The following is a 57298-nucleotide window of genomic DNA, read 5'->3' on the forward strand; positions in this document are numbered from 1 at the left end:
ATAAATATCGATATAAAGAGAAATTAGGTATTTCTAACATAGTTAATACTAATAATGTTATTTGGTTTCATGTTGCCAGTTTAGGAGAAATAAAATCAATTTTGCCAGTTATCAAATATTACCAAAAAGATAATGATTTAAAAATTTTAATAACGAGCGTTACCTTAAGCTCATATTTTTTTTTTAAAGAAAATCTTCAAAGTAAGAATACAATTCATCAATTTGCACCTTTAGATAGTCCGATAATTATCTCTAATTTTTTAAAACGCTGGAAACCAAAAATTTCAATATTTGTAGAGTCCGAAATTTGGCCAAACATGATCATGCAAACATGTAAAGTTTCTAAATTAATCTTATTAAACTGTAGAATATCAATAAATTCTTTTAAAAGATGGCGCCTATTTAAAAAAACTTTTCAAAATTTAATTAAAAAATTTGACTATATTACTGTACAAAATCAAGAAACATTAAAATTTTTAGAATATTTTGAAATCAAAAATATAAAATACTTTGGAAATTTAAAATTTATTCAACACAAAAAGCATAATAAAAACAATCTTAATATTTCTAATATCAGTAATAGCTGGTGTGCAATGAGTATTCACTTTGAAGAGATTGACTATATTATACAAGCTCACAAGGTATTATTTTCAAATAGTAATATAAGCTCAACATTTTTAATACCGCGACATTTAAATAAAATTAGTGAAATTGAAGAAAAAATTTTATCTGAAAATATTAATTTACAAAAAACTTCGGAGAATAAAATTATTAATAATTTTAATGGCATAATTCTTGTAGACGAATTTGGACTAGCTGATGAAGTTTTTAATTTCACGAATTTTGTTTTTATGGGCGGATCATTTATTAAACATGGTGGTCAAAATCCAATAGAGCCACTTGGATATGGCTGTAATATTTTGTACGGGAAATATATTTTTAATTTCACAGAAATATATAATGAATTAAATCAAAAAAAACTTGCTACGCTTGTTGAAGAACCAGATCAATTATATAAAAAAATTTCAGAGCTTATGGATAATAAGATTAACGTAAACAGTAATTTGTATATTAAAGAATATAGTGACGAAATTTACAAAAATACAATCAATTTTTTAAATCAACAAATCTTAATATGAAGTTTTTATCAACACCAAAATTTTGGAATGACAAAAGTCATCCACTTAAATACTGCTTTTTTCTTTTTTCATTAATTTACTATATTTTGTTTCAGATAAATAAAATAAAGCAAATAATTTTAAAAAAAGAAATTAAAATTAAAACTATTTGTGTTGGTAATATTTATCTAGGTGGAACTGGAAAAACTCCGCTAACAGAAAAAATATACCACAATTTAAAAGATATTAAAAAGACCTGTATAATTAAAAAGTTTAGACAAAATCAAATTGACGAAATTAACATGTTAAATTCTAAAGCAACAATTTTTACACCAAAAAATAGGCTAGCTGGTCTAATTGAGGCAGAGCAAAAAGGTTTTGAAATTGCAATTTTAGATGATGGTATGCAAGACTTTTCGTTCAAAAAAAATAGATCAATTTTATGTATTAAGTCAGAAAAAGGTTTTGGTAATGAAAACATTTTACCAGCTGGTCCTTTAAGAGAAACATTGAGTGCAATTCAAAATTATGAAGTTGCTGTAATTAATGGCAAAAAAAATTTTGTATTAGAAAATCTTTTGAAGAGTTTTAAAAAAGATATAAAAATATTTTATTCAAATTATGTTTTAAAAAATAAAGAAAAATTCTATGACAAAAAATTTTTTGCATTTTCTGGGATTGCAGATAATAAAAGTTTCATAGATTTTTTGAAAAAAAATAATGTTAATATAGTTGAAAATAAATTTTTCCCTGATCATAATATATTTTCGGACAATCAAATCAAAAAATTTATACTTAAGTACAAAAAAAAAGGTGTGGAATTAATCACTACTGAAAAAAATTATAATAGCATTTCATCAAAATGCAAAAAGGATATTTTTTTTACTGAAATTGATTTACAAATAGATAATTTTAAAGATTTTTTAAATGAAATTAATTAAATATTTTTTAGAATTTTTAATAGTTATGTTTTTTTTTACTATTTCAAAAATTCTTGGTTTAAAAAAATCATCATATTTATTTTCTAAAATATTTAAAAAAATTGGCCCTCACATTAGATCATCAAAAAAAATAGAAAAAAATATATTGATAGCTTTCCCAAAACTAAATCAAGAGGAAATTCAATCAATTATGGATCAGATGTGGAGCAATTACGGCAGTGTCTTTGCAGAATATATGCATTTAAACTTTTTAAAAAAAAATAAATATAACAATGTAGAAATCGAAGGTTTGGCTCAACTAAATGAATTAAAAAATTTAAAAAGACCAATACTCTTTTTTTCTGCACATTTAGCCAATTTTGAATTACTTGCAATGTACCTCGAAAAAAAAGGCTTCAATATTTCTGCACTTTATAGGCCTCTGAATAACCCTTTTTTAAATCCCGTAATGGAATATTTAAGAAAAAAACATATTTGCCAAAATCAAATTCCAAAAACTATACCGGGAATTTCAAAATATAAATATGCAGCTAGAGAATTAATTTCTAAAATAAAAAAAGGAGAGAATATAGCTTTGATGGTAGATCAAAAAGTAACACAAGGAATAAAGGTAAACTTTTTTGGCAAGGAGGCTTTGACTATGAATCTGCCCGCACAAATGGCAATAAAATATAATTATATTCTACAGCCATTATCGATTAAGAGAAATATGGAAAATAATTTTTATATTAAAATTGAGAGTCCAATTAATGTAGATAATGAAGACGACGAGTATTCAATAACTTGTAAAATTAATAATAAAATTGAAGAAATAATTACTAAAAATCCAGGTGAATGGATTTGGACACATGATAGGTGGAGAATCTAGTTTAAAGAAATCACTAAGTCTGGGTCGACAGGGACATTATTACAATATAATCTGAAATCTAAATGTGGTCCAGTAGATCTTCCGGTTGATCCTACAGTTGCAATTATTTCCCCTTTTTTTACTAACTGATTTTTCTTAACAAAAGTTTTTTCTAAATGTGAATAAATAGAAATTAAGCCGTGTCCATGATCAATAATAACTGTACCACCTGTAAAAAATAGATTCCTTTCTGATAAAATCACTCTTCCGGAGTTAGAACTCAGAACACTCGTGCCTTTAGGCGCCGCAATATCAATGCCATAATGAGGTCTCCTTGGTTTTCCATTTAAAATTCTTTGGCTACCATAAACTCCAGTTGTGATGCCTTTAGCTGGTCGAATAAAACTATCAAAAAAATAATTTAAATTTGAATTAATATTTTTTGCTTTTGAGATTAATTTTCCCTCACTACGAATTTTTTTCATATCTTCAGCAGTTGGACTAACCTTTCTTTTTGGTAAACCATCAATTCTTTGAATTTTAAATTTTCTAATTTGAATTTTTTTAATTAATTTCTTAATTTCTTTTTTATTTTTTTTTGTTACTATTACAATTTCATTAGTTTGGTCTCGCGGAATACCAAATACAAAATAACCTTTATCACTAATTTTAATTTTTTTGTTATCAACATATAAGTCTATTTTTTTGTCAACTTTACCAGTAATTAGGCCACCTTGAGCAAACTTCCCATATAACTCCAATGAGTTGCATGGTGATGCCATTAAAGAAAAAATGAGAATTATTTTAACAAAGTTAATCATTATTAAACTTTTGATCTATCTCTAATGGTGAAAAATATGCTTCTTGAAGATCTACATTCCAATATCTTAAATCCTTTATCAAAATTTTTTTTTTGGATACTGCACAAATAACATAATCACCTTCTGAAATAATTTCAAAATAACCTTGTTTATACCTAAGTTTTGCTTCTCTCATTTTTTTATTTTAATTTGAGCTTCAATTTCTTCATTATAAAATTGAATTCTTATTTCATTATTTTTTTTTAAGCTTTTTGAATTTTTTATAAACTTTTGACTTTTATCTTTTATAAGAACATATCCTCTTTTTAATGTATTTTGAATATCTAAGCTTTTTAATATAATATTTAAACTTTTTAAATCTGTTGTTTTTAATTTAACGAATGAATTAACATTTAAATATAAATTTTTATATAAATAAAATATATTCTTTTTATTATCTTCGACTATTTTCTTTAAATTTTTTGTCACAAAAATTGATCTTATGTTTCTTAAAAAATTTAAATAATTTTGGGTTAAAATATTAATTGATTGCTTTAAAGAAGACTCTAAAAATTTATTTTTTTCTTTTAAATTTTTAATCTCCGGAACAGCCATTTCGGCTGCTGCTGTTGGAGTAGCGGCACGGAGATCTGCAACAAAATCTAATAATGTAAAATCCGTTTCATGACCTATTGCGGATATAACTGGACTATTAAAAGCAAATACCCTTCTGACAATATTTTCTTCATTAAATGGCATTAAATCTTCAATGCCACCTCCTCCTCTTGCTATAATTACTAGGTCAACAGGATTTTTTTCAAAAAAATCAATCGCATTAATAATCTCTGTCGTAGCATTTTTTCCCTGAACACTAACTGAATAAAGTTTTATATTAGTCGGGAAGCGTGATTGGATTCTGTCTATAATATCCATAATTACAGATCCCGACGATGAAGTGATTACTCCAATTTTGTTTGGCAAAAATGGTATTTGTTTTTTAAATTTTTTATCGAAAATACCTTCTATCTCTAATTTTTTTTTTCTCTGCTCAATAAGTTTGAGCAATGCTCCTTCACCTTTAACTTCAATCTGGTTTACTTGTAACTGATAACTAGAAATACTACTTTTGGCATATGTGCTTATTCTCCCTTCGGCAATAACTTCTATTCCATCTTCCGGCTGAACTTGAAGATAAGGAACTTTTGATGCCCAACATACAGAATTTAAAACATAATTTTCATCTTTTAATGAAAAATAAAGATGGCCTTTAAAATTTTTTACGCTTGAAATCTCACCTCTCACTCTTATTAAATTAAAATTATCTTCAAGAATTCCTCTTGTTAGATTCGTTAGTTCAGTTATAGAAAACTCTGGTATATTACTCATTATCTTATAATAACAACATATATGAACGTGTGTGTAATTGGAAGCGGTGGAAGAGAACATGCTCTATGTTACAAAATTAAACAATCTAAAAAATTAAAAAAATTATTTTGTTTGCCTGGAAATCCTGGCACAGCAAAAATTTGTGAAAACCTAGCTGTTGATATCTCTGATTTTAATCAAATTTATATATCTATTTTAGAAAAAAAAATTGATTTAGTCATTGTAGGACCAGAAGTGCCGTTAGTAAATGGAATTGTAGATTTTTTGAGTGAAAAAAAAATTAAAGTTTTTGGACCAAGTAAACAAGCTTCAAGACTTGAAGGTTCAAAAATTTTTATGAAAAATTTATGCAAAAAGTTCGAAATACCCTCAGCAAAATATTTTGAAATTAAATCTTTAGAAGAAGCGATTAAAGTTATAGATACAATGAATGTTCCTATAGTTGTTAAATCAGACGGTTTAGCTGCAGGAAAAGGAGTTACAATTTGTCAAACTAAAGAGGAGGCAATAAACGATATAAATAATATACTAAAGGGAAAATTTTCATCTTCAAACAAAGTGATAGTTGAAGAGTTTCTTGAAGGGGAAGAAGTTAGTTATTTTATTATTACTGATGGAAAAAACTTTAAACAAATTGGTACCGCTCAAGATCATAAAAAAATTGGAGAAAATGACATAGGCTTAAATACTGGTGGCATGGGTGCATACTCACCATCATTGATTATAGACAAAAATCTTGAAGAAAAAATTATTAGGAAAATTATAATTCCAACTATCAACGGGATGGAAAAATTAGGCTGTCCTTATAAGGGAATTTTATATGCTGGTTTAATGATTTTAAATAATGAACCAAAATTAATTGAATATAACATAAGATTTGGAGATCCAGAATGTCAGGTTTTAATGATGAGGCTAGAAGATGATTTGCTTGATTTAATTATTTCTTCAATTGAAGGAAGCTTAGATTCTAAAAAAACAAAGTGGTCAAAAGATCCATGTATTACCATAGTAGCGGCTAGTAAAGGCTATCCTGAAAGTTTTGAAAAATTTAAAGAAATTAAAAATCTTCCAAATAATCAGGAAAAAAATATTCAAATTTTCCATGCAGGAACAACTGAAAAAAATGGAAAAATTTTATCTAATGGTGGTAGAGTATTGAATGCTACAGTAATGCTGTCAGATCTTAAATCATCAAGAAAAAAAGCTTTGGAGTTACTTGATGATTTAGAATGGGAAGATAAATACTATAGAAGAGATATAGGTTGGCGAGCGATAAAATAACTATCGTTTTTTTTTAAAAAAATTTGAAATTAATTTTGAAAATTTTTCCTCACAAAATCCGTAATAAATATCAATTTTATGGTTAATATGTTTGCTTAATGCTAACTTATAATTATTAACCATTGCTCCAATTTTTTTATCTTCAATAGCAAAATAAACTCGTCTAATTTTACTAGCAAATATAACTGAAGAACACATCAAGCAAGGCTCTAAAGTCGAATATAAATCATAGCCATCAAGACGTTTTTTTTTAAGTTTTTTACATGATTTAATAATTGCTGAAATCTCAGCATGAGAACAGGGGTTATTATCTTTATTATTCGTATTATATGCTTTTGAAATTATTTTTTTTTTTTTGGGATCATAAATTAATGCTGAAACTGGCACCTCATTATTTTTGAATGCTTTTAATGAATCTTGATATAAAACGTCAAAATTATTTTTTATATTTTTTTTTATTTTATTAATTTTATTATGACTCATAAAAAAATTAGAATAGCTAAACTTCTTGCAAATTACAATCAAGGATCAAGAAGAGAGATTGAAAAAATGATAACAGATAAAAAAGTGTCATTAAATGGCAAAATAATTTCATCGCCTGTAACTTTTGCAAATATCAGTGATGATATAAAAATAAATAAAAAAAAAATAAATTTTATCAAAAAGGTAAGGATATTTAAATTTTTTAAACCTAGAGGAGTTTTGTGTTCAAAAAAAAAACAAGACTCTAGAAAAATTATTTATGAAATTTTAAGTTCTAAATTCAAAAACTATATTTTTGCTGGTAGATTAGATTATAACTCCGAAGGTTTGATAATTCTTACTAACTCATCTAAAATCACAAGATCATTAGAAAAACCGGAGTATAATTTTTCAAGAATTTATGAAGTTAGGGTATATGGCGAATTTAATTTAGGAAATTTTAAAAAAATATCTAATGGTGTAAATATTAAAGGAATTAAATATAAACCATTTCAATTTCATATAAAGTCTAAAATAAAAAAAAATACAAATTTAGAGATGACACTTTTTGAAGGAAAAAAAAATGAAATTAGAGAAATATTTAAAAGTTTAAATTTACAAGTCAACAAATTAAAAAGGACTCAACATGGACCATTTTTATTAAAAAACATGAAGCCTGGAGATATAAAAGAAGTCACTACAAATGAAATAAATCTATATGAGAATTATATCCGGAATAAAAAAGGGTAAAAAAATTCTTTTACCAGATGCATCGATAACAAGACCGTTGAAAGATAATGTTAAAGAAAATATATTTAATATTTTAACACACAATAAGCAGTTTAAAGTTATATTTGAAAATATAAATGTCATTGATTTTTTTTCTGGATCTGGATCTTTTGGAATTGAATGCCTGTCTAGAAATGCAAAAAAAGCTTATTTTATAGAGAATAATACAAAAATTCAAAATACTCTTTACAGAAATTTATCAAATAATTTTCCTAAAGAAAAATATGAAATATCCAAGAAAGATTTTTTTAAATTAGATAAAACTAGCTTAGTGCAAAACCAAAATCCTAAATTAATTTTTTTTGATCCACCTTATGCAATAAAAAATTTTGATGAAATATATAAATTTATTAATAGTCTTAATAATATAAAAGATTTAATTTTGGTGCTTCATATAGAAAAAAAGAGACATATTTATTTTGATAATTTTAAGTTTAATTTAGAAAAAATATACGGAATATCTAAAATTATTTTTTTAAAAAATTAACCTTTTAATATTTTATTTTTTATTAATTGAACAGATGGTTGATCATATGGATTTATTCCCATAACTTTTCCAAGCAAAATAGTTTCTAGAATAAAATAAGAAAACAATTCAATTAAATTAAGCGGATTTCTATGATCCGATATTTTAATAACACGGTGCGGAATCTTCTTTTCTTTATATACTTCAATAACCGAATTAAATTGTTTTTTTAATAACTCCAATGGGGTTAAATGCTCTATATTAGTAAAACCTTCGTCAATAAAATGATCAATATAACTTTCATCTTGTGGAGAAAAAATATTAAACATTTTATTACTGGGACCATCTAAATACAATTGCATCATACTATGATGATCTTTCGGACAAATTGATGTAATTGGAGTCATCCCTGTATTTTGCTTACCTAAACTTTCAGCATGTAGTTGATGAAACCAATACGAAAAATGCTTTAATCGATAATTATAAATCAAATTACAATAAATACTTAATTTCATTTCTTTCATCAGGGTTACTAGAATTGCAACATTTCTCGTGGGACTTTGGTCGTTATCTTCATTAAGTAAAGCAATGTATTTCTCTGAACCTTCTTCAACTTTAAGATCTAAATCTAAAAATGGCAAAATACCTGTTTCAGACAATATAGAGAATCTTCCACCTATATTAGGATTATGCTCAATACATTTAATTTTATTTTTAATTGCAAATTTATTTAAAATACTATCTTTGTTTTCTGTGATTATAACCATAGACTCAAAGAGGTAATTGCTTAAATTATTATCTTTATATTCTTTTATCAAAATATTTAAGATTGCAAGTGTTTCGAATGTATCCCCTGATTTTGATATAACAAAATAAATATAATCTTTAAAATTTTTCTTTTTAAAGAAATTTATAAAATATTCGTAGTCAAGATTGTCAAAAAAAATAATTTCACCGTCTATGTAAAAAGATAATGCTTTTGCCCCAGAAGAAGAGCCGCCAAGACCAATAACAACTTTTTTTTTATTTTTGATATCAATTTCATGCTTCAACTTTCTAATTTTTGACTGATATTTTTTAGTAAAAGACTCAATTACTTCATTTTCTCCAGCATCATACTCCTTTAAAAGTTGATCCGAAATTTCTTTTGTTTTGTCTAAATTTTTTAAAAATTGTGCATGATTATTAAAATCAAAACCTTTCTTGTCAAAAAAAAAACTATTATCTAAGTTAATCATTTCTCTCTAGCTGATCAATTATACTCTTTTCAACAGAAGACTTTTTTAAATTATTTTGATTAATTTCTTTTTTTTCACTGTTTGAATTTAATGAACTCTCAATAATACTTTTTGTCTCATTTGCTTCAGTGATTTTGTTTTTCTTTTTTTTAGTTTTGCTATCAGGAGGAAGCAAATCATAATTAGGTGGTTTTGTAATAGGATCTATTTTTTTAATTAAAAATTCATTAGGTATATCCTTTTCGAAACCAACACCCTTTTTGAAATCTGAACAGCTAGAAATTGAAAATAAAACAAATATTAAAACTAAAAACTTAATCATTTTTTTTTTATATCACTAATAATTTCGAAAGATAGAAGTGTAATAATACCTAAAGTAATCCAAATATCAGCTATGTTAAAAGTAAACCAGTGAAAACCTTTATAATTTAAATCTATAAAATCTGGTACAGCATTATAATAAAGCCTATCTATAAAATTGCCAATAGCCCCTCCGGAAATCATCGAAAAACATACTATTTCAAATTTTCTGTCAGATTTAAAAATTAAATAAATAATAAAAACTATAATCATGAATATTAATATGGAGAGAAAATTATAAAAAAAACTTTCACTTTCTAAAAGTCCAAAAGCAATACCTTTATTCCATAATAAAATTAAATTTAAATAAGGATTTATATATAAATCGCTCAGATTGTTTTGGATAAAATAATTTAATATATAAATTTTTGATATACGATCTGTTAAAAAACAAATGGTAATTATAAAAATACTTAACAAAATTTTATTTTTTAATTGCGCAATTTTTTCTTTCACAGGGATTTAACGATACTTTCCAGCAGTGATCACATTTTTTTCCCACTGCTTTTTCGATTGCAACTTTAATACCATTATCAAAATCTAAACTTTGCATTTTATGCTTTTTTTCATCACTTACTACTTCTGCACTGGAGCAAATAAAAAAATCACTTAAATTAATTTTTTCAAATATATTTTTATTTTTTTCATCAATAGAGAAAACAATTTTTGTTTCAAGGCTAGATTTTATAATTTTTTTATTTCTTAAATCTTCAATAATTTGATTAACTTCTGTCTTAATTTTTGTAAGTACCCCCCATTGATTTTTATCGAATTCAATTCCTTGATCGAATTTTATATCTTTAAAATCTATTAAAAATATACTTTCTTCAAATAATGATTTTTCATCTTTATTTGATAATTTTAGTATTTGAAAAACCTCCTCAATAGTAAAAACTAAAATAGGGTTTAACCATTTCATTAGGAAGTAAAGACAAATTTTTAATATTTTTATACAGTTTTTCCTTTTATTACTATTTAGATCGTCGCAATATAAACAGTCTTTTCTAATATCAAAATAGAATGAAGATAAATCAATGGTACAAAAATTTAAAACATCAACATATATTTTGTGAAATTCATTTTTTTCAACATGAAGGTTAAAATTCTTATCTAAATCTGAAATTTTTTTTAGAATAAAAGACTCTAAGACATCTAAATTTTCAAATTTTACATTTTCAACTTCATTGAATCTAAATTCATCATTTATATTTCCTAAGATAAATCTTAATGTATTTCTAATTTTTCTATAAGACTCAGAATGCTGTGTTATGATAGATTGATCAATCCTTAAGTCCTCTGAATAATCCGAAGCAACAACCCATAGTCTAAGGATATCAGCTCCATTCCTTTTTATAATTTCTTCCGGAGCTACAACATTACCTAAAGATTTTGACATTTTTTGCCCCTTTCCATCAACAACAAAACCATGGGTAAGTATACTCTTATAAGGTGCTTTTCCTCTAGTACCAACAGAGTGCAGCAATGATGAATGAAACCAGCCTCTATGCTGGTCAGAACCTTCTAAATACATGTCGGCTGGCCAATTTAATTCTTTTCTATTCTCTAAAACATAAGTGTGAGTTGAACCTGAGTCGAACCAAACTTCGACAATGTCTTCAACCTTTGTGTATTCATCCTTATTGTATTTTTCTCCTAAAAATTCAGACAGATCTCTTTTGTACCACGCATCACTACCCTCTTTTTTAAAAATGTTGTAAATGCGCTCATTAACTTGATCATCAATAATTGGCTCGTGAGTTTTTTTATTAATAAAAATTGGTAGCGGAACCCCCCAAAACCTTTGTCTGGAAATACACCAATCAGGTCTAGTTTCAATCATCCCATGAATTCTATTTTTTCCCATTGAAGGAAAAAATTCTGTTTCATTAATACCTTTGATAGCTTTTTTTCTTAGATCATTTATTTCCATTGAAATAAACCATTGTAGTGTTGCTCTATGCACTAATGGGGCTTTAGATCTCCATGAGTGAGGGTAGCTATGTTTATATTCAGCCGTAAAAACTAATTTTTTAAATTTCTTTAATTCTTCAATAACTAATTTATCTGCTTTAAAAATATGATTACCCTCAAAATATTTAATTATATTTGTATAATAACCATTATCGTCAATCGTATTTTCAGCTTTAATTCCATTTTTTAAACCTAGAGAAAAATCATCTGGGCCATGACTAGGAGCAACATGAACTATTCCAGTTCCTTGATCTGTAGTTACAAAGTCTGCCTCCAACAAAGGTACATCAAATTGATATCCAAGTTCAAAAAAAGGGTGAGTAGCTATCAACCCATTAAATTCGTTTCCATTAAAGGTATCTATGATTTTAAGATTACTTTTTGTTACGCTTTTGAAATGTTCAAGTAAGTCTTTTGCTATGATAATTTTTTCACCTTTATCATCTTGATATATTCCATACTCTAAATTTGAGTTATAGGCTAATGCTCTATTGCAAGGTATTGTCCAAGGTGTAGTGGTCCAAATAACTACATTTAAATCATCGAATTCCTTAAATTTATTTTTAATTTTAAATTTTACATATATCTGATTAGAAACATGATCTTGATATTCAACCTCAGCATCTGCTAACGCTGTAGATTCTACTACTGACCATAAAACAGGTTTGTAACCCTTGTATAATCCGCCATTTTTTAAAAATCTTAGAATTTCATTTGCGATTTGAGCTTCTGCATCATTTGACATAGTAGCGTAGTAATTTTTCCAATCACCTAACACACCTAATCTTTTGAATTGATCTTTTTGAATGTTAATCCACTCCTTAGCAAATTCTCTACATTGATTTCTAAAATCTAAAATAGATATACTTTTTTTATCAATGCCTTTTTTTTTATTCTGTTCCTCAATTTTCCATTCAATTGGTAATCCATGACAATCCCAACCAGGAACATAAGGGCAGTCTTTTCCATCAATAGATTTAAATTTTACAACTATATCTTTTAAAATTTTATTTAAAGCTGTTCCAATATGTATGTTTCCATTCGCATAAGGAGGGCCATCATGTAAAATAAATTTTTCTCTTCCAGCTCTTTTAGCCCTAATCTTTTTATATAAGTCAATTCCATCCCAAAACTGTGTTGTCTCTGGTTCTTTTTGGGGAAGATTTCCTCTCATCGGAAAATTTGTTTTGGGTAAATTGACTTTATTTTCAGACATTATTTAAAACTCTTTTGGCGATTGTAATATCTTTTTTTATCTGATCTGTAAGATGTTTTTTTGTTCTAAATTTTTTTTCTTTTCTAAGAAACTTAAAAAACTCTATTTTTACCTTTTTTTTGTATAAATTTTTAATAGGTTGAAATAGATGAGTTTCTAAGACCTCATTTTGTTTTGCTTTGATAGTCGGCGCAATACCAAAGTTACTTATGGCATTATATGATTTATTGTTGACATGCAACTTAGTTGCGTAAACACCCCTTAAAGGTTTAATACAATTTTTTATAAAAACATTTGCAGTCCTAAAACCCAATTTACGTCCAATTTTATTTCCACTACTTACACTTCCTGTGAAAGACCATTTTCTGCCTAACAGGATATTTGCCTCATCTACTTTTCCATTTTGGATAAATTTTCTTATTTGTGAGGATGAAATTTTTTTTCCATATAGTTTTTTTTGAATAGCAATTTTTATATTAAAATATTTTTTTAATAATTTCGTGTCCCCAGATCTATTCTTTCCAAATTTAAACTCTCTGCCGATAATAATTTTTGATGGCGAAACTTTATTTTTTAAAATCTTATGTATAAAATTGTTAGCACTTTGACTTCTAAAACGATAATTAAATTTTAAAATAATTAAAAAATCTAATTTCATTTTAAATAAAATGTTTTCTTTATCCTGATTACTTATTATTTTAAAATTTTTATCCTTTAAGAAAAATTCTTTTGGATTTGGATCAAAAGTTAGTAAACCAAATTTTAATTTATTTTTTTTGGCTTCTTTTTTTGCTTCATTTAAAATTGAAGCATGACCTTTGTGTAAGCCATCAAAGTTCCCGATAACTAGAATCGAATTTTTTGTATAATTTAAATTGAATTTATTTCTTAAAATTTTCATTTTACCATTTCAATTCTTGTTGAAACTTATTTATTTGTAGACTTTCTATTTCATTTGATTTCAATAATTTATCAAAATTTAAATTGTTGTTCCTAAAAAAATCTTTATAGATGCCATTTAAAATTAATAAGGAGTCTATATAATTGTTCTGCGCTCCACAAATATCTGTTTTTAAATTATCGCCTACAGCTAGTATTTTGCTCTTCTCGATTTCTATACCAAGAATTCTGGATATCTGATTTATTGCAAACTCATAAATTGTCTCATAAGGTTTTCCAAAATATTTTACTTTACCACCTAATTTTTTATAATATTTTGCAAGCGCACCTGCGCAAAACTCGATTTTATCCCCCCTTGAAACAACCTCGTCAGGATTTGCGCATAAAAAAGATTTGTTATTATTTATTAAATTCATGAAAAAATTTTCATAGTTCGAAATATCTTGACCGATTTTATCTATTAAACCTGTGCAAACTACTTCTTCTGCGTCATTTATATTTTTAGTAATATTTTTAATTTCAAAAAAAAGATCACTATCTTTATCTGGGCCTAAATGATAAAATTTTTTATCTTCATTATTTAATATATATTTTCTAGTAACGTCTCCAGATGTAATGAGAAGATCAATTAAATCTAAATCAAAATTTAATTTTAATAAAAACTTTTTCACTGTTTCATTTGTTCTGGGGGCGTTTGATATCAAAACTATTTTTTTTCTTTTACTCTTTAGTTTTTCTAAGACATGAATAGCATTATCGAATAATTTAACTCCATTATGTATAACGCCCCATAAATCTACAAAATAAATATCGTAATATCCTGAAATGTCTTTAAAATTAATGATCTCTTCTGGAGACTGTTTTCTCATTTTTTATTCAGTTTTCTGAAGAGTGATTTTTAAATTTTCTATTAATTGATCAATTTGATTTTTTTCAATTATTAATGGCGGTGATAAAGCTATAATATCACCGGTTACTCTTAGTAATGTTTTTTGATCTTCAAAAGCTTCACACAAAACATTGTACGCTCTTCTTGTGGGCTTTCCATCCATAGGCTCAAGTTCTACAGCTCCAATTAGTCCAAGATTTCTAATATCAATTATATTTCTTACTCCTTTTAAGGAGTGTACGGCTTCTTCCCAATATCTAGATAATTCATTTGCTCTTTCAAAGAGTTTTTCATCTTCATAAAGTTTTAAAGCTGCTAATGATGCTGCGCAGGCTAATGGATGAGCTGAATAAGTATATCCATGAAACAAATCTATTGTCTTTTCTTCTTTATTCATGAATGCTTCAAAAATTTTATCTTGCACTAAGACTGCACTCATTGGTACCGTCCCACTGTTTATGCCTTTTGCTAAACATATTAGGTCAGGTGTAATATTAAAATATTGGCTTGCAAAAGCTGTGCCCAGCCTTCCAAAGCCAGTAATCACTTCATCAAAAATTAAAAGAATATCATTTGTGTCACATATTTTTTTTAATTTATCTAAATAATTTTTAGGTGGAATTAATACACCAGTTGAACCCGCAACTGGTTCTACAATGACAGCTGCTATATTATCCGATCCGTGATTTTGGATCATATCTTCTAATTCATTTGTAAGCTCTTGACCCCAGCTTGGCTGACCTTTAGAGAAAGCATTTTTTTCTAAATTGTGTGTATCTTTTAAATGATAAACTTCTGGTAAAAATTTATTAAACTGACTTCTGTTTTTTTCGATACCACCGACTGAAACTCCACCAAAATTAGTTCCATGATACCCTCTGTTTCTGCCAATAAGTATTCTTTTTTTTTCTTTGCCCTTTTCTCTCCAATAAGAGAGGGCAATTTTTAAAGCACTTTCAACTGCCTCTGATCCTGAGTTTCCAAAAAAAACATGATTAAATCCGTCTGGAGCCATTTGAGATAATTTAGAACTCAATTCAAATGATTTTGGGTGCCCCATGTTGAAGGCAGGTGCAAAATCTAGTTCGCTTGCTTGATTTTTAATTGCCTCAACTATTGGCTCTCGATTATGACCGGCATTACAACACCATAACCCGGCTACACCATCCAAAATTTTTTCTCCGGAAGGTGTGTAATAATACATACCCTTCGCTTTTGAAATTAATCGAGGTTTTTTTTTAAAGTGTTTATTTGCAGAAAAAGGCATCCATAAAGATTCTAAATCATTTGGAAAGTTTGCAGACTGGCTAGATTTGAAGGCTTTTTTGATAGAACTAAATACAGACATTGTTTAGCATATACTGTAAAATAGCTGAAAAAACCACATATTCTGGGTTTTAGTAACCCCTTGAAAATTTGCGATTCATCATCATATCTCTGCCATAACGTTAAAGGAGAAAACTATGAAATTCAGACCGTTACACGATAGAGTGTTAGTTGAATCATTAGAAAGTGAAGAAAAAACTGCTGGTGGAATTATTATTCCTGATACTGCAAAAGAAAAACCTCAAGAAGGTAAAGTTGTTGCGGTAGGACCAGGAGCTAAATCAGAAGATGGAAAAATTACACCAATGGATGTCAAAGTAGGTGATCAAATTCTTTTTGGAAAGTGGTCAGGAACTGAAGTTAAGATTGATGGAAAAGAATATTCTATCATGAAAGAAAGTGACATCATGGGAGTAATTGCAAAGAAATAATTTAGGAGGAAATTAAAATGGCAGGAAAAATTGTAAAATTTGATACTGAAGCTAGAAACTCAATGCTTAAGGGCGTTGATATTCTTGCTAATGCCGTAAAAGTTACTTTAGGACCAAAAGGAAGAAACGTTGTGATTGATAAATCTTTTGGAGCTCCAAGGATTACTAAAGACGGTGTAACTGTAGCAAAAGAAGTTGAGTTGGAAGATAAGTTTGAGAACATGGGTGCTCAGATGGTAAAAGAAGTTGCTAGTAAAACAAATGACGAAGCTGGTGATGGAACTACAACTTCAACTGTGTTAGCTCAATCAATCGCTAAAGAAGGTTGCAAGTATGTATCTGCAGGAATGAATCCAATGGATTTAAAAAGAGGTATTGATACTGCAATTGAAAAAGTGATTGAAGAAATTAAAAACAGTTCAAAGAAAGTAAAGACTAGTGAAGAAATTGCACAAGTTGGAACAATCTCTGCAAATGGTGAAAAAGAAATTGGAGATATGATTTCTAAAGCTATGCAGAAAGTTGGTAACGAAGGTGTGATTACAGTTGAAGAAGCAAAAGGTCTTCAAACTGAACTAGATGTTGTTGAAGGTATGCAGTTCGACAGAGGTTTCTTGTCACCATACTTTATTACTAACTCAGATAAAATGGTTGCTGAACTAGATAATCCACTAATTTTATTATGTGAGAAAAAACTATCTAACTTGCAATCAATTGTTCCTCTTTTAGAGTCTGTTGTTCAATCTTCTAGATCACTATTAATTATTGCTGAAGAAGTTGAAGGTGAAGCTTTAGCAACTTTAGTTGTAAACAAATTAAGAGGTGGTTTAAAAGTTGTTGCAGTCAAAGCTCCAGGTTTTGGAGATAGAAGAAAAGCGATGTTAGAAGATATTGCAATCTTAACTGGTGGAACTTTAATATCTGAAGATCTTGGTATCAAGTTAGAGAACGTAAAAATCAATGATCTTGGATCTTGCAAAAAAATTAAAGTTGATAAAGATAATACTACAATTGTTGATGGCGCTGGAAAAAAAGGTGACATTGAAGCAAGATGTGGTTCAATCAGAAAACAAATCGAAGAGTCAACATCTGACTATGATAAAGAAAAACTTCAAGAAAGACTTGCTAAACTAGCTGGCGGTGTTGCCGTTATAAAAGTTGGTGGAGCAACTGAAGTTGAAGTTAAAGAAAGAAAAGACAGAGTTGATGATGCACTAAATGCTACTAGAGCAGCTGTTGAAGAAGGAGTTGTAACTGGTGGCGGATGTGCTCTACTTTATGCTTCTGAAACTTTAGATAATTTAAAAGTAAAAGGCGATGATCAAAAAGCTGGTGTAGAAATTGTAAAAAAAGCTCTGCAAGCTCCAATCAGGCAAATCATCTCTAATGCTGGTGTAGATGCATCCGTAGTTGTTGGAAAACTTTTAGAAGGTAAAAAGGGATCTAACGGATATGATGCTCAATCAGAAGAGTATTGTGATATGTTCCAAAAAGGAATTATCGATCCTACAAAAGTAGTAAGAACTGCCCTTCAAGATGCTGCATCCATTGCTAGTTTATTAATAACAACTGAAGCAATGATTGCAGATAAACCAGACGATAAAGATTCTGGTCCTGGCGGAATGCCTCCTATGGGTGGCGGAATGCCTGGTATGGGCGGAATGGGAATGTAATCTCAAACCGAATTTAAAAAAGCCCGGTTCTACCGGGCTTTTTTTTTACTTAAAAATATCTAACTCTTTTCCTTTAAATTTTTTTGAAACAAATAAACAAGCCGAACTTTTTAGTATTTTTCCATCAGAAATTATTCTTAGGTTGTTTTCTTTTAGTGTTGATCCTGTCGATGTAATATCAGTTATTAACTCTGCCGAACCTGTAAAGGGGTAAGACTCTGTTGCACCTAAACTTCCAACAATCTTAAATTCTGTAACTCCTCTAGATAAAAGAAAATTCTCTGTCAATTTTGGATACTTTGTTGCAACTCTCATTCTTCGATTATACTTTTCTTTAAATTCAAAACTTACTTCTTCTAAATCTGCTATATTTTGAACGTCAAGCCAATCATTTGGTACAGCAACAACCAAATCAGCAAAACCAAAATCTAATTTTTTTAAAATTTTAATGTTATTTTGATATTCATCTGGAAGTTCCATTAATAAATCTAAACCTGATATACCAGTATCAAGTGTTCCATCATTTATTCTTTCAATAATTTCTCTGGCATGTAAAAAAATCCCATCATAATTAGTATCTTCATCAAAATTAAAAAAATAATTTCTAGAATTAGTGTTTTGAATATTCAAACCTTTAGAAGAAAAAAGTTTTATACTTTCATCTTTTAATCTTCCTTTGCTGGGTAGCCCTACTTTTATTTTACTCATATCAATTGATTTAGGTTTATTGCAGCTCCGAACGCTGGCGTCTGTTTTCCACCTAACGTTTTGATCAAATTGTTATACTCCCCCCCTCTAGCTAGCTCTTTGTTTTGCTCAAATATTGAGAATGCTAAACCAGTATAATACTGAGTCTCCCTTCCAAACTTAGGATCAAAGATTGCGTCTTGCTTGGTTCCTAATTTTTTATTTAAATTATTTAACTTTAATAAAAACTGATTTAAATTTTTTATTTTTAAATCATTTTTTTCGATAAATTTTTTAATGACATCTTCTGTTTTTTTCAAAGGAAGTTTTAACTTTAAAAAATCTTTAATAATTTTAACACTTCGGCTTCCATTAAAATTATCTCTTGGGTCTTTAATTTTCTTTTCAAATCTTTCAATGATCTCAGTAACTGTTCTGCCACCAATTACTTTATTTGCATCCATTTTTTTTAAATCTTCTAGTCTATTATAATCAATTTTAATCTTTTCATTATCAAGGTCATAATTAGTATCCAAACGATTTAAGAGTTCATCAAAATATTCTTTCCTCGAATAATGTCTGATTAGTCTAAGTTTCCATCTTTGAGGTAAATTTAATGAGTTAACTAAATTTTTAAACAAACCTATATCATTTAATATAATTTTATTTTTTTTAAGTTTATTAAATACAGACAAAATCGTTGATAAAATTAAAAACTCAGGTGCAGATTTAGAGTTAATAATTTCACAACCTATCTGATCAAAAACTTTAAGTTCTCCTTTTTTATTTAATCTAAAGGCTGATCCAAAATAAGATAATTTTTCAGTTCCTTTTTTTTTTCTTTGAATATACTGAATGGCTGTCGCGATTGTTAAATCTGGTCTTAAACTAATTTCTTTTCCTAACTTATCTTTAAAATTTAAAGCATATTTTTTAAAAGCTTCTCCAGACCTTTGGGTAAGAAGATCTGTATCTATAACGATATCAAGATCTATAAAATTAAAACCTTTTTTTTTAAAAATATTTAATATTTTTTTTGAAATATTTTCCTTATTTTTTTTATTCGCTAAAGCTTTTGTCATATCTATTTTTTTATCTCTTTTAATAAATCTGAAAATGCAAAAGTTTTTTGTGCATCTTTTGATTTTTTCCAATCTTCTCTGGATTGTATATCCTCGGATACCCTGCTTCCTATTATCAAATTTTTAAGTGTGATTAATTCTTTAGAAACCTCATCTTCTCCGCATATTATTACATATTTACACCCTCTTTTATCCGCATACTTCAATTGAGCTTTAAAATTTGAAGATCCTGTATAAATTTCAGAATTAATATTGTTTGATCTTAAAAAATTTAAAATTTTAAAATAATAGTCCATAAATTTATTATCCAACACACATATTAAAACAGGACACTTTTGGTCAAAATCAAAAATATTTTTTTGACTTAATGCATACATTAAACGATCTAAACCAATAGAAATTCCGGTAGCTGGGCAATCTTGATTTTTAAATCTCTTTACAAGATCATCATATCTTCCACCGCCGCCAATTGAACCAAATTCAATATCTAACCCTTTTTCATTTTTAACTTTAAAAGTAAGTTCCGCTTCAAAAATAGGTCCAGTATAATATTCAAGACCACGAACTACTGCTGGGTCAATTTTAAAATTATTAAATTTAAAAAACTTAAAATTTTTTACTATTTGTTTTAATTCGCTGATACCTTCTTGAAATAATTGGTTATTACACTCAATTTTCTCTAATTGATCTAATCCTTTAGAGTTTAAAAATTCTATAATTTTACTTATTTGTTTATCTTCTAATTTTGCGCCTTCAGTAAAGTCTCCCGATTTGTCTTTCCTGCCTTTTCCCAATAATAACTTTACTCCGTCAATGCCAACTCGATCTAATTTATCAATTGCTCTAAGTGATGTAGATTGCTGATCTTGATCTTTTATTTCAAGATCTTCTAATAATCCTTTTGATAACTTTCGATTTGAAATTTTAATACTAAATTCATTATTCGCCAGACCACATTTTTCTAATATTTCTGAGATCAAGACACATAATTCACTATCAGCTAATAAATTATTTGTTCCAACATAATCAGCATCAAATTGTAAAAATTCCCTAAAACGTCCTGGTCCTGGTTTTTCATTTCTCCATACTGTACCTACTTGATATCTCTTAAATGGACGTGAGAGATTATCAAAGTTCTTTGCAGTAAATCTCGCAAGTGGTGCTGTCAAATCATATCTTAAAGATAACCATTTTTTTCCATCCTCAAATGAAAAAACTCCTTCTGATGGCCTATCTTTATCTGGTAAAAATTTCCCTAAGCTTTCAGTATATTCAAAACTAGGAGTTTCAAGAAACTCAAAACCATACTTGGTCATAACTTCCTTAATCTGTTTAATTAAGAAATCTCTTATAACCAGTTCTTTTTCTTTTCTATCGATAAAGCCGCCAGGTAAATCTACGGGTGGCTTACTTATTTTTTTATTCATTTTTTTGGTACAGCTGGTTGGAGTTGCACCAACGACCTCCTGTTCCACAGACAGGCGCTCTAACTAACTGAGCTACAGCTGCATTTGTTAAAGTTTATATTATTTTTTTTTTGTTAAATATATAGTTAATTGCCAAGCCCATGCCTAGCATGTGTATGATGGTGGGTATTTTTTTTAACTATAAAATTCATAACGTCGCTATCTAACAATTGGGTCTAAAAATTCAAGTTAATTTTTTAATAATTTTTGTTTTGCTTTTTCGTATTCAGATTTAGTTAAAGAGCCTTTTTTATATAAATCTTCTAATATTTGTAATTGACTAACAAAATTTTGTTTATTTGTTTTTTTTTGTTTTAAATTATTACTAATTCCCAGTTTTAATTTCATTTTTGTAGGAGCATCTGCAAATTTTTCAAAATCCAAGTGACGCTTTTTAGCCAAATTTACAAATTCAGCTAATGCTTTTTTATGCTTAGGGTGATTATCGATATTAAATGGATGAAATTCTGATGTTTCAATATCACCTTTTAAAGCTGGGGCTCCTAAAAATTTTGAATTCATATAGTATTGAGCGACAAACATTTCTGGTTTCGTACTTCTTGAATAAAATGAGTGATAACTTTCAAGTAAAACTTTAGGAAATTTATATTTTGCTCTCAATTCTCTATTAAATCTTAAGTCCTCCGGCTCATCATGTATACTTTTTTTAGCAATATCTTTACCTGCTATTCTTAGACAATTATGACCAAAACCTTTTCTATACAAAAAAAGGTAGTTATATTCTGGCCTTTTATAACAGCCGCCCTCATCTTCATCATCAAACGTTATTTCTTCAACTACATACCAATCAACTCTATTTACATATTGCACCCCAGTATGAATTTTTGCTATTACGATTGCCTCTTTAATTTCATTTCCATTAACAAGGTTTAGTAAAACATACTGTTTTACATTTAAGTAAGGTGTATCTACAGACTCGTGAGAATAAAGAACCATCTTCCATTTTCCCGGTGGTAATGGAAATTTATATTTCTCAGTTATTTTTATTTCATTTTCAACTTCTTCTCCTAACTCATAAAAAGGTGATCGATCTGAGTAAGGATGGTTTGTAGCCGTCACTACATTAACTTTTAATAGGAAGAAAAATAGCAAAATAATTGCTCTCATGATTCAACTATTAAATTATATTTTTTTAATAATGTAAACTAATTTAAAAATTTCCAGAACTTAAATGGTGGTCTCGGCTGGAATTGAACCAGCGACACAAGCCTTTTCAGGGCTCTGCTCTACCAACTGAGCTACGAGACCAACAGAATGGCTTTTTTCATATAATGATTAAATAATCAATTAAAAATTCTTTATACTTTTTAGTAAATTAACTGTTTCGTAGAGTGGCAAACCAACAACATTTGAATATGATCCGTTTATTTTAATAACAAATCTCTCTGCATATCCTTGGATAGCATATGAACCTGCTTTATCAGTCCATTCATTCGTTTTTATATATTGATCTATTTCATCATTATGAAGTTTTTTGAATTTTATTTTAGTGTCTATAATTTTAATTTTCTTATTATTTTTATACAAAACACAAACACCAGTACTGACATTATGATTTCTACCTGATAAATATTTCAAGGTTTTAATTGCGTCTTCTTTACCAGATGGCTTGCCAAAAATTTTTTGATTTGTTGTAACTACCGTATCTGCCGAAAGTATTATGTCTTGTTTATATTTTTTCTGAACACTCAAAGCTTTTTCAAAGCAAATTCTTTTCAAGTAAAACTTAGATTTTTCTTTTTTTTTTATAGTCTCGTCAATGTTTGCAGATTCAACAATATCAGGAAAAATATTAGTACTTTTGAGTAATTCTAATCGTCTTGGAGATGCGCTTGCTAATATTAATTTAGACATCTAGACTGTTATTTAAGTCTAAAAGTTATTCTGCCTTTGGTTAAATCGTAAGGAGTTACTTCAACCAAAACTGTATCGCCTGCTAATACTCTAATTCTGTTCTTTCTGAGTTTTCCTGAAGTATGGGCTAAAATCTCATGATCATTTTCCAGTTTTACCCGAAATGTAGCGTTCGGTAACAATTCTGTTACCTTGCCTTTAAATTCGATCATTTCTTCTTTTGCCATTAATTTTTTATCCTTTTGCTTACTGACATCGCGTGTGCATGTAAGCCCTCATAGTTTGCGAGATTTATAGCCATTTGACCAATCTTTTCAATACCTCTTTTGGTACACTTTATTAAAGATGTTCTTTTTAAAAAATCATTAACAGATAAACCTGAAGCAAATCTTGCAGAACCAGATGTTGGTAATACATGATTTGGTCCAGCTAAATAATCTCCAATAGCTTCGGGGCTAAATTCACCTAAGAATATAGAGCCTGCGTTTTTAATTTGTTTTTCTAATTTTTCAGAATCTTTAATTTTTATTTCAAGGTGCTCCGGCGCAATAATATTTGCAAAATCTACTAATTCTTTTTTATTTTTGCACACAACTATACAGCCATAATTTTTAATACTTTTAGATGCAATTTTTTTTCTAGGTAAAGTTTTTAGTATTTTTTTAACTTCTAAAGAAACCTGTTTTGCAAATTTTTCACTTGTGGTTAATAAAATTGATTGAGATAAAACATCATGTTCTGCTTGCGATAATAAATCAACAGCAGTCCAGTCTGCTCTGTTACGATCATCCGCAATTACAGTTATCTCTGATGGTCCAGCAACCATATCAATACCAACAGTTCCAAAAACTTCTTTTTTTGCTGTAGCTACAAATATATTTCCAGGTCCAACAATCTTATCAACCTTAGGAACGTATTTTGTACCGTATGTTAAAGCGGCAACTGCTTGAGCACCACCTATCCTAAAAATTGATTTTATTTTACATTTTTTTGCTGCGTATAATACTCCAGCATTTATTTCACCTTTAGGAGTTGGCATTACACAATATATATTCTTAACACCAGCAACCATTGCTGGAATTGAATTCATTAATAATGTGCTTGGATAGCTTGCCGTTCCACCGGGTACATAAACTCCAACTTTGTCTAAAGGTAAGATTTTGTAACCTAATTGATTACCTAATTTATCTTTAAATTTAAAACCTTTATACACTTGTTTTTTGTGAAATTTTGTAATTCTGTTAAAGGCCAGATCAATAGACTTCTTAACTTTCATATCTAATTTTTTGATCTTTTTGCTAATTAACTTGTCATTCAATTTAATTTTTGATGGACCAAAATTTACCTTATCAAACCTTTTGGTATATTTAATTAAAGCTAAATCGCCATTTTTTTTGATATCGCTGATAATTTTTTTTACTATTTTTTGACTATTATTTGACTGAATTCTTTTAGAACCAAGAACTAAATCAAAATTTTTTTTAAATAGTTTATTTTTTGTATTTAATATTTTCATTAAATTTTGTGAACAGGCTTAATCTTTGTTTTCCAACTATCAGAAAAATCTTCTAACGTTGCATTAATTGCCTCTACATTTACTGATATAGTCATATTGCCTGAAAATAAAAGATTAATATTAATATTTTCTTGATCACCTTGCTCAACATTAATTGTAAGAAATTCTAGTGCTTTTTCTTCTTGAGGATTAAGATTTTTTGATTTTACTGATCTTACATCATCTATTTTTAATGCTGATCGAATTCTTTTGTTATCTCTAAAAATACCCTTTTCAGCATCCTCCCACATAAATCTATTAAATATACAAATAAATGCTTTATTTTTTTCTAAAAATTTTATTTCTTTAGGAGTTGTAATACTATCTTGTAAATAGGCAGCAAATACCTTTAGATCATTTTTATCGTCAGCTTTTAGCTTTAGAAAACCTTGATTATCAAGCATTTAAAAATTTGATTTTAGCTCCACATTTTTTTAATTTTTTTACCAAATCTTCATAGCCTCTTTCGAGATGATAAACTCTATTTATTACAGTTTTTCCTCTTGCTACCAAACCGGCTAGCACCAAACATACAGAAGCTCTTAAATCTGTTGCCATAACTTCAGCTCCAGAAAGCTTATCTATACCTGTAATCTTTGCTACATTATTGTTTATTTGAATATTAGCTCCCATCCTTTGCAGCTCCAAAACATGCAAAAATCTATTTTCAAAAATATCCTCTTTAATTTCTGAGGTGCCTTTTGTTAAAATGAGCAAACTCATTAGCTGAGCTTGCATATCTGTTGGAAAACCAGGATATGGAACTGTTTTGATTTTAATAGGTTTTAATTTTGAAGGTAAAATTTTTAAACTCGTATTTGAAATAAATTTAAATTTAAATCCAATTTTTTTTAAAACAGTTATAATATTTTTTAAATGGTCAATTAAAATGTTATTTAATGTTAAGGAGCTTTGTGTAATACCAGAGGCTATCATATAAGTTCCAGCTTCAATTCTATCTGGCATAATATTGTATTTTGCACCATTTAAACTTTTAACACCTTTGATCAATAAAGATCTTTTTGCTATAAATTTGATATTGGCACCTGATTTATTCAAAAAATTAATCAGATCAATTATCTCTGGTTCAATTGCAATATTTTTTAATTTAACTTCTTTATTTGATAAACAGCAATTTAAAATAGCAGTCTCAGTTGCTCCTACAGATATTTTCTTAAATTTATATGAAATTTTTTTTTTAATAGATTGCTTATTAGAAATAACATAACCTTTAGAAATTTTATTTTGATATCCACACTTAGACAAAAAATCTAAATGTATATCAACTGGTCTTGCTCCAATTGCACAACCACCTGGCAAAGAAACTTTTGCTTTGTCATATTTAGCTAATAATGGTCCGATAACCAAAATGCCTGCTCGCATTGTTTTAACTAGCTCATATTTAGCTACATAATTTTTTTTATTTTTTGAAGTTATTTCTAATGAATTTCTTTTTACTTTAACTTTTTTGCCTAATGTTTCCAAAAGACTGACCATAGTCAATATATCTTTGACAATTGGAACATTACTTAAAATTATTTTTTTATCTATTAATAATGTTGCTGCCAGTATTGGTAAGCTTGCATTTTTAGATCCTGAAATATTAATTGATCCATGAAGCTTTGCTCCTCCTTGAATAACAATTTTTTTCATTGATAATTAGATTTTCGGAAGTGTTACGCCAGTTTGTTTCATATACTTTCCTTTTCTATCTGCATACGAAGTTTCTGGAGACTCATTTCCTTTTAAGAAAATAAACTGGCATGCTCCCTCATTAGCATAAATTTTTGCCGGCAATGGAGTTGTATTTGAAAACTCTAAAGTCACATGGCCTTCCCACTCAGGTTCTAATGGAGTGACATTTACTATAATTCCACACCTAGCATAAGTACTTTTTCCCAAACATATCACTAAAGTGTCTCTTGGAATTTTAAAATACTCAACTGTCGAGGCAAGAGCAAAAGAATTTGGAGGGATAATGCATACATCCTCTGTTTTGGTAATCAAATTATTATCTGAAAAATTTTTTGGATCTACAATTGATGAATTTACATTAGTAAATATTTTAAATTCGCTTGAGACTCTTGCATCATATCCAAATGAAGAAAGGCCATATGATATATTATTAGATCTTTCTTGTTTTTCAATAAATGGACTTATCATTCCATGTTCCAAAGACATTTTTTTAATCCATTTATCTGAAAGAACACTCATTATTTATTTTCTAATTTTTTTTTAAATTCTTTTCGTTTTTTTAAATTTTGCTTCAAAGCATCGGCGAGCTTTTGTTTTTTATCATCCTTTTTGGATAATAATTGCATAGCTATTTATCTGGGTTGGTTAAATCATCTAAAGTGATAGGTTTGTTAATATCGTGCATTTTAACCTCTTCACTTTTCTCTTCAATATCTGACGTGGAGGCTCTTTTAGCTTTCTTTAGAGCTAAACGTTCTTTTCTTTTAGCTTCCTTAAGCATAGCTCTTTCTCCTCTTTTGGATTTATAATCATAATGTATACCCATGACCGAGCCTCCTACGTTAAATTTTTAACCTATTCTTTTTTTAGGTTAACTGCTGAAGGGCCTTTTTTTCCTTCTTCGATTTCAAAAGTCAAAGAATCACCTTCATCTAGATAACCTACTCCTGAATCTTTTACTGCAGACATATGAACAAAGACGTCTTTCTCTTTGTCTTCTCGTTCAATAAAACCATAACCTTTGGTTCCATTAAACCATTTTACTTTACCTTTTATACTCATACTTACTTTCTTATTAAATTACAGCATCAACTTTGATGCTGGGCACTTTAAATAGATATCCGAAGATTTTGTCAAGAAATGGATAGCTAGATTAAGTGGCTTTTATAAGCTTTCTGCAGAAATACAGTTTTGTTTTGTAATTTTTTTTCCAAAATCTGGATTAGTATTTTTGTTAACAATCCAAATATAAGATTTTTCGTAAGTTCCATCCTTCGCAACTTGAGTACATTTTTTACCAAATTTAACCGAGTGTTGAGCGCAATTAGCTACAAAAACGAAAGCTAAAAGAACCAATATGTTAGACATTTTTTTTATCATAAAAAACAAATACAAATTAAAAAAGTTTAATTTTTGATTAAAAAAAGACTTTTATTAGACAATGGAAAATATATTAATAATTAAAATGCCCACATAGCTCAGTTGGTAGAGCACGTCCATGGTAAGGACGGGGTCATCAGTTCAATTCTGGTTGTGGGCACCACTTATTTTAAATTTGAAATTTCCTTGTACAAAGAGCAATGATCATCGTTCTCAAAACCTGAGTCACATAAGTTTTTAAACATATTTTGTATAAGCTTCGAAATTGGAAGTTTTATGCCTTTTTGTGAGGCGCATTCAAGAATATTGTTCATATCTTTTAAATGTGTAATATTTTTTCCTCGTGCAACAAAATCTTTATCTATCATTCTTTGTCCATGATTTTGTAGAATTTTTCCATCAGCAAACCCTCCAGATACTGCTGCGATAAATTTATTTGGATCTGCTCCATTTTTTTCACATAAAATAATAGCTTCAGCTACTGCTCCAATTGTAACTCCAACTATAATTTGGTTACATAATTTAGAAACTTGACCACTGCCATTTGGACCTACTAAAGTTGGATTACCCATGGCTTCTAATACATTTTTCACTTTCAAAAATGCATCTTTATCACCTCCGGCCATAATAGCTAAAGAGCCAGATTTTGCCCCTTCCGGACCTCCAGAAACTGGAGCATCTATAAAGTTTGAATTTTTTTCTTTCAGTATCTTATAACATTCGTTAGCTGTAGAAACTTTTGTAGAACTCATATCTACAAATACAGTTCCAGATTTAATAAAATTTTTTATTTGATTAATAATTTCTATTACTTCTTTATCGCCAGGTAACATGGATATAATAACATCGGTTTCCTTTGATAAACTTTCTAAAGTATTGCAAAGTGTAATTTTATATTTTTCAAGACCCTTCATCTTTTCAAAAGTTCTATTGAAAGATTTTAGTTCAAATTTTTTGGCGATATTAATAGCCATTGGAAAGCCCATCAGACCTGTGCCTATAATTCCAACTTTCATAAACTAACCTTTTAAGCCGAGATGAGTGTACTTTATATTTAAATAATCCTTTATTGCCATTGAACCACCCTCTCTTCCATATCCACTCTGTTTAATTCCTCCAAATGGAGTTTCTGCAGTTGGTATCACAGGTGTATTAATCGCGACCATTCCTGTTTCTAAAGCTTCAGATGTTTCATGAGCAACGTTCATAGAAGAAGTACAAACATAAGCTGCCAATCCATTTTGATGATTATTTGCTCTTTTAACTACATCGTCGAATGATTTAAAAGACATTATTGGAGATAATGGTCCAAAAGGTTCTGTCTGGGTTATCGTGAAATCATCTCCAACATTATCAAAAACAGTTGGTTCATAAAAATACCCCTTATTAAATTTTGCAGACCTTTTTCCGCCGCATAAAATTTTGGCCCCCTCTTTTTCTGTTAACCTAACAAGTTCTTCAATTTCATTTATTCTTTTTTCTGTTGTGATTGGGCCAAGATCAGTATCTTTATTTATGCCTGGACCAATTTTCAATTTTTGTGTTTTTTCTACATAACCTTTCGTAAAGTCATCTTTCTTGCTTTCATGAATATAAAATCTTGACGGTGAAATACAGACCTGCCCTGTGTTTCTATACTTTGCTAAAATTGCCATATTCACAGCTTTTTCTATATCTGCATCAGCATGAACGATAAAAGGTGAATGTCCGCTTAACTCCATTGTTACTCTTTGAACTTTATCTGCAGCTTGCTTTAAAATTAGTTTACCTACTCTAGTCGATCCAGTGATTGATATTTTTTTGATTATGTCTGAACTTATAAGTTGTTGAGCTATACCGGCTGGATCTCCGGAAAGCATATTAACAGCACCATCGGGCAGTCCAACTTCTTTAATAATATCAATTAAAACCATTACTGACCCTGGAGTTATAACATCTGGTTTACAAACTATAGAACACCCTGCCCCAAGAGCAGTTGATATTTTTCTAGAAGCCAGAATACATGGAAAATTCCATGGGACTAAACCCGCAACGACCCCCACGGGTTCATAATTAATTATAACCCTTGTATCTTTAAATCTACTTTCTACAGTTTGACCATAAATCCTTTTTGTTTCTTCTGCATTCCACTCAAAAATATCTGCTGATGCTATTGCTTCCGCTTGGGCCTGTAAAAAAGGTTTTCCAACTTCAAGTGAGATCCACTTAGCTATCTCATCTTTTCTTTTTCTAATAAGTTCTGCAATTTTTCTAATTTTGTTTGATCTTTCCCATGCTTGCGTATTTTTCCAAGCAACAAAACCTTTGGCTGCGGATTGAATTGCCTGCTCTACTTCTTGCTCTGATGCTTTAGATGCTGAGCCTAATATTTCTTCGGTTGATGGGTTAATAACTTGATAAGATTCTTTTGATTTATGCCATTTATTATTGATGAATTGACCAAAATTTTCGTACATTTTTTTAATTATTTATATATGTAGCGGTTCGTATATATTAAGAAAATAAAAATTTAAATTAATATTAATTAATAAGGAAAAAAATTGTCATCAGAATTAAAAGTCCCTGATATTGGTGATTTCAAAGATGTTGAGATAATTGAAATTCTTGTAAAAGAGGGACAAAAAGTTTCCAAAAATGATCCTCTTATTACTCTTGAAAGTGATAAATCAAGTGTTGAAGTTCCATCATCATCGGATGGAACAATTCAAAAATTGAATGTAAAAATTGGAGATAAGGTTTCGCAGGGAAGTATTATCGGTTTAATAGATAATGGTTCAAATGGAGCTGGCTCAAAAGATAATTCAGAAATAAAAATAAGCGAGTCAGATAGTAGCGCACAAAATTTTATCACAGTGCCAGATATTGGAGATTTTAAAAACGTTGAAATAATTGAAGTACTAGTAAAAGAAGGTGATGAAATCAACAAGGGGGATCCAATCATTACTCTTGAAAGTGATAAATCAAGTATGGAGGTTCCCAGTAATACTTCAGGAAAAATTAATAATCTTAAAATTAAAATTGGAGACAAAGTTTCTCAAGGAGATATTCTTGCAGAGTTATCAAGCTCTAATCAAACAGAAAAAGTGGAGATAAAAAAAGAAATACCAAAAAATATTCAAAATAATGGTCAAGCACAGACTAACAACCAAGCTAAACCAGAAACTAATAGAATTGAAATAAAACATGAGGGTGTTTATGGATCTAATCCAGATATTGCGGATATTGATCCAGAGGAAACAGATGAGTGGATCGAGTCTTTAAACTCAGTTGTTAAAAGAGATGGTTCTAGAAGAGCTCACTTTCTTTTAACAAAATTAATCAATCAAGCTTATATATCAGGATCTAATCTTCCGTTTACTCAAAATACTCCCTACATAAATACTATTCCTCCTCAACTGGAAACAAAATCACCCGGAGATCAAAATATAGAAAAAAGTATCAGATCGTTAATCAGGTGGAATGCTGCAACAATGGTTGTGAGAGCAAACAAGATATCACCTGAACTAGGTGGGCATATTGCAACATTTGCATCTGCTGCAACTCTTTACGATGTAGGTTGTAATCACTTCTGGAGAGGTAAAACTAATGATTTTTTAGGAGACATGATTTACTTTCAGGGTCACGCAGCACCTGGTATGTATGCAAGATCATATCTTGAAGGACGAATATCAGAACAGCAATTGATAAACTTTAGACAAGAAGCAAATATTAAACGAGGAGAAGGTTTATCATCTTACCCTCACCCATGGTTAATGCCAGATTACTGGCAGTTTCCAACTGTATCAATGGGGCTGGGTCCTATCACTTCAATTTATAATGCAAGATTTATGAAATATATGGAGAATAGAAATTTAATTCCTAAACAAGACAGAAAAATCTGGACCTTTATGGGAGATGGAGAGTGCGACGAACCAGAGTCTCTTGGTGCAATAGGTTTGGCTGCTAGAGAAAATCTAGATAATTTAATATTTGTCATTAACTGTAATTTACAAAGATTGGACGGACCAGTTAGAGGAAATGGAAAAATTATCCAAGAACTTGAGGGTACTTTTAGAGGTGCTGGATGGAATGTTCTTAAAGTTATTTGGGGTTCATATTGGGACCCTCTCTTGCAGGCTGATAAAACAGGTTTGTTAATGAAAAGAATGGATGAATGTGTTGACGGTGAATACCAAGCTTTTAAAGCTAAAGGTGGAAAATATGTTAGAGAAAAATTTTTTGGCAAGTACCCAGAACTAAAACAACTAGTTTCGAATCTTACTGATGAAGATATTTGGAGATTAAATCGAGGCGGTCATGATCCTCATAAAGTTTATGCGGCCTATGATGCTGCCATGAAGCACAAAGGACAACCGACAGTAATTTTAACAAAAACAATTAAAGGTTATGGAATGGGTAAATCTGGTGAAAGTATTAATACAACTCACCAGCAAAAAAAGCTCGGTCTAGATGATATGTATTATTTTAGAGACCGTTTTGATATTCCGTTAACAGATAAGCAAGTAGAAAATCTTGAGTTTTACAGGCCTGACGAAAAATCAGATGAAATACAATATTTAAAAGAGAGAAGAGCAGCTCTAGGAGGCTTTATCCCTTCAAGATCTTCAAATTCTAAACAGATTAAAATTTCAGATCCAAGTATTTTTGACTCTTCAATGAAAAGCTCTGGTGAAAGGGAGCTTTCAACTACAATGGCACTAGTTGCTATTTTAGGTAAAATATTTAGAGATAAAGAAGTCGCACCAAAACTTGTTCCTATAATTCCCGATGAAGCTAGAACTTTTGGTATGGAAGGGTTTTTTCAAAAAGTTGGAATATATGCTCATGAAGGACAAAAATATGAACCTGTAGATTCTGAACAATTAAGTTCATATAGGGAAGATCAAAGCGGTCAAGTTCTAGAAGAAGGTATTACTGAAGCCGGTGCAATGTCATCTTTTATCGCTGCAGGAACATCATACACTAACCACGATGTTGAAATGGTTCCATTCTATATTTTTTACTCCATGTTTGGATTTCAAAGAGTTATGGATCTTGCATGGGCAGCTGGTGACTCACAAGCTAGAGGCTTTTTAATTGGTGCCACTTCTGGAAGAACAACTCTAGCTGGGGAAGGTTTACAACATCAAGATGGTCAAGGACTAATTATGGCTTCGATGATACCAAATTGTATTTCTTACGACCCAACCTATGCATACGAAATGGCAACCATTGTTGAAGATGGAATTAAAAGAATGCACGAAAATAAAGAGAATATTTTTTATTATGTCACCGCACTTAACGAAAACTATAAACATCCAGAAATTCCAGGTCATGTAAAGAAAGAAGATATTCTAAAAGGAATGTATTTATTTAAAGAATTTCGAAATAAAGGCAAAGCTATAGTCCAGCTTTTTGGCTCAGGCTCAATACTAAATGAAATAATTAAAGCGGCTCAAATTTTAAGTGAAGAGTTTGGAATTGATAGCGATGTTTGGAGTATAACTTCATACTCAGAAATACAGAGAGAAGGTGCAGAAACTTTGAGATGGAACCAGCTTCATCCGGATAAAGACTCAAGAAAAACCTATATCGAAAAATGTTTAGAAGGTAGATCAGGCCCAATAATTGCTGCAAGTGACTACATCAGATCACACGTTGATCAAATTAGACCATATATAAAAACTAATTTTTTAACACTAGGAACTGATGGTTATGGACGAAGCGACACGAGAAAAGAACTAAGAAAGTTTTTTGAAGTTAATAAAGAGTCAATTGTAGTAAATACTTTAAGCACTTTATCTAAAGAACAAAAGATTGCGTCTAAAGTTGTTAAGGATGCTATTAAAAAATATAATATTGATCCTGATAAACCTTATCCAGTAAAATTATAAATGAGTGAAATAGTTAAAGTTCCAAATATTGGTGATTTTAAAAACGTCGAGATAATTGAAGTATTAGTTAAAGAAGGTGATGAAATCAATAAGGGTGATCCAATCATTACTCTTGAAAGTGATAAATCTAGCGTTGAGGTTCCTTCATCATTTTCAGGTAAAATATCAAATATAAAAATAAAAATTGGAGATAAAGTATCAGAAGGTGATCAAATTTTAGAAATTACCACAAATGAAAAATCATCTTCTGAGCAAATACAAAAAGAACAAAAAACAAATAAAGAAATATTTAAAAAAGAAGAAGTGAGGCAAACAAATATCACCGAACAAATAAATTTATCTGATTCAACAGGTGCAAGCCCAAATACTCTTAAATTTGCTAGAGAACTTGGTATTAATATTAATGAATTGCAAGGTTCTGGAAGAGGTGGCAGAGTTAAAAAAGAAGATATAAAAAATTTTGTAAAAAATAGGAATGTTGTTCCACAATCTAATGATACCAAAATTTCCGATAAAGTAGATCTGCCTTATGAACACTCCGAATTTGGACCAGTTGATATTCAAAAAATTCCAAGAATTAAAAGATTATCAGGACCCCATTTAGTTAAAGCATGGAATAGTATTCCTCATGTGACACAACATGATGAAATTGATGTTACTGAAATGGAAAACTTTAGAAAAGGATTGGTTGATCTTAATACTAGAGAAAAAATTCCTGTAACTCCATTGGCGTTCATCATGAAAGCATTGGTAAATGCAATGAAAAAATATCCTAATTTTAACTCATCTTTAGATCCAGAAAATGAAGAGGTAGTTTATAAAAAATATTTTCACATTGGAATTGCAGTAGATACTCCGCATGGATTAATGGTTCCAAAAATTAGAAACGTTGATCAAAAAGATATTCTTACTCTTGGAAAAGAATTAAGAAAAGTTAGTAAACAATGTAAGGAATTAAAAATTGATAAAAAAGAATTTTTTGGTGGTTCAATGACAATATCAAGCTTGGGTGGAATTGGTGGAAGTTTTTTCACGCCAATCGTAAACTTGCCAGAAGTTTGTATTTTAGGAATTGGCAAAACAGAAACTAAACAAGTTTACATTGATGGCAAATTCTTGCCTCGTAAAATGATGCCAATTTCTTTATCCTATGACCATAGAATGATAGATGGTGCAGAAGCTGCAAGATTTTGTCAGGATTTAAAAATTAGTCTTGGTAGAAATTTTGCATTTAAATTAGCAAGTTAATGTTGGTCCAGGGTATTTGTCCTCCCAAATTTGAAGAATTAAAAAATATATTTCAAAAATATTTTGATAATAATGAGGAATCAGGCGCTAATTTTTCAATCGTTAAAAATAGTGAAATTTTAGTAAATATATTCGGGGGACAAAAAAGTAAAAACAGCTCTTGGGATGAAAATACAATTGTAAATACATTCTCTTTAAGCAAAGGCATTTATGCAAGTTGTATTGCAAGATTAATTGAAGAAAATGAATTAGATATTGAAAAAAAAGTCTCATTTTACTGGCCAGAATTTAAAAATAATAAAGAAAAAATTTTAGTAAAAGATATTTTATCTCATCAATCCGGTTTATTTAGATTTAAAGAAAAAATATCAAATGAAGATTTATTAAATTATGAAAAGATAATTTATATTTTAGAAAAACAAAATCCTGATCATGAACCTGGTGAGAAAACATATTATCATGCGAAAACACATGGATATCTTGTTGAAAACCTTATTAGAAAAATTACAAAAAAAAGTTTAAAAGAATTTTTTTATGAAAATTTTTCACAAAAATATAATTTAAACTTTAATTTTGGATTTAAAGAAGACGACTTTAATAATGTTAGTGATTTAATTGAAAATAATATAGAAACTGAAAGAACGGATAAGGAATTCGATGCTTTTAACAATCCAAAACATGAAATAAACTTTTATAATTCAAAAAAATGGAGATTGTCAGGTGTGCCCTCTATGGGTGGGCATGGCTCAGCATTATCAATTGCTAAGTTATACGATTTACTGGCTAATGATTTGAAATCAGATCATAAAAAAATAATTTCGCAAAAAAAATTTAAAAAGATTTTGCTACAATCACCATCAAGAATAGATGATAGTCTCAAACTTCCAATTAAATGGACTTACTCTGGTTATATTTTGAGGGGTGGTTGGATGTTCGGAAAAAATAAAGAATCTTTTGGACATAATGGCTGGGGTGGATCTTTAGGATTTGGGGATCCGATAGAAGGCATAGGCATTGCTTATGTAACAAGAAAAATAAACTCTGGTATGGGAGCAGATAGTAGAGCTGTAAACCTAATAAAAAAAACTTACGATATTTTTTATAATTAATTTTTAGTTGGCGGAGAGAGCGGGATTCGAACCCGCGAAAGAGTTACCCCTTTACACGCTTTCCAAGCGTGCGCCTTAAACCGCTCGGCCATCTCTCCTAATCTATATAATTGCTGATTTGATTAAAAACATAATCAACTTTCATTTTATCCATCATACCAGATCCATGAGTTATATTGCATGATCCATTTGGTGTAATTGCAAAAATATTTTTATTATATGAAGCATAGTTTGGAGGTGTATCTCCAAATAATCCATAGGATCTTACACCTAAACAACCCGATAAATGCATAAAACCTGTATCATTACCAATATAAAGTTTTGATTGGGACAGGTTAACAAGAGTATCTTTAATTTTCTTATCGCACATAGAAATAGTTTTAATATCAGTTTTTTTTAGTTTTTCTTTTATGATATTTGCATCTTCTATTTCTTCAGGACCTCCAGCTAGTAAGAAAATTGATTTTTTTTTTTCATTAATCTTTTGTGCTAATTTAATAAAATTTAGAATCTGCCATTTTTTATTTTTTCCACTTCCACCAATTCCAAAAGTAATTTGTTGAATTTGATCAACTCTATTATTTAAATTTAAAATCTGATCAAAATCAATACATTCTTTTCCAATCCACTTTTTTAGAATATTTTGTGATTTTTTAACTATATTTTCATTTTTTTTAAAAACCCCATAAAAAAATATTTTTTTTATTCCTGCTAATTTTGAAAGAAAGAAATATCTTATACCATAGTGCATAATAAAACATTTCTCATATTTTTCTTTTTTCAAAAAATTTAAAATTTTTTTATTAAGCTTAAGGCCTGAAGCATCGGGTAAATAATTAATTTTTTTAATATATTTATTATTATTCAAAAACTCCGAGGCACAAGTTCTTTTTTTAGTGAGAAGATGTAATTCAAATTCTTTTGAATACTCCGCAATAGTATAAATCGGAGGAAGAAAAACACATAAATCACCTATTCCAGGTCTAGTTTGTATAATTAATATTTTTTCCATTAGGAATCTTTATTAATTTTTAATACACCAATAAAAGCTTCTTGTGGTATCTCAACTTTTCCAAATTGTTTCATTCTTGATTTACCTTTTTTTTGCTTATCTAATAATTTTCTTTTTCGATCTAATGCACCACCACCATGAATTTTTGTTAGAACATCTTTTTTAAATCCTTTGATTGTTTCTCTTGCAATAATTTTGCCTCCTATTGCTGCTTGGATGGGTATTTGGAATTGATGCCTTGGAATTAGATCTTTTAGTTTTTCACAGATTAACCGACCTTGTTTTTGTGCAAAATCTTTATGTATTATCATTGAAAGTGCATCTACAGGCTCATCATTAACTAAAATTGATAACTTGATCAAATCACCATCTTTATATTCATTTATTTCATAATCAAAACTAGCATAACCACTAGTAATAGATTTTAAACGATCATAAAAATCAAATACAACCTCATTTAAAGGCATATCATATTTCAAAACTACTCTGTTTCCTGAATAACTCATATCCTTTTGTACACCTCTTTTTTCCTCGCAAATTTTAATAATTGATCCCAGATATTCATCAGGCGTTATAATTGTTGCAACTATCCATGGCTCCTTAATGGTTTTAATTGATGAAACTTCAGGCATGTTAGTTGGATTTTGTAAATCAGTAATTCTGTTATCAGTTGTTTGAAGCTTATATACAACGCCAGGAGTTGTGGTGATTAAATTAATATCATACTCCCTTTCCAACCTTTGAACTACTATCTCAAGGTGTAACAAGCCTAAAAATCCGCATCTAAAACCTAGACCAAGAGCTGAAGAGTTTTCAGGTTCATATTCTATACTTGAGTCATTTAGTTTTAATTTTGCCAGACTATCTTTCAATAATCCATAATCACTACTATCTATTGGAAATAAACCACAAAATACTACTGGCTTACTTGGTTTAAATCCTGATAGTGCCTCACTAGTAGGATTTTTTAATATTGTGATAGTATCACCAACTTTTGTATCTGATAAATCTTTTATACCAGTAACAATAAAACCTATCTCACCTGGACCAATTTCCTCAATATCAATTGCCTTTGGAGTAAAAATTCCAACTCTTTCCACATCATGTCTTGAATTATTTGACATCATAATAATTTGATCTTTCTTTCTAATTTTTCCATCTATTACTCTTACTAAAATTACCACCCCCAAATAACTGTCATACCAACTGTCTACTAATAAAGCTTTTAGACTATGATTTTCATTTCCTTTGGGTGATGGAAGATTCTCAACAATAGAATTTAAAATATCATTCACTCCTTCACCTGTTTTGCCAGATGCCAATATTGCATTAGATGTATCAACGCCAATAACATCTTCTATTTGTGATTTAACTCTTTCTGGTTCTGAAGCTGGTAAATCTGATTTATTTAAGACTGTAATAATTTCATGATTATTATCTAATGCTTGGTAAACATTTGCTAAAGTTTGAGCCTCAACACCCTGGGTGCTATCAACAACTAATAGTGAACCTTCACAGGCTGCTAAAGATCTATTCACCTCATAACTAAAGTCAACATGTCCAGGTGTATCTATGATATTTAAAATATACTCTTTTCCATCTTTGTGTTTATATTTTAATCTTACAGTCTGAGCTTTAATTGTAATACCACGCTCTCTTTCAATTTCCATTGAGTCTAGAACCTGCTCTTTCATTTCTCTGTCGGTTAAGCCACCACAAGTTTGTATTAATCGATCTGCAAGTGTGGATTTCCCATGATCAATATGAGCTATGATTGAAAAATTTCTAATTAGACTGATATCTGTCATTGAGATCTTAATGAACCACCTAAGCTTTTAGCAGCTATAATAATTTTATCTGATAATTCATCAATTTCTTTATCATTTAACGTTTTATCAGTTGGCTCAAATAGAACTTTAATAGCTATAGATTTTTTATCTAAATCAATTTTTTCTCCTTCATAGAGATCAAATACGTTAACAGATTTTATTAACTGATCTGTCTTTTTAATTAAGGATACTAAATCTCCAGCCCTAACTTTTTTATCTAAAATAAATGCAAAATCTCTTTCAACAATTTGAAAGTCGTATTTTTTAAGTTGTTTTTTTGAAACCCTTGATGGTCTCTTTGGCTCAATGAAATTATCAAGATAAACCTCAAGACCTATAATATTTGATTTTTGAATATCCATTTTTTGTAAAATTAAAGGATGAATTGCACCAAAGCTTGCTACTTTTGGACCTTTTTTATTACCTATAAAAACATCGGCAGACTGGCCTGGGTGATAATAATTTTTTTCACTTTTTTCTACAACTAGATTATCTAGTGACAAACCTAAATCACTTAAAATAAAATATAAATATTCTTTTGCATCAATTGCATTAAATTCCTCATCATTATTAATCCAAGTCGAACTAGTTTTTTTTCCAACTAAAATTCCAGATGCAATTGTTTCTTGTGTTAAATCTTCTTTAAAAACTGGACCAACTTCAAACATCTGTAAATTTAAATTTGATCTATCTAGGTTTAATTTTGCCTGTAATATTAAATTTACAAAATTTGAACTCCTTAATACATCTAAATCTGATGAAATTGGGTTTGTGATTTTTATTGTTTGATCAGAATAATATTGATTAAACTTACTGCTAGTAAAAGACCAACTTATAGTTTCAAAAAATCCTCTGCTTGCAAATGATCTTTGAACTAAATGAAATAATTTTTGGTGATAATTTAATACTGATTTTTTCTCATTCAATTCTGGGGGTATAGATTGAATTTTATCTAATCCTTTTATTCTTAAAATTTCCTCGATTATATCTGCCTCTTGGCTCACATCGGGTCTCCAACTAGGAATCTCAATATCTAAAATATTTTTTTTTGCCTTAATTTTAAAACCCAATGTTTCTAAAATTTTTTGACAGTCTTTCACTTTAGCAGAAAAACCAATTAATTTTTCAAAATTATTGACATCAAATTTAATTTTTTTATTTTTATTTTTTGTGTCGCCAGAAATATTTATTTTTGAAATTTTTCCTCCACAAATATCCTGAATTAATTTTGCTGCTAATTTTAATCCAGCTTCAATTGAATTAGGATCAACTCCTCTCTCGAATCTAAATTTTGCATCAGTAATAATTCCTAGTTGCTTTGACACTTTTGCAATTTTTATGGGATCAAACGCTGCAGCCTCTAGAATTATATTTTTTGTGTTTAAATTAATAGCGCTTGACTGACCTCCAATAACACCACCTAAACCTAAAATTTTATTTTTATCAGTAATTAAACATGCACCATTTGGAATTTTATATTTTTTTTCATCTAAAGCGTCAAAGCTTTCACTATTTTTTGCTTCTCTAACAATTATATTTCCATCAAGCTTATCTGTATCATATGCATGCATTGGTCGATTAAGATCAAACATTACGTAATTTGTTACATCAACAATTGCTGAAATTGGTTTTAAACCAAATGATTCTAAATCTTTTTTTAACCATTCAGGACTCTCACAATTGTTTACATCTTCAATAAATAGAGATCCAAATGCATTGCATCCAGAATTTTTTTTAATTTCAACTTTGATTACTTTTTTTGATTTTTGTTTTAAATTAATTTTTTTTTCTTCAATTATTTTTCCAAGACCATAAGCGCTTAAATCTCTAGCAATTCCTCTAACGCCTAAGCAATCTGAACGGTTTGGTGTAATTGAAATATCTATAACCTCTTCAGTATTTTTGAAAAATTTTTCACCAACTTTTTTATTTTGAATCTCTGTAATTCCATCACTTTCATTTGATACCCCTAATTCACTTTCAGAACAAAGCATACCTTTTGACTCAACTCCTCTAATTTTTGCTATGACTAGCTTCATTCCATTTTTAGGAATAACTGCGCCAGGAGGTGCATACACTGTTAATAATCCCTCTCTAGCATTAGCTGCTCCGCAAACTACTTTTTCAATTTTTTTTCCAGTATCGACATCACAAATTTTTAGTTTGTCAGCATTAGGATGTTTTTCAGCTTTTAAAATTTTTGCGATTTTAAAAAGTTCTAAATTTTTATTTTCCTCTATGACCTCTTCTACTTCTAGACCGATATTAGTTAATGCACCTACAATCTGATCTGTTGAAGCTTTAGTATTTAGATGTTTCTTTAACCACGAAAGAGTTAATTTCATTTACTCAACCCTCTATAATTTGTCGGAACATCGTTTGCATCAAAACCATAATGGTTAGACCATCTTAAATCACCTTCAAAAAATGATCTCAAATCCGTAATTCCATATTTCAACATTGCGAGACGATCAATTCCCACCCCAAAAGCATAACCTTGAAATTTTTTTGGATCAATTTTAACATTCTTTAAAACATTTGGATGAACCATCCCGCAGCCTAAAACTTCTAACCACCTATCTCCTTTTCCTACAACAATTTTATTATTTTCAAGTTTGTAACTTATGTCTACCTCTACGCTTGGTTCAGTGAATGGAAAATGACTAGGCCTGAATCTCATCTCAAGGTTTTCATCTTCAAAAAACTTTTTTAGAAAAAAATCTAAACAGCCTTTTAGGTGTCCCATATTAATATCTTTATCGATATGTAAGCCTTCTAACTGATGAAACATAGGTGTGTGCGTCATATCACTATCACATCTATATGTTCTTCCTGGTGCAATAATTTTTATAGGTGGTTTGTTATTTAACATTGTTCGTATCTGAACTGGCGATGTATGAGTTCGTAACAAAGTTTTTTTATTCTCATCTAAATAAAAAGTATCATGCATATCTCTAGCGGGATGATGTTCAGGAGTATTAAGTGCAGTAAAATTATTAAATTCATTTTCAATATCAGGACCTTCTGCCACAGAAAATCCTATTTCAGCAAATATACATGTCAGCTCATCAATTACTTGTGATACAGGATGTATTTTTCCTTTTTTAATTTCTTTTGTCGGAAGTGTGATATCTATTTCTTCTGAGTTTAGTTTTTCTTCTATTTCTTTAAGCTCAATTTTAGATTGGTATGAATTAATTTGATCTAGTAAATTTGATTTTATTATATTTAATTCTGATGCAAAATTTTTTCTATTATCAGCATCAATCTTGCCCATGCTTTTGAATGCTTCTGTAATGATACCCTTTTTTCCTAAATAAAGAGTTTTTAAAGACTCTAAAGTTTCTCGGTCTTTAACTTGCTGAATTTTTAAATTTATCTCAGAGGATAAGTTTTTAAGATCTAACATTTAAATATTTAATTTAAATGCGATTGTACCTTTTTTACAATAGATTTAAAAGTCTCTGGATTATTATAAGCGATATCTGCTAATACTTTTCTATCAATGTTAATTTTTGATTTTGTTAAACCATTTATGAATTTAGAATAAGTTAGACCTTCAGCTCTTACACCTGCATTTATTCTTTGAATCCATAGTGACCTAAAATTCCTTTTATTTCTTCTTCTGTCTCTGTAGGCATATTGCATAGCTTTCTCAACTGCTTGCTTAGCTACTCTTATTGTGTTTTTTCTTCTACCCCAATAACCTTTTGCAGCTTTTAAAACTTTTTTATGTTTTGCTTTACTTGTTTTCCCTCTTTTAACTCTTGCCATATTATCCTCTTAAACTGTTAGGCATATAAGATTTAATAATCTTTGCGTCCTGTTTTGATAAAACTGTAGTGCCTCTTAATTTTCTGATTTGTGAATTTGTTCTTTTGATCATTCCATGTCTTTTTCCAGCTTGAGCAGATTTTACTTTGCCCTTAGCTGTAATCTTAAATCTTTTTTTTGCAGAACTCTTAGTCTTTAGTTTGGCCATATCGAGGGTGGTTATACTAAAAAAAGGTGTAATGACAATAACAATAATAGCTTAATTTGGCTGAATAATCATGGTCATTTGTCTACCTTCCATCTTAGCCTTTTGCTCAACTTTTGAGATATCCTTTGTATCTTCAATAATTTTATCAACTAAATCATAAGCAGCTTTCATGTAATCCATTTCACGACCCTTAAAGCGAATTGTAAACTTAACTTTATCTCCTTTTGAAATAAATTTTTTAGCATTTTTCATTTTAAAGTCATAATCATGTTTGTCAGTGCTTGGTCTTAGTTTTAACTCCTTTAATGTAATAACTTTTTGCTTTTTCTTTGCTTGGCTAGCCTTTTTTTGAATTTCATATTTGTATTTTCCATAATCAATAATCTTACATACTGGAGGCTTTGCATTTGGAGCGACTTCAATTAAATCTAAGCCAACTTCCTTGGCACGATCTAAAGCTTCTCCAATCGGAACGACACCTATGTTATCGCCATCATCTGTGATAAGTTGCACTTCAGATGCTCGGATCTTGTTATTAACTCTTGGACCCTTCATTAATTAAAATAAGTAATATGATGCATTAAATAGATGGAGTATTAGACTCTAGTGACAAATTATTTACAGCTTCTTCAAGGCTAACTGTTTGTTGGTTTGTTTGTCCTAGTCTTCTTATAGTAATTGTATTATTTTGAACTTCTTTAGCGCCGCAGATCATTAAAACTGGAATTTTCGATACTGAATGTTCTCGAATTTTATAATTAATTTTTTCATTTCTATCATCAATAATAGACCTTAATCCTTTTTTTTCAAGTAACAACTTTACCTTGCTTGCATAATCGTTTTGTTCGTTGCTTATTGGTAATACGGCAACTTGTTCTGGTGACAACCAAAAAGGAAATTTTCCTGCATGATGCTCTATTAAAATTCCAATAAATCTCTCAAGAGATCCAAACATTGCTCTATGTAACATAACTGGTATTTTTTTTGATCCATCATTTGCAACATACGAAGCACCTAATCTTCCAGGAAGATTAAAATCAACTTGTAAAGTTCCACATTGCCAATCACGTCCGATTGCATCAATCAATACAAATTCAATTTTCGGACCATAAAAAGCGCCTTCGCCTTTATTAATTTCGTATTTTAATCCGCTGGCCTTAATTGCATCTAGTAAAGCTTTTTCACTTTTATCCCAAATTTTATCATCACCAACTCTTTTCTCAGGCCGATCTGAAAATTTAAGTTTCACATTTTCAAAACCGAATGATTTATAAATATCTAAAATTAAATTTGTTACTTTTAAAGACTCCTCAGTAATTTGTTCTTCAGTGCAAAATATATGAGCATCATCTTGAGTAAATGCCCTAACCCTCATTAATCCGTGTAACGCACCTGATGGTTCATATCGATGAACTTTTCCAAATTCAGATATTTTAAGTGGTAAATCTTTATAACTTTTTAATCCTTGATTAAAAACTTGAATATGACCTGGGCAATTCATTGGTTTTATTGCAAAAGTTTTTTCATCTGCATCTGTAGTATACATATGTTCTTGAAACTTTTCCCAATGGCCTGATTTTTCCCATAATGTTTTATCCAACATTTCTGGTGTATTAACTTCTAAATAACCTGCATCAGTTTGCTTATCTCTCATAAATTTCACTAGTGACTGAAACAGGCTCCATCCTTTTTGATGCCAAAAAACTGCACCAGGACTTTCTTCTTGAAAATGAAATAAATCTAATGCTTTTCCCAATTTTCTATGATCTCTTTTTTCAGCCTCTTCAATACGATGTAAATATTCATCAAGATCTTTCTTTGTTTTCCAGCATGTTCCATAAATTCTTTGAAGCATCTTATTATTAGAGTCTCCTCTCCAATAAGCTCCGGCAACTTTCATTAATTTAAAAGCTTTCCCTATCCTTCCAAGACTTGGTAAGTGTGGACCTCTACATAAATCATGCCAATCACCGTGGAAGTAAATTGACAATTCTTCTCCTTTAGGAATGCTCTCAATGATTTCAGCTTTATAATTTTCTCCAATTTTTTTAAAATGTTGTATTGCTTTATCTCTGTCCCAAACTTCTCTAGTCGTTTTAGGATCTTTATCTATGATCTCATTCATTTTTTTTTCAATTTTTTCTAAGTCGCTATCGCTAAAAGGTTCATCTCTTGCGAAATCATAATAAAAGCCGTTTTCAATCACTGGACCGATTGTTACTTGTGTACCTGGAAAAAGTTCTTGAACAGCCATTGCCATACAATGTGCAGAGTCATGACGAATTAAATCCAAGGCATAATCATCGTCCATTGTAATAATTTTAACTTTTGAGTCTTTGCTAATTTCAATTCCTAAATCTTTAAATTCACCATCAACTTCAACGACTAATGCTTTTTTTAATAATGATGGAGCAATATCTTTTGCGATCTGAGCGCCCGTTACTGCTGAATTATATTCTTTGATATTTCCATCTGGAAGAGTAATTGAAACCATATTTCTTATGACTAATAAACCAATGATTTATATATTTCTAGTGTTCTTGATACCATGAGCTCTCTTGTATAGTTTTCTTTAACATTTTTTCTACCCTGTCTCCCAATTAAATCGAGAACATTCTGCTCAGTTTTCATAATCATTTTAATTTTTCCTGCTAAATCTTCAGAATCATTGTTTTTAAACAACCAACCAGTTTTATTATTAATAACCGTTTCAAGCGAACCACCAATGTCACTGGCTAATACCGGTTTTTCCATAGATTGGGCCTCAACACTTATTCTTCCAAAGGCCTCGGGTTCTATTGAGCTTGATAAAACTAAATTAGAAATAGAATATGCAACTGGCATTTTATTTAAACCATGTGCAATTTTTAATTTATTTTCTAAATTATATTTTTTTACTAACTGCATTAATTCTTCTTTATATTGAATTCTTCCTTGATGTCCTCCAATGATTAATGAATATACGTTTTCTAACAAATTTTGATTATTTAAAATATTTAACGCTTCAATAAATAATTTTTGACCTTTCCAATATGTTAATCTACCAGGAAGTAAAATTATAAATTTTTCAACATTAATCTTCATTAAATCTTTTAATTTTTTAATTTCTTCTTCAGTAACATTTTTTTTTGAAAAGTATTTTTCGTCTATCCCTCTTTTGACTACAGAAGATTTTGCCTTAACTTGATAATTTGTATGAATATGGTTCAAGATAAACTCTGATCCTGCAATGACATGATCTGATTTTACCATAATTGAATTATAAAATTTTTTTAGTTTTGATTTAAAGTTATATGTTCCATGAAAAGTGGTAACAAATTTAACATTGGCTAATTTTGAGGCAAAATATGCAGACCATGCTGGTGCACGACTTCTTGCGTGAACAATATTTATTTTGTGAATTTTGATTTTTAAAAAAATATAAAAAATATTTAAAATAATAAAAAAAAGATTTTTATTAATTGGCCATTTAAATATTTTAATTTTGTTACGATCAATGAGATCTAATAATTTACCGCCACTTGTTAAAATTGCTGAAAAACCCCCTTGTTTTGAAATATGATCTGCTACATGTAAGCAGCCTGTTTCGGCTCCACCGATATCCATATTCGGTATGATTTGAAGTAACCTTATATTTGCGCTCATTTAAAAGATTTTATAACTATATCTTGATTAAAATGAAAAACAAAAAAAATTATTTTTTAACGTCAAATAAACAATCTGTTCATTTCACCTTTTTAAAAGCCAAAAGTAAAATTGGGGTATTATTTCTTCATGGTCTGATGTCGGATATTTCTGGAAAGAAAGTAAAATTCATAAAATCATTATGCAAAAAAAATAATTTAAACTTTTTAGCATTTGATTTTTCTGGTCATGGCAAATCTTCTGGTATTTTTGAAAAGCAAGGAATTCATGATTGGATCTTAGAGGCTAAGGAAATCGCAAGCTTAATACTTAAAAATAAAAAAATAATCATTATTGGTTCATCATGTGGAGGATGGGTTGGTGCCAAACTTATATGGAAACTCAAAAATATAATTGGTTTTATAGGAATTTCAGCTGCTCCTGATTTTACAAAATACTTAATGTGGAATACTTTTTCAAAAAAAGCAAAGCAGATCATCAGCTCTGGAAAAATTTATAAACTGAAAAGTGATTATGATAGTTATTATCCAATAGGTAAGTCTTTGATCGAAGGTGGTAAAAAAAATTTAATTTTACATTTGAAAAAAAATTGTAATTTTCCTTTAAGGTTTTTTCACGGATTAAAAGATAGAGTAGTTCCAATAGAATACTCCTACAAGTTATCTAAAACTTTATATTCAAAAGATAGTTTAATCTTGTTACAAGAAAAAGGTGACCATAGCCTTTCGTCATCATATGATCTTAAAAGAATAGGAAAAGAGTTGATTAAAATTGCTAAATCTAAAATTAACTAGCTTTTTGTTTTAAAGGTTTATTAGTTATTGGATTATCTAGTTTATCTAACATTTCTAAAGGACATACTTGAATAAAATGATTAATATTTACATCCCACTCAAATAAAATTTTTTGAGAATATTTTGACTTAGTAAATTTAGCATGTTGCTCAACTAAATTTTTTAAATAACTTTTCCAATAATCAGTCTCTACTTTATTAAATGTAACACTATTTGGATTTATTAAATTTTCTAGTTTAGAATCTGGATCAAAAACAAAAGCCATTCCACCTGTCATACCTGCTGCAAAGTTATCTCCAACGTCCCCTAAAAATACTGTTGTACCACCCGTCATATACTCACAACCGTTGGTGCCACAGCCTTCAACTACTGAAGTTGCACCTGAATTTCTTACAGCAAATCTTTCACCAGCTTGTCCTGAAGCAAATAACTTTCCACTTGTTGCACCATACAAAACTGTATTGCCTATAATCGTATTTTTCTCTGTTTCAATTTCTGTAACTCGAGCTGGTCTAACGATAATTGTCCCACCAGAAAGACCTTTTCCAACATAGTCATTACAGTCACCAATAACTTCAAGATTTATACCTTTAACTATAAAAGCTCCTAATGATTGTCCAGCTGAACCTCTTAGTTTAATGTTAATTTGATTCTCATTAAATGATTTGTCTTTAAAGTCTGTAACTAAAGTTGAAGATAGTCTAGCCCCTACAGTTCGGTCTGTATTTTTAATATTATAACTTAACTCAACATTCTGACCACTTTGAATCAATGGCAATAAATCACTAATAATTTTTTCATCAAGTGTATTTGGAACTTCATTTCTAATTTTGTCTTTACAGTACCTTGGGTTATCACCTGGATCAGCTTGAACTAAAAGAGGATTAAAATCTAAATCATCTAAATTAGATGATCCTTTAGAAATTTGAGTTAATAAATCTGTTCTTCCTATAACTTCATTTAAAGATTTAAATCCTAGCTCAGCTAAAATTTCTCTGACCTCTTCAGCAACAAATGTAAATAAATTAACTACTTTTTCTGGTGTACCTACAAACTTATCTCTTAAATCCTCTCTTTGAGTACATATTCCAACTGGGCATGTATCTGAGTGGCATTGTCTAACCATAATACATCCCATGGCTATCAAACTGGTTGTTGCTATGCCAAACTCATCAGCACCCATCATTGCCGCCATTACAACATCTCTTCCAGTTTTAATGCTTCCATCTGTTCTTAATACAACTTTATGTCTCAAATTATTCATTGTTAAAATTTGATTTGTTTCCGTTAAACCCATTTCCCATGGTAAACCTACATACTTCACGCTGGTTTGTGGTGTTGCCCCTGACCCACCGTTATGGCCACTAATTAAAATTATATCTGCTTTAGCTTTTGCTACTCCAGCTGCTACCGTTCCTACACCAGTTGAAGCAACTAACTTTACTCCAACTCTAGCTTTTGGATTAATTTGTTTAAGGTCATAAATTAATTGAGCCAGATCTTCGATAGAATAAATATCATGATGAGGAGGAGGTGAAACTAAAGTTACTCCAGGAGTTGAATGTCTTAATTTTGAAATATATTTTGAAACTTTAAAACCTGGTAGCTGCCCACCTTCACCTGGCTTTGCACCTTGTGCAACTTTAATTTCAATTTCATTACAATGATTTAAATATTTTGCTGTAACACCAAATCTTCCTGATGCAACTTGCTTTACTCTTGAGTTTGCATTGTCTCCATTTGCTCTAGGTACAAATCGCTCTTCATCCTCACCGCCTTCTCCGCTACAAGAAGCGCCGCCTATTCTGTTCATCGCAATAGCTAAAGTCTCATGAGCTTCTTTTGATAAGGCGCCCATTGACATACTTCCTGTTCCAAATCTTTTTCTAATTTCAGTAACAGACTCAACTTCTTCTAAGGATATTGATTTTTTCTTAGATTTAAATCCTAACAAATCTCTCAAATGAATTGGTGGCAAATCATGAATTAACTTCGAATATTTCTTGTAAGTATCAAAAGAATCATTTGTAACCGCGCTTTGTAGCAAATGCATTGTCTTGGCTTGATAGCCGTGTGTTTCACCACCATGACGATACTTATAAATACCGCCAATTGGTAAAGAAATTATATTTTCTCTAAATGCTTTTTCGTGATGTTTTTTGATCATGTTTTCAATACCTAAAATTCCGATACCCGAAATTCTAGACTCAAGACCTGGAAAGTATTCAGAAACTAATGAACGGCTTAATCCTAATGATTGAAAATTGAGTCCTCCACGATATGAACTAATAACTGAAATTCCCATCTTGGACATGATCTTTAACAAACCATCATTAATAGCTTTTACATACCTTTGAACACATTCATCAAAACTTAATTTTCCAAATAAACCTTTTTCAAATCTTTGATAAATTGAGTCTATTGTTAAATAAGGATTAACAGTAGTAGCACCTGCTCCAATCAAAACTGCAAAATAATGTGTGTCTAAACATTCGGATGATTTTACGTGAATAGAAACAAACTTTCTGATTCCTAAATTTGTTAAATAAGATTGCACTGCTCCTTGAGCTAAAATCACTGGTATAGAAATTCTATTTTTAGATACATTTTCATCACTTATAACTAAGTGTTTTGCTCCGCCTCTTACAAACTCCTCTGCTTCAGATCTAATTCTATCTAATTGATTTTTTAAATTATTTTTTTCATTAATTTCATATGTTAAATCGATAGTTTTTATTTCCTTTTCAAATGTATCATTTAACTTTTTAAACTGAGTATTTGTTAAAACTGGACTCTCAAGTAAATAACTTTTTTGTTTTGTTAATTTATCATCTAGAATATTCTCTAAATTACCAAGTCTTGTATTAAGTGACATTACCCTATTTTCTCTAAGAGAATCTATTGGAGGGTTAGTAACTTGACTAAAGTTTTGTCTGAAAAAATGAGATAACGGTCTGTACTTGCTTGATAAAACTGCAATAGGTGTGTCATCCCCCATGGACCCAACTGCTTCTTTTGAGTCTTCAATCATTGGATGAAGAATAATTTCCAAATCCTCTATACTTAAACCTGAAAGAAATTGTCTTTGTCTCAGTTCTTGACCTTCGTAGATATTTTTTTCTTTTAAATTTTTAAAACTTTTTGTTAATTCAATATGATTAGAGGCAAACTCTTTATAAACAGGATTTGATGCTAAATGATCTTTTGTTTTTTTATCATTAAAATATTTTCCTTTATCTAAATCCAAAGAAATCATTTGGCCTGGACCAACTCTTCCTCTGTATTGAATATTGTCTTCAGCAACATGGACCATTCCAGTTTCTGAACCAGCAAACAACATTTTATCTTTAGTGATTGTATAACGAAGAGGTCTTAAACCATTTCTATCAGAAGCGGCAACAATCCAACGGCCATCAAAAGCAGCAACTGCCGCTGGGCCATCCCATGGTTCAATAACTGAATTCAAATAGTTATACATATCTCGGTGTAATTTAGATATTATTTTACTTTTTTTAGACCAGGCTTCAGGGATCAACATCATTTTAGCAATTGGAAGGTCTCTACCTCCTCTTACTAACAATTCAAATGCTGCATCTAGCGAGGCGGTGTCAGAATTATTAGCTTTGATAATTGGTTTTATATCTTCAATATTTTCAAAAAGATTACTATCCATGCCAGCCTCATGTGTTTTCATCCAATTAACATTCCCTTTTAAAGTATTGATCTCACCGTTATGAGCAATGACCCTAAATGGCTGGGCAAGTTCCCATGAGGGAAAGGTATTTGTTGAAAATCTTTGGTGAAAAATTGCAAAACGAGAGGTAAATCTTTGGTCTAATAAATCTGGATAAAAATCAGCGATATTTTCAGCCAAAAACATTCCTTTATAAATAACTGACTTTGAACTTAACGAACAAATATAAAAGTCGTTTAGCTGTTCCTTCGCAGCGCTATTTTCAATTTTTTTTCTAATTGTAAAAAGTTTTCTTTCTAAGTCTTGAAAATCTTGTTTATTTTCACACGCAAAAATAATTTGTTCAATTTCAGGTCTTGTGTCATTAGCTTTTTGACCTAAAACTTTTGGATTTACAGGGACCTGCCTCCATCCAAAAATGTAAAAATCATTGTTTAAAAGTTCTTGCTCAATAAGTGTTCTGCATCTTTCTTGAGCTGAATAGTTAGTTCTTGGTAAAAAAACCATACCTAGGCAAATTTCTTGATCTTCACTTACATCGTGCCCTGTAACATTAATTTGTTCCTTGAAAAAATCTCTACTAAATTCAATATGAATTCCAGCTCCATCTCCAGTTTTGCCATCAGCGTCAACCGCACCTCTGTGCCAAACTGCCTTTAAAGCTTCTATTCCATTTTCAACAACTTCACGCTTTTGTTTTCCAGTCATAGAAGCTACAAAGCCAACACCACAAGCGTCGTGATCTTCTATTTTTACGTTTGATGCTTCTAATCTGTTTTTATTTGATAAATAATTTTCAATAGTCACTATGCCGCCTTATTCTTTTTCTTTTGTGAAATTGATTTTAAATATTCACTTATTCCTACTGCTGCATCTCTTCCGTCTCTAATTGCCCAAACTACTAAAGACGCACCACGTACAATATCTCCTGCAGCAAAAACTCCTTTAATATTTGTTTTTAATGTTTTTAAATCTGTTTTAATTGTACCCCATTTAGTAACTTCTAAATCAGGTTCGCCAAACAATTTTGGTATTTCTTCAGGCTCAAAACCAAGAGCTTCAATGACTAAATCTGCATCAAGTGACTCTTCCGCTCCATCTATAATTTTTGGCGATTGTCTACCAGATGAATCTGGTTCACCAAGTCTCATCTTGTTAATTGTAACTTTTTCTACGTTATCTTTTCCTTCAAATAATTTTGGACTCGATAACCAAATAAAGTTAACTCCCTCTTCTTCAGCATTAGCAACTTCTCTAGCAGACCCTGGCATATTAGCTTTATCTCTTCTATATAAGCACGAAACGGATTTTGCTTTTTGTCTAACTGCGGTTCTAACACAATCCATTGCTGTATCACCACCACCTACTACAATAACATTTTTTCCTTCAGCATTAAGTGTTCCATTATCAAAATCTTTTACTTCATCACCCAAACCTTTTTTATTTGATGCTGTTAAAAACTCCATTGCAGGGAAAATATTTTTTAGATTTGATCCAGGAGTTTCAATTTGTCTTGCTTTATAAACTCCAGTTGCAATCAAGATGGCATCATGTTTTTCTTTTAATTCTTTTAACGTAGAGTCTTTACCAACTTCAAAATTATTAATAATTTTTATATTGCTATCTTTTAAAAGTTTTGTTCTTCTCAAAACTACTGATTTATCTAATTTAAAATTTGGAATACCATAAATAAGTAACCCACCAGCTCGATCATATCGATCGTAAATCGTCACTTGATAACCTTCTTTTCTTAACTCCATGGCAGCAGCAATACCCGCTGGTCCTGCTCCAATTATTCCAACAGATTGCTTTATTTCATTTAACGGCTTTATTGGTTCAACCCAACCATTTTCCCATGCTGTATTAGTTATAAATTTTTCTACTGCACCAATTGTTACCGTGCCATGTCCTGACTGTTCTATAACACAGTTACCTTCACATAAACGATCTTGAGGGCATATACTGCCGCAAACTTCTGGCATTGAATTAGTAGCTGATGAAATTTCATAAGCATCTTTTAATCTTCCCTCTGCAGTCAATTTTAACCAATCTGGTATATTGTTTTGTAAAGGACAGTGAACCTGGCAGAAAGGTGTACCACACTGGGAACATCTGCTAGCCTGATCCTTTGCTTTATGATCAATAAACTCTTTGTATATTTCTAAAAAATTTTCTCTTCTTTCGCCTACCTCTATTTTTTCAGGCGTTTCTCTTTTCAGATCTACAAATTTTAACATTTTCGACATGAGGCAAGGTTCTTATAATATATAAATCGCTATGTCATTGTATTTTAGTAAATATTTATTTACTAAAAAATATACAAAATATAACAATAATATTAAAAATCTGTAAGAAAATAGTCAATTTTAACAAAAACTTAATATTTTCAGAGAATCGTTAAAAATCATAGCTAGTTTTTTTGGTTCTAAATTTATAGCATTAAATGCTAAATGATAATAATTGAAAATCATAGTGAGTTTTTCAATTTATTTTCCTCTAATAGCTTTAGCAATAATTCAGGGAATAACCGAATGGTTACCCATTTCTTCTAGTGGAATTTTAGTTTTTTTAGAACAACTTATAAATCTGGAAGATAAAAATCTTAATCTTTTATTTAACATATCAGTTCATGCAGGCTCTCTAATTGCAATAATATTTTATTTTAAAAAAGAAATTTTCAATATATTAAAAAATTTAAAGCTTTTACATAATATAATAATTGCAACTATTCCGGTTGTTTTGTTTGGTTTAATAGTTAAAGTTTTAAATTTAAATATTTTCCTTCAAGATATAAAAGTTGTAGCGTTTGCTACAGTTTTTTTTTCAATTATTTTGTACCTTTCAGATAAAACTAAAGTTTCGCAATACTATGAACAAAACATACCAAATAAAAATGCATTCTATATTGGTTTAGCGCAAGTGCTTGCATTAATACCTGGCACAAGTAGATCGGGCATCACTATAACATGCGCAAGATACTTAGGGTACTCTAGGACTCATGCAGCAAAGTTTTCATTTATAATATCTATACCTGTATTATTGGCGGCTACAACTTTAGGAGTAGGAGATGCAATAGTAAACTTTGACCCTAAAATTATAAATATTTTATTAATTGGCTTTTCTTTTTCACTGATTGCTTCGCTTTTAAGTATTAAGGTGTTTCTATCTTTTGTTGAAAAAAATAACTTAACACTATTTGTGGTTCTAAGACTTATCTTAGGAGCTGGGCTTTTATTCTATTCTTTTTCTTAAGAAGAAAACTGTCCCTCTGGTCTAAATCGATATAAATAATTTGGAATAATTTTTCTTATACCCTCGAGATCAACTATAAGATCTTTTAACGTTTTATTAATATTGGTTGCTATATTATCACCAGATTCTAAAGTTTTTATTTGATCCAGTGTTAGCATAGGTTTTGGTGCTAACTGTAAAATTCTACCTTGTATTCTCCCTGCCCAGGATGGTATTGGAATAATAATATTTTTTGCTCTTATTTCATTTGATATAATTTTAACAAGCTCTTCCAAGGTAAATATTTCATCTCCAACAAATTCAAAAGTTTCTTTTTTAATTTCTTCGTCAATAATTTTTTCAATACCTTTTGCAATATCTCCAACGTAAACAGGTTGAAATTTTACATTTGAATTTGCCAGAGGAATAATTGGAAATAGTTTTGCTAATTTGGCAAACATATTTGTAAAATCATTCTTACCACCTCCGTAAACTACTGACGGTTTAATTATAGTATAGTTTTCTAAATTTTCTTTAATAAACTCTTCAGCTTTAAATTTACTTTCTAGATATTTTGACTCTGTACCACTCTTTACTCCAAGACTCGAAAAATGAATAAAATGTTTTATCGTGTTTTGTTTTTTAATTACCTCAACTAGATTAGTTACAAAATCAGTATGTATTTTTTGAAAAGTATTCTGGCCTTTTTCATACAAAATACCAACCAAGTTAATACAAATGTTTGTGTCCTTTATAAATGTCTCAATTTGATCTTTTGCATTTATATTAACTTTGTGCAGTGATATTTGACCTGGGTCACCACATGATGATTTTAATTCAATAACATCCTCATCATAGGGATTACGAGTTGCAATTTTAATTTCAAAGCCTTTATTTGCTAAAATTTTAACAATAGAACTTCCAATGAAGCCAGCGCCACCAAAAAAACTAATTTTTTTTATAGGTTTCATGTATACAATTAATAATTGAATTATGAAAAATTATAAATTTTATCTATCTGATATAGACGCCGATACAAGCTTAAAAAATGCCTCAAGCATAGCCGTAGACGGTGAATTCAGTGGGTTAGACCCCAAGACTGATAGACTTCAACTTCTTCAGCTCTGCGATGGGTCAGATTTCGTTCATCTAATTAAATTTGAAAAAAATTATAATGCTCCAAACCTAAAAGAAATTTTAGAGAATAATAAAATAAAAAAAATATTTCATTTTGGTCGAGCTGATTTGGGTTTTCTTAAGCAGCACCTGAATATTAATGTTGCCAATATTTTTGATACAAAAATAGCTTCCAAAATTTCCCGGAAGTTTTCTTCACGTCACGGTTATAAAGATTTATGTCGTGATCTTATAAATATTAATTTATCAAAAGAATATCAAACTTCTGATTGGGGTAGGTCAATTGAAGAATATAGTGAAGATCAAATTACTTATGCATGTAAAGATGTATTATATCTTCATAGAATAAAAAATGAATTAGAAAAAATTTTAAAAAGAGAAAATAAACTGGAATTAGCAGAAAAATGTTTTAGTTTTTTAGAAACGAGAACATCCTTAGATCTTGCTGGTTTAACGATAGATATATTTGAGCATTAGTATGAAATCTGAAAAACAAATTTTAAATTTTGGTAAAAAATTAATTAAAGAGGAAGTTAGTGCTCTAACTAAAGTTCAAAAGAGACTAAATATCAATTTTTCAAAAGCAGTTAATTTAATTAACAATACAAAAGGAAATATTGTCTTTTCAGGCGTTGGAAAATCAAAACTAATACTAGAAAAAACTTGTGGTACATTCAGTAGTTTAGGCATCTCAAGCTACGTGCTTGATGCAAATCAGGCGACACACGGATCTCTCGGCAATTTAAAAAATAATGACACTTTAATCATTGCATCAAACAGCGGAAATACAAGTGAACTTATGGCAATTCTTAAATTTGCAAAAAAGTATAAAATCAAGATTTTGGGAATTTCTTCAAATTCAAAATCTCAGTTATTTAAAAACTCAGATATTAATATCGTATATCCAAAAGTAAAAGAAATTGGTGACAATAATTTTAAACTTGTTCCAACTTCCTCAACTACTGTGCTTTCTTCAATTGGAGATGCACTGGCAATTTCTGTTGCAAAATTAAGAGGTTTTAAAATTAAAGAATTCGGAGAAACACACCCTAGTGGTTCTATAGGTAAAGCATTAACTCCAATTAAAGACCTTTTGATTACTGGAAAAAATATTCCTTTCGTTAATAGCAAATGCTCATTTTCAAAAATACTGTCTGTTCTAGCCTCAAAAAGACTAGGTTGTGTTTTAATAAAAAATAATAAATCTAAAAAAATATCTATTATTACTGATGGAGATTGCTCTAGAGCAGTAGCAAAATATAAAAATTTAAGTTTGATAAAAGCTGATGATATAATGACTAAAAACCCGAGTTTTGTAAATGAAACGATTTTAGCTACAGAAGCTTTATCAAAAATGAATAGGAAAAGAATAACAGTACTTTTGGTAAAAAATAAAAATAAATTCAAAGGGTTAGTAAGTATTCATACTATTCTGGAATTTTTGGAAAAATGATATCAATCAAAAAAAAAGCAAATATTTTTCTAATCTTTGCAATTTTATTTTTTTTTCTTTTTTATGGTTATTATATTTTTCAGAATAAAGGCACAATTAAAATTGAAGATACCAAAAATATATCACTCTCAAAAAACTCTTCTGACTCAAGTTTTGGAACAACTAAGTTTACAGATGTTGAGTACAAAATATCTTCTCAAAATAAACATGAGTATATTACAAAAGGAAATGAAGCATTTATAACTAAAAGTAAGCCTAATTTAATTCAATTAAATATTGTCAATAGCTTTACGACACTTAAGGACGGTTCTGTCTTAAATATAAAATCAGACAAAGCCATTTATAATAAAAAAACAAATAATATTAAATATTATCAAAATGTGGTTATGACCAACAAAAATAAAATAATCACTTCAGATGTTGCCAATTTTTTTTCAAATAAAAATTTGATTAAATT

54 protein-coding genes and 4 tRNA genes (1 of these 58 running past the window's edge) are annotated in these 57298 nt (G+C 29.5%); 17 read left to right on the forward strand and 41 right to left on the reverse strand.

Annotated features, from left to right (window positions below; all coding sequences use genetic code 11):
• The 3 genes in view from ACTTAQ_RS03705 to ACTTAQ_RS03715 are tightly spaced (each overlapping or abutting the next) and all read left to right on the forward strand, a layout consistent with a single transcriptional unit that may run on beyond the window.
• Nucleotides 1-1139, forward strand: partial view of a 3-deoxy-D-manno-octulosonic acid transferase gene (locus tag ACTTAQ_RS03705; protein WP_440695659.1) — the 3' portion only. It extends 88 nt beyond the left edge of the window; the window shows 1139 of its 1227 coding nt (coding positions 89-1227); the start codon falls outside the window, past its left edge; its stop codon occupies nt 1137-1139.
• A complete protein-coding gene (gene lpxK, locus ACTTAQ_RS03710) occupies nt 1136-2059 on the forward strand; it encodes a tetraacyldisaccharide 4'-kinase (protein WP_440695660.1) in 924 nt (307 codons plus the stop codon). The genes ACTTAQ_RS03705 and lpxK overlap by 4 nt, the downstream gene beginning before the upstream one ends.
• Nucleotides 2046-2927 carry a lysophospholipid acyltransferase family protein gene (locus ACTTAQ_RS03715; protein ID WP_440695662.1) on the forward strand — a complete coding sequence of 294 codons (882 nt, stop codon included), beginning with the start codon at nt 2046-2048 and terminating at the stop codon, nt 2925-2927. Before lpxK ends, ACTTAQ_RS03715 begins: the two co-directional genes overlap by 14 nt.
• Here ACTTAQ_RS03715 and ACTTAQ_RS03720 read toward each other — a convergent pair.
• The 3 genes from ACTTAQ_RS03720 to xseA are packed head-to-tail and all read right to left on the reverse strand — an operon-like array spanning nt 2924 to nt 5092.
• Nucleotides 2924-3727, reverse strand: coding sequence for a M23 family metallopeptidase (locus tag ACTTAQ_RS03720; protein WP_440695664.1), 804 nt, complete (start codon nt 3725-3727; stop codon nt 2924-2926). The genes ACTTAQ_RS03715 and ACTTAQ_RS03720 overlap by 4 nt on opposite strands.
• On the reverse strand, nt 3720-3902 hold the full coding sequence (locus tag ACTTAQ_RS03725; RefSeq protein ID WP_440695666.1) for a DUF2093 domain-containing protein: 183 nt from the start codon (nt 3900-3902) through the stop codon (nt 3720-3722). The genes ACTTAQ_RS03720 and ACTTAQ_RS03725 overlap by 8 nt, the downstream gene beginning before the upstream one ends.
• On the reverse strand, nt 3899-5092 hold the full coding sequence (xseA, locus tag ACTTAQ_RS03730) for an exodeoxyribonuclease VII large subunit (protein WP_440695667.1): 1194 nt from the start codon (nt 5090-5092) through the stop codon (nt 3899-3901). Before xseA ends, ACTTAQ_RS03725 begins: the two co-directional genes overlap by 4 nt.
• Nucleotides 5093-5113: 21 nt before the next feature.
• On the opposite strand from xseA, the gene purD reads away from it, so the two are divergent.
• Nucleotides 5114-6373: a phosphoribosylamine--glycine ligase gene (gene purD, locus ACTTAQ_RS03735; protein ID WP_440695669.1), complete on the forward strand. Its 1260-nt coding sequence runs from the start codon at nt 5114-5116 to the stop codon at nt 6371-6373.
• On the opposite strand, the gene ACTTAQ_RS03740 is transcribed toward purD, so the two are convergent.
• Nucleotides 6374-6856, reverse strand: a complete 483-nt coding sequence (locus ACTTAQ_RS03740) for a nucleoside deaminase (RefSeq protein ID WP_440695671.1) — start codon at nt 6854-6856, stop codon at nt 6374-6376.
• Here ACTTAQ_RS03740 and ACTTAQ_RS03745 point away from each other — a divergent pair.
• Both ACTTAQ_RS03745 and rsmD read left to right on the forward strand, forming a co-directional pair.
• A complete protein-coding gene (locus ACTTAQ_RS03745) occupies nt 6848-7585 on the forward strand; it encodes a pseudouridine synthase (protein ID WP_440695673.1) in 738 nt (245 codons plus the stop codon). The genes ACTTAQ_RS03740 and ACTTAQ_RS03745 overlap by 9 nt on opposite strands.
• Nucleotides 7554-8111: a 16S rRNA (guanine(966)-N(2))-methyltransferase RsmD gene (rsmD, locus tag ACTTAQ_RS03750; protein ID WP_440695675.1), complete on the forward strand. Its 558-nt coding sequence runs from the start codon at nt 7554-7556 to the stop codon at nt 8109-8111. Before ACTTAQ_RS03745 ends, rsmD begins: the two co-directional genes overlap by 32 nt.
• Here the strand turns inward: rsmD and ACTTAQ_RS03755 are convergent.
• The 7 genes from ACTTAQ_RS03755 to ACTTAQ_RS03785 are packed head-to-tail and all read right to left on the reverse strand — an operon-like array spanning nt 8108 to nt 16012.
• The gene (locus tag ACTTAQ_RS03755) at nt 8108-9328 is read right to left on the reverse strand and encodes a hypothetical protein (RefSeq protein ID WP_440695677.1); all 1221 of its coding nucleotides are present in this window, start codon (nt 9326-9328) and stop codon (nt 8108-8110) included. The genes rsmD and ACTTAQ_RS03755 overlap by 4 nt on opposite strands.
• A complete protein-coding gene (locus tag ACTTAQ_RS03760) occupies nt 9321-9650 on the reverse strand; it encodes a DUF3035 domain-containing protein (protein ID WP_440695679.1) in 330 nt (109 codons plus the stop codon). The genes ACTTAQ_RS03755 and ACTTAQ_RS03760 overlap by 8 nt, the downstream gene beginning before the upstream one ends.
• Complete coding sequence (gene lspA, locus ACTTAQ_RS03765) at nt 9647-10144, reverse strand: signal peptidase II (protein ID WP_440695681.1); 498 nt, start codon at nt 10142-10144, stop codon at nt 9647-9649. The genes ACTTAQ_RS03760 and lspA overlap by 4 nt, the downstream gene beginning before the upstream one ends.
• The gene (gene ileS, locus ACTTAQ_RS03770; protein WP_440695682.1) at nt 10113-12875 is read right to left on the reverse strand and encodes an isoleucine--tRNA ligase; all 2763 of its coding nucleotides are present in this window, start codon (nt 12873-12875) and stop codon (nt 10113-10115) included. The genes lspA and ileS overlap by 32 nt, the downstream gene beginning before the upstream one ends.
• On the reverse strand, nt 12868-13776 hold the full coding sequence (locus tag ACTTAQ_RS03775) for a bifunctional riboflavin kinase/FAD synthetase (protein ID WP_440695684.1): 909 nt from the start codon (nt 13774-13776) through the stop codon (nt 12868-12870). The genes ileS and ACTTAQ_RS03775 overlap by 8 nt, the downstream gene beginning before the upstream one ends.
• A 1-nt stretch (nt 13777) precedes the next feature.
• Nucleotides 13778-14644 carry a TIGR01459 family HAD-type hydrolase gene (locus tag ACTTAQ_RS03780; protein ID WP_440695686.1) on the reverse strand — a complete coding sequence of 289 codons (867 nt, stop codon included), beginning with the start codon at nt 14642-14644 and terminating at the stop codon, nt 13778-13780.
• 3 nt (nt 14645-14647) lie between these two features.
• Nucleotides 14648-16012: an aspartate aminotransferase family protein gene (locus ACTTAQ_RS03785; protein WP_440695688.1), complete on the reverse strand. Its 1365-nt coding sequence runs from the start codon at nt 16010-16012 to the stop codon at nt 14648-14650.
• A gap of 115 nt (nt 16013-16127) precedes the next feature.
• On the opposite strand from ACTTAQ_RS03785, the gene groES reads away from it, so the two are divergent.
• Both groES and groL read left to right on the forward strand, forming a co-directional pair.
• Nucleotides 16128-16421 (forward strand): co-chaperone GroES, encoded by a 294-nt coding sequence (gene groES, locus ACTTAQ_RS03790; RefSeq protein WP_009359799.1) that lies wholly within the window; start codon nt 16128-16130, stop codon nt 16419-16421.
• A 17-nt stretch (nt 16422-16438) separates the two neighbouring features.
• Nucleotides 16439-18094, forward strand: coding sequence for a chaperonin GroEL (gene groL / locus ACTTAQ_RS03795; RefSeq protein ID WP_440695690.1), 1656 nt, complete (start codon nt 16439-16441; stop codon nt 18092-18094).
• Between the two features lie 45 nt (nt 18095-18139).
• Here groL and hisG read toward each other — a convergent pair whose 3' ends face one another.
• The 15 genes from hisG to ACTTAQ_RS03870 all read right to left on the reverse strand — a co-directional run bounded on the left by hisG (nt 18140) and on the right by ACTTAQ_RS03870 (nt 27822).
• The gene (gene hisG / locus ACTTAQ_RS03800) at nt 18140-18802 is read right to left on the reverse strand and encodes an ATP phosphoribosyltransferase (protein WP_440695692.1); all 663 of its coding nucleotides are present in this window, start codon (nt 18800-18802) and stop codon (nt 18140-18142) included.
• The gene (locus ACTTAQ_RS03805; protein WP_440695694.1) at nt 18799-19863 is read right to left on the reverse strand and encodes an ATP phosphoribosyltransferase regulatory subunit; all 1065 of its coding nucleotides are present in this window, start codon (nt 19861-19863) and stop codon (nt 18799-18801) included. The genes hisG and ACTTAQ_RS03805 overlap by 4 nt, the downstream gene beginning before the upstream one ends.
• A gap of 2 nt (nt 19864-19865) precedes the next feature.
• Nucleotides 19866-21290, reverse strand: coding sequence for a histidine--tRNA ligase (hisS, locus tag ACTTAQ_RS03810; protein WP_440695696.1), 1425 nt, complete (start codon nt 21288-21290; stop codon nt 19866-19868).
• Nucleotides 21291-21295: 5 nt separating this feature from the next.
• Nucleotides 21296-21372: transfer RNA gene (locus tag ACTTAQ_RS03815), tRNA-His, on the reverse strand.
• 146 nt (nt 21373-21518) lie between these two features.
• Nucleotides 21519-22457: an SHOCT domain-containing protein gene (locus ACTTAQ_RS03820; RefSeq protein WP_440695698.1), complete on the reverse strand. Its 939-nt coding sequence runs from the start codon at nt 22455-22457 to the stop codon at nt 21519-21521.
• 65 nt (nt 22458-22522) lie between these two features.
• Nucleotides 22523-22598: transfer RNA gene (locus tag ACTTAQ_RS03825), tRNA-Phe, on the reverse strand.
• 39 nt (nt 22599-22637) lie between these two features.
• Nucleotides 22638-23204, reverse strand: coding sequence for a Maf family protein (locus tag ACTTAQ_RS03830; RefSeq protein WP_440695700.1), 567 nt, complete (start codon nt 23202-23204; stop codon nt 22638-22640).
• Nucleotides 23205-23212: 8 nt separating this feature from the next.
• Complete coding sequence (gene infA / locus ACTTAQ_RS03835) at nt 23213-23431, reverse strand: translation initiation factor IF-1 (RefSeq protein WP_009359790.1); 219 nt, start codon at nt 23429-23431, stop codon at nt 23213-23215.
• Nucleotides 23431-24720, reverse strand: a complete 1290-nt coding sequence (hisD, locus tag ACTTAQ_RS03840; protein WP_440695702.1) for a histidinol dehydrogenase — start codon at nt 24718-24720, stop codon at nt 23431-23433. The genes infA and hisD overlap by 1 nt, the downstream gene beginning before the upstream one ends.
• Nucleotides 24720-25163, reverse strand: coding sequence for a DUF2948 family protein (locus ACTTAQ_RS03845; RefSeq protein WP_440695704.1), 444 nt, complete (start codon nt 25161-25163; stop codon nt 24720-24722). Before ACTTAQ_RS03845 ends, hisD begins: the two co-directional genes overlap by 1 nt.
• On the reverse strand, nt 25156-26412 hold the full coding sequence (gene murA / locus ACTTAQ_RS03850; RefSeq protein ID WP_440695706.1) for a UDP-N-acetylglucosamine 1-carboxyvinyltransferase: 1257 nt from the start codon (nt 26410-26412) through the stop codon (nt 25156-25158). Before murA ends, ACTTAQ_RS03845 begins: the two co-directional genes overlap by 8 nt.
• 6 nt (nt 26413-26418) lie before the next feature.
• A complete protein-coding gene (dcd, locus tag ACTTAQ_RS03855; RefSeq protein ID WP_009359786.1) occupies nt 26419-26973 on the reverse strand; it encodes a dCTP deaminase in 555 nt (184 codons plus the stop codon).
• 109 nt (nt 26974-27082) lie between these two features.
• The gene (locus ACTTAQ_RS03860; protein WP_009359784.1) at nt 27083-27280 is read right to left on the reverse strand and encodes a hypothetical protein; all 198 of its coding nucleotides are present in this window, start codon (nt 27278-27280) and stop codon (nt 27083-27085) included.
• Nucleotides 27281-27309: 29 nt separating this feature from the next.
• Entirely contained in the window at nt 27310-27516 is a 207-nt protein-coding gene (locus tag ACTTAQ_RS03865; RefSeq protein WP_009359783.1) for a cold-shock protein, read from the reverse strand.
• Nucleotides 27517-27618: 102 nt separating this feature from the next.
• Nucleotides 27619-27822 carry a hypothetical protein gene (locus tag ACTTAQ_RS03870; protein ID WP_440695708.1) on the reverse strand — a complete coding sequence of 68 codons (204 nt, stop codon included), beginning with the start codon at nt 27820-27822 and terminating at the stop codon, nt 27619-27621.
• A gap of 99 nt (nt 27823-27921) precedes the next feature.
• On the opposite strand from ACTTAQ_RS03870, the gene ACTTAQ_RS03875 reads away from it, so the two are divergent.
• Nucleotides 27922-27997: transfer RNA gene (locus ACTTAQ_RS03875), tRNA-Thr, on the forward strand.
• A 1-nt stretch (nt 27998) separates the two neighbouring features.
• Here the strand turns inward: ACTTAQ_RS03875 and ACTTAQ_RS03880 are convergent.
• Both ACTTAQ_RS03880 and ACTTAQ_RS03885 read right to left on the reverse strand, forming a co-directional pair.
• Nucleotides 27999-28850 (reverse strand): NAD(P)-dependent oxidoreductase, encoded by an 852-nt coding sequence (locus tag ACTTAQ_RS03880; protein WP_440695710.1) that lies wholly within the window; start codon nt 28848-28850, stop codon nt 27999-28001.
• 3 nt (nt 28851-28853) lie between these two features.
• Nucleotides 28854-30290 carry an NAD-dependent succinate-semialdehyde dehydrogenase gene (locus ACTTAQ_RS03885; protein ID WP_440695712.1) on the reverse strand — a complete coding sequence of 479 codons (1437 nt, stop codon included), beginning with the start codon at nt 30288-30290 and terminating at the stop codon, nt 28854-28856.
• A gap of 84 nt (nt 30291-30374) precedes the next feature.
• Here ACTTAQ_RS03885 and aceE point away from each other — a divergent pair, with 84 nt between their 5' ends.
• Genes aceE through ACTTAQ_RS03900 form a run of 3 tightly spaced genes read left to right on the forward strand, consistent with a single transcriptional unit; the run spans nt 30375 to nt 36064 of the window.
• On the forward strand, nt 30375-33707 hold the full coding sequence (aceE, locus tag ACTTAQ_RS03890; protein WP_440695714.1) for a pyruvate dehydrogenase (acetyl-transferring), homodimeric type: 3333 nt from the start codon (nt 30375-30377) through the stop codon (nt 33705-33707).
• Nucleotides 33708-34955: a 2-oxo acid dehydrogenase subunit E2 gene (locus ACTTAQ_RS03895; protein ID WP_440695716.1), complete on the forward strand. Its 1248-nt coding sequence runs from the start codon at nt 33708-33710 to the stop codon at nt 34953-34955.
• Nucleotides 34955-36064, forward strand: coding sequence for a serine hydrolase domain-containing protein (locus ACTTAQ_RS03900; RefSeq protein WP_440695718.1), 1110 nt, complete (start codon nt 34955-34957; stop codon nt 36062-36064). The genes ACTTAQ_RS03895 and ACTTAQ_RS03900 overlap by 1 nt, the downstream gene beginning before the upstream one ends.
• An 8-nt stretch (nt 36065-36072) precedes the next feature.
• Here ACTTAQ_RS03900 and ACTTAQ_RS03905 read toward each other — a convergent pair.
• From ACTTAQ_RS03905 to ACTTAQ_RS03950, 10 genes are all read right to left on the reverse strand, one after another.
• Nucleotides 36073-36162, reverse strand: a tRNA-Ser gene (locus ACTTAQ_RS03905).
• Nucleotides 36162-37076, reverse strand: coding sequence for a glycosyltransferase family 9 protein (locus ACTTAQ_RS03910; protein ID WP_440695720.1), 915 nt, complete (start codon nt 37074-37076; stop codon nt 36162-36164). The genes ACTTAQ_RS03905 and ACTTAQ_RS03910 overlap by 1 nt, the downstream gene beginning before the upstream one ends.
• Nucleotides 37076-38884 carry a translation elongation factor 4 gene (gene lepA, locus ACTTAQ_RS03915; RefSeq protein WP_440695722.1) on the reverse strand — a complete coding sequence of 603 codons (1809 nt, stop codon included), beginning with the start codon at nt 38882-38884 and terminating at the stop codon, nt 37076-37078. The genes ACTTAQ_RS03910 and lepA overlap by 1 nt, the downstream gene beginning before the upstream one ends.
• A complete protein-coding gene (gene pheT / locus ACTTAQ_RS03920) occupies nt 38881-41250 on the reverse strand; it encodes a phenylalanine--tRNA ligase subunit beta (RefSeq protein WP_440695724.1) in 2370 nt (789 codons plus the stop codon). Before pheT ends, lepA begins: the two co-directional genes overlap by 4 nt.
• On the reverse strand, nt 41247-42314 hold the full coding sequence (pheS, locus tag ACTTAQ_RS03925; RefSeq protein WP_440695726.1) for a phenylalanine--tRNA ligase subunit alpha: 1068 nt from the start codon (nt 42312-42314) through the stop codon (nt 41247-41249). The genes pheT and pheS overlap by 4 nt, the downstream gene beginning before the upstream one ends.
• Before the next feature lie 8 nt (nt 42315-42322).
• The gene (gene rplT / locus ACTTAQ_RS03930; RefSeq protein ID WP_009359764.1) at nt 42323-42679 is read right to left on the reverse strand and encodes a 50S ribosomal protein L20; all 357 of its coding nucleotides are present in this window, start codon (nt 42677-42679) and stop codon (nt 42323-42325) included.
• A gap of 1 nt (nt 42680) precedes the next feature.
• Complete coding sequence (rpmI, locus tag ACTTAQ_RS03935) at nt 42681-42887, reverse strand: 50S ribosomal protein L35 (protein WP_009359763.1); 207 nt, start codon at nt 42885-42887, stop codon at nt 42681-42683.
• Nucleotides 42888-42938: 51 nt separating this feature from the next.
• Nucleotides 42939-43442, reverse strand: a complete 504-nt coding sequence (infC, locus tag ACTTAQ_RS03940; protein WP_009359762.1) for a translation initiation factor IF-3 — start codon at nt 43440-43442, stop codon at nt 42939-42941.
• A gap of 25 nt (nt 43443-43467) precedes the next feature.
• Entirely contained in the window at nt 43468-45381 is a 1914-nt protein-coding gene (thrS, locus tag ACTTAQ_RS03945) for a threonine--tRNA ligase (RefSeq protein ID WP_440695728.1), read from the reverse strand.
• A gap of 11 nt (nt 45382-45392) precedes the next feature.
• A complete protein-coding gene (locus ACTTAQ_RS03950; protein WP_440695730.1) occupies nt 45393-46532 on the reverse strand; it encodes a glycosyltransferase family 4 protein in 1140 nt (379 codons plus the stop codon).
• A gap of 32 nt (nt 46533-46564) precedes the next feature.
• Between ACTTAQ_RS03950 and ACTTAQ_RS03955 the strand changes: the two genes are divergently transcribed.
• Nucleotides 46565-47326 carry an alpha/beta hydrolase gene (locus ACTTAQ_RS03955; protein WP_440695732.1) on the forward strand — a complete coding sequence of 254 codons (762 nt, stop codon included), beginning with the start codon at nt 46565-46567 and terminating at the stop codon, nt 47324-47326.
• On the opposite strand, the gene gltB is transcribed toward ACTTAQ_RS03955, so the two are convergent.
• Both gltB and ACTTAQ_RS03965 read right to left on the reverse strand, forming a co-directional pair.
• A complete protein-coding gene (gltB, locus tag ACTTAQ_RS03960; protein WP_440695748.1) occupies nt 47319-51821 on the reverse strand; it encodes a glutamate synthase large subunit in 4503 nt (1500 codons plus the stop codon). The two genes, ACTTAQ_RS03955 and gltB, sit on opposite strands and share 8 nt — an antisense overlap.
• 5 nt (nt 51822-51826) lie before the next feature.
• Nucleotides 51827-53266, reverse strand: a complete 1440-nt coding sequence (locus tag ACTTAQ_RS03965) for an NAD(P)-dependent oxidoreductase (RefSeq protein ID WP_440695734.1) — start codon at nt 53264-53266, stop codon at nt 51827-51829.
• Nucleotides 53267-53480: 214 nt separating this feature from the next.
• Between ACTTAQ_RS03965 and ACTTAQ_RS03970 the strand changes: the two genes are divergently transcribed.
• A complete protein-coding gene (locus tag ACTTAQ_RS03970; protein WP_440695736.1) occupies nt 53481-54272 on the forward strand; it encodes an undecaprenyl-diphosphate phosphatase in 792 nt (263 codons plus the stop codon).
• Here ACTTAQ_RS03970 and ACTTAQ_RS03975 read toward each other — a convergent pair.
• Nucleotides 54269-55222, reverse strand: a complete 954-nt coding sequence (locus tag ACTTAQ_RS03975; protein WP_440695738.1) for a complex I NDUFA9 subunit family protein — start codon at nt 55220-55222, stop codon at nt 54269-54271. The two genes, ACTTAQ_RS03970 and ACTTAQ_RS03975, sit on opposite strands and share 4 nt — an antisense overlap.
• Nucleotides 55223-55244: 22 nt before the next feature.
• On the opposite strand from ACTTAQ_RS03975, the gene ACTTAQ_RS03980 reads away from it, so the two are divergent.
• The 3 genes from ACTTAQ_RS03980 to ACTTAQ_RS03990 form a co-directional block, all read left to right on the forward strand.
• A complete protein-coding gene (locus ACTTAQ_RS03980; RefSeq protein ID WP_440695740.1) occupies nt 55245-55865 on the forward strand; it encodes a ribonuclease D in 621 nt (206 codons plus the stop codon).
• Nucleotide 55866: 1 nt separating this feature from the next.
• Nucleotides 55867-56841 (forward strand): KpsF/GutQ family sugar-phosphate isomerase, encoded by a 975-nt coding sequence (locus ACTTAQ_RS03985; RefSeq protein ID WP_440695742.1) that lies wholly within the window; start codon nt 55867-55869, stop codon nt 56839-56841.
• The coding region (locus ACTTAQ_RS03990) for a hypothetical protein (protein ID WP_440695744.1) at nt 56838-57298 on the forward strand (461 nt) is incomplete at its 3' end. The genes ACTTAQ_RS03985 and ACTTAQ_RS03990, both read left to right, overlap by 4 nt.

This window comes from Candidatus Pelagibacter sp. HIMB109 (genome assembly GCF_052048155.1).
Classification (GTDB): Bacteria; Pseudomonadota; Alphaproteobacteria; order Pelagibacterales; family Pelagibacteraceae; genus HIMB114.

Coding starts and splice junctions, on each gene's coding strand:
- ACTTAQ_RS03780 (WP_440695686.1), bottom strand. CDS start 14,644: ATGAGAAAACAGTCTCCAGAAGAGATCATTAATTTTAAAGACATTTCA.
- ACTTAQ_RS03880 (WP_440695710.1), bottom strand. CDS start 28,850: ATGAAAGTTGGAATTATAGGCACAGGTCTGATGGGCTTTCCAATGGCT.
- rplT (WP_009359764.1), bottom strand. CDS start 42,679: ATGGCAAGAGTTAAAAGAGGGAAAACAAGTAAAGCAAAACATAAAAAA.
- ACTTAQ_RS03755 (WP_440695677.1), bottom strand. CDS start 9,328: ATGATTAACTTAGATAATAGTTTTTTTTTTGACAAGAAAGGTTTTGAT.
- ileS (WP_440695682.1), bottom strand. CDS start 12,875: ATGTCTGAAAATAAAGTCAATTTACCCAAAACAAATTTTCCGATGAGA.
- purD (WP_440695669.1), top strand. CDS start 5,114: ATGAACGTGTGTGTAATTGGAAGCGGTGGAAGAGAACATGCTCTATGT.
- ACTTAQ_RS03900 (WP_440695718.1), top strand. CDS start 34,955: ATGTTGGTCCAGGGTATTTGTCCTCCCAAATTTGAAGAATTAAAAAAT.
- ACTTAQ_RS03860 (WP_009359784.1), bottom strand. CDS start 27,280: ATGGGTATACATTATGATTATAAATCCAAAAGAGGAGAAAGAGCTATG.
- ACTTAQ_RS03910 (WP_440695720.1), bottom strand. CDS start 37,076: ATGGAAAAAATATTAATTATACAAACTAGACCTGGAATAGGTGATTTA.
- ACTTAQ_RS03975 (WP_440695738.1), bottom strand. CDS start 55,222: ATGAAACCTATAAAAAAAATTAGTTTTTTTGGTGGCGCTGGCTTCATT.
- lpxK (WP_440695660.1), top strand. CDS start 1,136: ATGAAGTTTTTATCAACACCAAAATTTTGGAATGACAAAAGTCATCCA.
- ACTTAQ_RS03980 (WP_440695740.1), top strand. CDS start 55,245: ATGAAAAATTATAAATTTTATCTATCTGATATAGACGCCGATACAAGC.
- hisD (WP_440695702.1), bottom strand. CDS start 24,720: ATGAAAATATTAAATACAAAAAATAAACTATTTAAAAAAAATTTTGAT.
- groES (WP_009359799.1), top strand. CDS start 16,128: ATGAAATTCAGACCGTTACACGATAGAGTGTTAGTTGAATCATTAGAA.
- hisS (WP_440695696.1), bottom strand. CDS start 21,290: ATGAATAAAAAAATAAGTAAGCCACCCGTAGATTTACCTGGCGGCTTT.
- ACTTAQ_RS03820 (WP_440695698.1), bottom strand. CDS start 22,457: ATGAGAGCAATTATTTTGCTATTTTTCTTCCTATTAAAAGTTAATGTA.
- ACTTAQ_RS03870 (WP_440695708.1), bottom strand. CDS start 27,822: ATGTCTAACATATTGGTTCTTTTAGCTTTCGTTTTTGTAGCTAATTGC.
- groL (WP_440695690.1), top strand. CDS start 16,439: ATGGCAGGAAAAATTGTAAAATTTGATACTGAAGCTAGAAACTCAATG.
- infC (WP_009359762.1), bottom strand. CDS start 43,442: ATGAAGGGTCCAAGAGTTAATAACAAGATCCGAGCATCTGAAGTGCAA.
- ACTTAQ_RS03725 (WP_440695666.1), bottom strand. CDS start 3,902: ATGAGAGAAGCAAAACTTAGGTATAAACAAGGTTATTTTGAAATTATT.
- pheT (WP_440695724.1), bottom strand. CDS start 41,250: ATGAAATTAACTCTTTCGTGGTTAAAGAAACATCTAAATACTAAAGCT.
- hisG (WP_440695692.1), bottom strand. CDS start 18,802: ATGAGTAAAATAAAAGTAGGGCTACCCAGCAAAGGAAGATTAAAAGAT.
- rpmI (WP_009359763.1), bottom strand. CDS start 42,887: ATGGCCAAACTAAAGACTAAGAGTTCTGCAAAAAAAAGATTTAAGATT.
- thrS (WP_440695728.1), bottom strand. CDS start 45,381: ATGGTTTCAATTACTCTTCCAGATGGAAATATCAAAGAATATAATTCA.
- ACTTAQ_RS03950 (WP_440695730.1), bottom strand. CDS start 46,532: ATGAGCGCAAATATAAGGTTACTTCAAATCATACCGAATATGGATATC.
- pheS (WP_440695726.1), bottom strand. CDS start 42,314: ATGTTAGATCTTAAAAACTTATCCTCTGAGATAAATTTAAAAATTCAG.
- ACTTAQ_RS03955 (WP_440695732.1), top strand. CDS start 46,565: ATGAAAAACAAAAAAAATTATTTTTTAACGTCAAATAAACAATCTGTT.
- rsmD (WP_440695675.1), top strand. CDS start 7,554: ATGAGAATTATATCCGGAATAAAAAAGGGTAAAAAAATTCTTTTACCA.
- ACTTAQ_RS03745 (WP_440695673.1), top strand. CDS start 6,848: ATGACTCATAAAAAAATTAGAATAGCTAAACTTCTTGCAAATTACAAT.
- ACTTAQ_RS03885 (WP_440695712.1), bottom strand. CDS start 30,290: ATGTACGAAAATTTTGGTCAATTCATCAATAATAAATGGCATAAATCA.
- ACTTAQ_RS03985 (WP_440695742.1), top strand. CDS start 55,867: ATGAAATCTGAAAAACAAATTTTAAATTTTGGTAAAAAATTAATTAAA.
- ACTTAQ_RS03740 (WP_440695671.1), bottom strand. CDS start 6,856: ATGAGTCATAATAAAATTAATAAAATAAAAAAAAATATAAAAAATAAT.
- ACTTAQ_RS03760 (WP_440695679.1), bottom strand. CDS start 9,650: ATGATTAAGTTTTTAGTTTTAATATTTGTTTTATTTTCAATTTCTAGC.
- dcd (WP_009359786.1), bottom strand. CDS start 26,973: ATGAGTGTTCTTTCAGATAAATGGATTAAAAAAATGTCTTTGGAACAT.
- ACTTAQ_RS03845 (WP_440695704.1), bottom strand. CDS start 25,163: ATGCTTGATAATCAAGGTTTTCTAAAGCTAAAAGCTGACGATAAAAAT.
- murA (WP_440695706.1), bottom strand. CDS start 26,412: ATGAAAAAAATTGTTATTCAAGGAGGAGCAAAGCTTCATGGATCAATT.
- ACTTAQ_RS03830 (WP_440695700.1), bottom strand. CDS start 23,204: ATGTCTAAATTAATATTAGCAAGCGCATCTCCAAGACGATTAGAATTA.
- ACTTAQ_RS03805 (WP_440695694.1), bottom strand. CDS start 19,863: ATGACAAAAGCTTTAGCGAATAAAAAAAATAAGGAAAATATTTCAAAA.
- xseA (WP_440695667.1), bottom strand. CDS start 5,092: ATGAGTAATATACCAGAGTTTTCTATAACTGAACTAACGAATCTAACA.
- ACTTAQ_RS03785 (WP_440695688.1), bottom strand. CDS start 16,012: ATGTCTGTATTTAGTTCTATCAAAAAAGCCTTCAAATCTAGCCAGTCT.
- ACTTAQ_RS03965 (WP_440695734.1), bottom strand. CDS start 53,266: ATGTCGAAAATGTTAAAATTTGTAGATCTGAAAAGAGAAACGCCTGAA.
- lepA (WP_440695722.1), bottom strand. CDS start 38,884: ATGACAGATATCAGTCTAATTAGAAATTTTTCAATCATAGCTCATATT.
- ACTTAQ_RS03895 (WP_440695716.1), top strand. CDS start 33,708: ATGAGTGAAATAGTTAAAGTTCCAAATATTGGTGATTTTAAAAACGTC.
- ACTTAQ_RS03775 (WP_440695684.1), bottom strand. CDS start 13,776: ATGAAAATTTTAAGAAATAAATTCAATTTAAATTATACAAAAAATTCG.
- ACTTAQ_RS03715 (WP_440695662.1), top strand. CDS start 2,046: ATGAAATTAATTAAATATTTTTTAGAATTTTTAATAGTTATGTTTTTT.
- ACTTAQ_RS03720 (WP_440695664.1), bottom strand. CDS start 3,727: ATGATTAACTTTGTTAAAATAATTCTCATTTTTTCTTTAATGGCATCA.
- ACTTAQ_RS03865 (WP_009359783.1), bottom strand. CDS start 27,516: ATGAGTATAAAAGGTAAAGTAAAATGGTTTAATGGAACCAAAGGTTAT.
- infA (WP_009359790.1), bottom strand. CDS start 23,431: ATGGCAAAAGAAGAAATGATCGAATTTAAAGGCAAGGTAACAGAATTG.